Origin of the sequence: Microcoleus sp. Z1_A1 (assembly GCF_036700305.1) — a bacterium.
Classification (GTDB): domain Bacteria; phylum Cyanobacteriota; class Cyanobacteriia; order Cyanobacteriales; family Microcoleaceae; genus Microcoleus.
In genome coordinates this window covers 10,460-68,130 of record NZ_JAUBOR010000028.1, presented here as the reverse complement: position 1 = coordinate 68,130, position 57,671 = coordinate 10,460, and the positions used below count along the sequence as shown (strand labels likewise).

The window sequence follows — 57,671 nt, the reverse complement described above, 5'->3', positions numbered from 1 at the left end:
CTTCCCGATGCCTTCTTCTCCTATTAAAGCTACACTGACTTTGTTGTTAAGAACCTCGAAAACATCCCTTATTTCCCCTTTTCTGCCGAAAAACAGTTGCGGGTCGTCAACTTTACCAGTCTGAGGAATAAAAGGGTTAAAAGAAATAGCAGGGGTGCGATAGCCTATACTTACTACACTCCTTTGACTTGACAGCCACTGTAAATACTTCGGTTTCAGCCAATCTAGAAATGCGGTATCTTTCACCGAACTACTTCTGTCGTTACAACCCGAAAAACCTTCGCGATTTTCTTGTGGACAGAAACGCTTATTGTATATCGTCCACATTTGCCGCCGAACATTCTCAGGGTCGATCAGAATGTCAGAATTTTCTTCTGCGATTCCTCCATCTGCAACCTCTTTATTGCTCTTGACTGTTTTTTCATCGGGAAACTTAGCCAGAAGAATAGCTGTCTCTGTCCGACTCAAGCCATAAAAAGTAACTATCTCTAATCTTAAAAAGCTTTGCCATAAGTTCACAGTCCCAGTCACCCCAACTTCTCCCATAACTTGGCGTCTCTCTTGCTGAGTTTACCATAACTAGCGCGTAACTAGAATGTTTTTCCGGTTTCTCAAAACATAGGAAAAAATTTTCCGGTTATTTTTATGATACCGGAAATAATTTTCTGGGACTTTTTTGAAAGTAGCTTATAAGCTGTTATTTAGTGGTAAGCATTCCACCGCAAACTTTGAAAAAGCCAGAAGATAAATATGACACAACTAATTGAGTACATCCAGACAGCTAAAGAATTTGCTGATACTTATGGCATAGCACATCTAGAGCGGTTGCTGGCATTAGCTGAAACTGTCCCCCATTCTGCAAAAACTCAATCATCGACTTTTAAAGTTATGTCTAATACAATTTTGGAGGAAGTGGAAATGGCTGGATTTCATCTTAACCCTTGGCTAAAGACTTTGATTCTAAGTAACAATGTTGAAGTAGTTCGAGATGCGATCGCTGTAGTTGAGGAAAATCGCCGCCGGGGAATAGTGCGGAACGACGAAGGGCTGTTAGTACAAGCTATCCGCAACCAATGGAAACCCCATATTTCAGCTTAAAAAAGTGCAAAAATTTGGGGAAAAACCCGGTTTCTTAGATTGTGCGATCGCCCAGAAACCGGGTTTTTGCCAGCATACTTCGTAACAGTGCAAATATTCAGGAAAAAACCCGGTTTCTTCGATCGTGCGAGTGGCCAGAAACCTCGGTTAGCCCGATAGTCCGCCAGGGGTTGAAACCCCTGTCTCATAGCAAAAGTCCTCTGAAGAGGACTAAAGAGTTTTTCATTTTTATCTCGGATTTTCAGTCGGTTTCAACCGACTTTCGCCCGACGCCAGGGGTTGAAACCCCTGGCGGTTGTGGGTGACACCACTTTACTTTATACTTCGTGTAAAATCCGACTATTCAAACGCTCATATTCATCCTCTAGCAGCCACATTTTAGCAGCTTCGTAATTGTCACTAGAAAAAATAACTTTATAATTTTGTGCCGGGTTGTGAATGCAAAATTTTCCTGAAATTTCCTTGACTAACATCAGGATATAAGGAGGAGATATCAGAGTATCCGCCCAGATTTCCGCAAACTCCCACTCAGTCTCTTGCTCTGATTGTTGACTAATTTTAGTAGCTTGTGCGGGGTCTTTTGCGAGGTATGACATGGTATTTCCCTGTAGTTTTTTTAATCTTTATTTCACCGTAATTTAGTGGTAGCCGAGTACCGTCTGCTTTCAGTATATAACCAATTGGTTCTGAAAAGTACAATCCATAGCGTTCATAATTGTCCTCTACATCGTCCTCTCCTGTGCGTTCCCCTCTTAGCTTAATTTCTGCGGCCACTCTTTCCATTGTTTCTCTATCATTAAAGAGATGGACGATTCCTTCGCTTTCAAATTCACTTTGGGCTTTTTGGGTTCCGGGGAGATGTTTATCAATGAGACTGGTTCGAGTTTCTAGAGTAATTTCACGGTCAATTCCACTCATAGCTCTATTCTATCTTAATTATATACCATTCATCGATGAATTTAGTTTAGTCTTGGAAGCACGGGTGGCCAAAAACCGGGTTTTTGCGACAGACTTGGTGACAGTGCAAAGATTTGGAAAAAACCCGGTTTATTTGATGGTGGGCGGGTGTAAAAACCTAATTTTGCGCTAATTCCGGCGGCCGCCCCATTAAACCGGTCATCAAGCGCAAGGCTAAAAACCTCACTGGGGGAATTGTCCGCAAACACCACAATCCAAAGCGGCGAAATGCTACAATTGGCAGCCAAGTATTAGAAAATAATCTGTCTAGAAAATCGGTAAATCCTAACACGATTAAATTCTCTTTTTTCCGCCAGTTGTGATACCGTTTCAATACTCGCAAATCGCCGATGTCTTCGCCTTTTTGGTGCGCTTGCTGCAAGATTTGGCCGATCGCCCCAGCGTCTCGAATGCCCATATTCAATCCCTGGCCGCCGACGGGATGGCAGCAGTGGGCGGCGTCGCCAATTAGTGCTAATCTGGGCAAAACGTAGCGATCGCTCTGCATTAACTGCACGGGAAACAAAAAGCGATCGCTTTCCAATTCCAAACGCCCCAACAGCCCGCCCGTGCGCTGTTCCAACAAAGTCAAAAACTCTTTTTCATCCATTTGTTGCAAAGCTTTAGCTTCCGCGTGAGGTGCTGTCCAAACTACTTGACAGCGGTTCCCCGGTAATGGTAAAACTCCCATCGGGCCGCTCGGCCAAAAGCGCTCAAAAGCGATATCATTGTGCGGTTTTTCTGCTTTAATAGTGATAGCAACGCAGGATTGCCAGTATTTCCACCCGCGAGTGCTGATGTTGGCTTCGGTGCGGATGCGCGATCGCGAACCGTCGGCGGCGACTAATAATTTGGTGCGAATTGTCCGAGTTTCGCCGTTTTGTTTGACTTCTATTTCGGCGCAATCGGTTAAATATTTTACCTCGACTACTTCCGCCGGACAAACCCAACTAAAATTCGGGTTTTTTGCCAAAGATTCTTGCAAAGCTGACAGCATGACTCCGTGCTCGCCAACGTAACCTAAAGCTGCTTTTGGTACGGGCAATTTGCCAGTATTTCCCAAATCCGGGCGGTGGAATTCGACCACACCGGGATAGTCGCCGTCGCAGAGGCTAATTTGCTCGAAGGTGGTGATTTGCGGCAAGATTTGCTGCCACACGCCGATACCTTCTAAGATCATTCCTGATAGCAAGGTAATTGCATAGGCTTGTTTTTTGGCTGCTGCGATTGCGGGGAGTTGGGTTTCAATTATTGCTATTTTCAATCCAGAATCTTTTAAGGCGCTGGCTAAGGTTGCCCCGACTATGCCCCCTCCGACGATGGCTATGTCAAAGTCGAGTGTCGGTGTTTGCGTCGAGGCTGTGGTTGGAGAAAGTTGGTTTACAGGCATTTTCAAGGGAATTTGTCAAGGTTAATTGGATTGTTACTTTTTTATTGTAAAGAATTATTTCGATTTAGGGCGATCGAGAAAGGGAGAGTACCGGCATTCGTGAAAATCCAGGTTTTCAGACTACGATATCCAAATGCAAGCCCAGGATGCACTCGCTACCTCAGAAACCCGGTTTCTTCCTATATTTCTCGTCACTCAACGCAAAACTCGTAGAAACCGGGTTTCTAGCCCCCCCGATGGATCAGCCCTGAAACTAATGACTAATGACTCATGACTAATGACTAATGACCGAAAGCATCCAGGATACCCGCCACGTGATTCATCCGTCCAGAAATAAAAAACCTGTATCCGAGAAACTTGCCCCTCGAATTTATCTCGCGCAAGTCAATGCTAAAATCTAAAATCTAAAATCTAAAATCTAAAATCTAAAATAGATTGACCATTTCCTTTGTGTTTTCGGTAGCCAGCGCTGATACTTCCTGGCAAATGGGAATCTCGATGACAAACTCTGCACCTTCCCCAGGCGTGGAAATACACCGCAATTTGCCTCGGTGTTTTTCAACTATAATCTGATAGCTGATTGACAGTCCCAAGCCTGTGCCTTTGCCGACTGGTTTAGTAGTAAAAAATGGGTCGAACAACTTGCCAATAACTTCTTGATTGATTCCCATCCCGTTGTCGGCAATCCGAATTGTTACTGTCTCGGAATTCGCACTGGTGCTAATCCGAATTCGGTTGTGGCGAGCATATATTTCTTTTGAAGAATGAGTGCTGTTGTACTCTTCGAGGGCGTCGATCGCATTTACTAAAAGATTCATAAATACTTGATTGAGCTGACCTACATAGCACTCTACTTTTGGAAAATTGCTGTATTCTTTGATAATCTCAATAGCGGGACGAAGTACATTAGCTTTGATCCGGTGCTGCAAAATTAGCAAAGTGCTTTCGATTCCTTCGTGAATATCTACTCGCTTCATCTGCGATTCGTCGAGTCGGGAAAAGTTGCGTAAGGATACAACTAAGTCGCGGATGCGATCGGCTCCAACTTTCATTGATTCCAAAATCTTCGTAAAGTCTTCCATTAAGTAATCAACTTCAATATCTTCGGCTGCTTCTACAATTTCTGGGACGGGATTTGGGTATTTCTCCTGGTAAAGATGGAGCAAACTGAGTAAGTCTGTGGCGTATTGGCTGGCGTGGGTAATGTTGCCGTAGATGAAGTTAATCGGATTGTTAATTTCGTGGGCGACGCCGGCGACTAGCTGGCCGAGAGAAGAGATTTTTTCGGTTTGGATTAGTTGAGTTTGAGCTTGGTGCAACTCGTGGACAGCTTTTTCGAGCTCGGCTGCTTGCACTCGATACTGTCCCTCCGACTGCTTGAGTGCTTCCAAAACTTGGACTCGATCGCTAATATCGGTGTGAGTTCCCACCCACTCGCGAACGCTGCCGTCGGCTGCCAAAAGGGGGACGGCCCGCACCCAGAAGTGTCTGTAGCTGCCGTCTGCAGCTCGCAAGCGGTGCTCGACTTCGTAGAGACTTTTTGTTTCTATGGCGCGCTTCCAAGCTTGTATTGTGCGATCGCGATCTTCTGGGTGCACTGATTTTATCCAGTAGTCCTTGTCTTCAGAACTCAAGCCCGTATAAGCTATCCAATCAGGCTGAGGCTTGTCGAAGATTCCGCTAGCGTTTGTCGTCCAAACCATCTGTGCGGTAGCCATGGCCAGGGATCGATATCTTTCCTCGCTCAGACGCACAGCTTCTTCGGCTTGGCGGCTGGCTGTCACGTCGCGCAAAATAGTTGTGAATATGATTTCGCCTGCCACTTCGAGTTTGGAAATAGAAGCTTCGGCGGGAAATTCCGTACCGTCTTGGCGGCGGGCGAAAATTTCTTTGCGGTGGCCCATTGTTCGGGCTTGTTTAACGCCTCCGCCGAAATTGCTGACGAGGTGACTGTGAGGGGTGGCAAAAGCTTCGGGCAACAGCAGGCTCAAGGATTGCCCGACCGCCTCAGCAGCAGTCCACCCAAAAATCCGTTCTGCACCTTGGTTGAACAGGATAATTTTTTGGTCAGCATCCACAGAAATAATCGCGTCCTCGGCAATTTCTAAAATGCCGGCGAAACGAGCTTGAGACAGTTGCAGCGCTTGTTCAGCTTGTTTGCGATCGCTGATGTCGCGGGCGATCGTCGAAATGTATGCGAGTTTGCCGCCCGGTGCGGAGTGGGAGATGAGGACTTGGCTGACGGGAAGTTCGAGTCCCGATGCTGACACGAAGGCTGTTTCTCCACTCCAAAAGCCCTCGGAAACAGCGGTGGCGATCGCTTGTTTCAAATTGCTGCGGGCTGAGGCTGCCGTGAATTCTGCAACTTTTCGCTTGGATATATCTTCGTTTTCGCCGATACCCACCATTTTTCTGCCGGCTTTGTTAATGTAAATGGCGCGTCCTTCGAGGTTGTAGATACCTACAAAATCCGGGGTTGCTTCCAGAATTGCTGCTAAACTTCTGTTAGCGATTTCGGCTTGTTTGCTCTCAGTAATATCCCGCGCGATGCTAACTATGCCGCTGATCTTTCCTAAGCCGTCCCGGTAAGCACTTTTTGTAGAAAGAAATATCCTCAAATTTCCTTTGACGGGCAGCTCTTCTTCGATCGCTTCCGTTGTTCCCGCTGCCATAATTGGGCGATCGGTTTTTATAATATTTTCCGCAATTTCCGGCGAAAACAACTCGCTGTCATCTCTGCCGATAATGTCGTCTACAGACTGGCCAATTATACTGGCTCCCGCAGCATTAAGCATTAGATAACGGCCCTGAATATCTTTGACAAATAGGGCTGCGGGCGTACTGTTGATTACTGTCATCAACAGATTGTAGTTTTTTTGAAGCGCCTGCTTTGTTGTTTGAGAGTCGAAAATTTGCTGTTGCAATTGCTCGTTGGTTATTTGCAGTTGGATAGTCCGTTTCTCAACTTGATTTTCTAAGTCTAATTTAGCTTTTCTCAGTCCCAGTTCCGCTCGATAGCGTTTCCGGTCTGCGCTGCAGAGAGTTTTGGCAGAATGCCAAATCAGAACTGTAAAAATAATCACGTTCAATACGCTTAACAGCGATATCCCTACCTCCGGCGTGTAGGCTTGTAACCGATCTCCCAATAGGATGAAATAACCGACTAAAGGTGGGATAATGATTGCCCGTGGCAACAAGCGCCGCGCCATGATGCCGCCCGCGCGATCGCTCGTCATTACTGCTATCAATCCTCGATCGGGACTGGCAAATAAAATGCCGCAGCTCAGCAACATAAATGCTGCGGATGTGTGCAAAGCCATCCCTGTATTATTGCCAATTTGGTAAAATAAAGCTTTGTCGTAGAAATAGCCTATCAAACCCGTAAATGCAATTAAAAATGCACAACAGCTTAAGATTTGAATCCGCAGGTATTTAGGCCGACGTTCTGACAGCAGCAGCAGCGCTGTTCCCAGCAATAAAAAAGCACCAGCAGTATTCGGTGCCATGCGTCCTGGTGTTCCGGTAATTGTCAATGTGTAACTTTCTTTAAATAGCAGTTGGTCCATGCCTAAGTCTAAATTAAAGCTATATTGAAGTAGGGTTAATAGGCTAATTAATATAATTAAAAATGAGGATAATAAAATCAATTTCTTATAATTTTTTTGAGGCTTTCTTGCTGTTAATTTGGTGCGCCTAGTCTGTTGGATGAATAGAGAAAACCCGCCCAAAATAAAGCATACCGCAGTATTGGCTTTCATGGTAACGAGTCCGGGCAGAATGCTTTTTAAGAGTTGCACATCGAATATCCAACCCAAAATGACTGTACAGCCGATCGCCATTACTGCAATACTCGCTTTTTTGCAAAAAGACTCGACTGCAGCCATTCGGGTTGAGGGCGTTTGCCGTTGTTGCGATCGTTCAAAAACTTCCAATTTCTCGCTCCCTCTAATTATTTGGTTTTTACGTATCAAAGGTAACAATAAACACTCTAGTGATATTGTTGCCTTAGATACAAAGCTGCTGAAGATTTGCTCAAAGCTGCTATGCATAAAATATGAATTATTTTACCTAACTTTAGATAGAGCGTCAAATGAAGGTGGAAGGCTCTTATGTAGAAGGCATTTGGGAGAATTGACTAATTTTTGTATGTGTAAATTTTAATAAAAAATTCCTTGTTCCTGGTTCGTTGTCCCTTCGATTTCGGAAATTGGCGCCCGATTCATCGGCAAGACGGAGTGTTTTTACTCAGTACATCGAGGGATAATGGTAGCGGATGAATCACTCTGCAACAAGATCGCTAGCATTGTCAATCGGCTGCTGTGGCTGTGGGAAATGCGATCGGCATAACAGATAAGACTCGGCGGTTGAAAACCGCTACTACATAAACTTTCGTCCCAGCAGAGAGGGACTAACCTGTGGAGCATTTAAACCACTAACGAAACCTGTAGGGTGCGTCGGCTCGATCGCTTCCACCGGCAAGGGAAACGCGGAGGCCCTCCTGCACCATACAATACTATTTTAAACGCTCCACAGCTTAACTGTTAACTGTTAATTCTTAATCTTGTTCACATAACCCCACAAACTGTAATCGCGACTCAGCCAACCCCGGAAAAAAGCCATTTGAGTCGGGTCTTCTTGTACCCGTTTGTAGCGGTAAATAATTCGTTCGTTAATCATTTGCAACGCGGTATTTCTATTATTCGCTCCTTTTAGCGCTTCCTTGGTGCGGGCATCAAAAACTCCCGTTTGCGGCAATCCTAATGCTTGCTGAAGAAAGGTAATAGAGTTATTAATACCGAAATTAACGGCAGTGTCAAACATGACGATCGCCAAAGCCGGCTGCATCGTGCCCGATAGGCTCGAATCCCAGTAATATTTATAAATTTCTAGGAGCTCTGCTTCCGACATCTGCGTCACGTCGAGGGGCGGAAGCCCACGACTGTAGCGGTAGGCGTTGTATTCCGTTTGCAAGACGCCCCGATAAGTTCTGCCGCCCTTATCGGCTGGGTGATTGCTGAATCCGCCCTCAAAATATAGGGTGAAATAAAGAGCAGTTTGAAATAATTTCTGCCGAAAGCTGGCTGTCTGCTGCTGCTGGGCGAAAGTCTTTTGGGCAAAGGGTAAGGGGATTGCTAAGGTTAACAAGAGTATCCCCAGCAGGAGGTTTGGTTTCCACTTGATGTTATGTTGGCGCTGTGTCGCTTGCTTGTCGCTCATAAATTCTCTGTGACGATCGCCCGTAGTTCCGCTAAAACTGCTACTCTGCAAAATAATATAGATTCAACCTTTAACTTGATAGCACAGATAGGCCGCCAAATGAATTCCGATTTTAGCAACCAATCCGAAACACCCCAATTTGAAGATGCTGCATCCCTGACAGTCGCTGCTGAAACCTATTACTCTCAAGGCAATTTAGCAGCAGCCGTCGCTGCTTGTCGCCGTGCTCTGGAATTGCAACCGGATTGGGCGGCGGCTTACGTGACAATGGGCAATGTGCAGCAAGCAAGCGGCCAAATTGAGGAAGCGATGCGGTTTTATTCCGAGGCGATCGCTCTGAATCCCGATTTTGCTGAGGCTTATGCTAATTTGGGCAGTATGCTCTACAAACAAGGACATTTGGTGGAGGCGGTTGTCAATTATGAAAAGGCGATCGAACTTAAACCGAATTTGGCTGCTGCTTACTGGAATTTGGCAGGGGCACTGAAGCAGCAGGGGCAGCAGGATGCAGCGGTAGCCTACGAGCAAAAAGCTCTCGAACTCAATCCCCACCTTGCTCAGGTAGATTTTCACTTAAATTTAGGAGATACATTAGCGCGGCAAGGGAAATTAGATGAGGCGGTGGCTGCATGGAAGCAGGCGATCGCATTTAAACCCGATTTAGCCGAAGCATACTGTCAAATTGGCCAAGTTTTGCGCCACCAGGGCAAATTTAAAGAGGCAATACCCAACCTTCAAAAAGCCCTAGAAATTAAACCGGATTTTATTTCTGCCCACCAACATTTGTGCGGCATCCTCAGAGATACTAGCGATTTAGCTGCCGCGCGGCAAGCCGTGCACCACTACAGCCAAATGTGTGCCGAAACAGATCCAATTATGACCGCGATTTACTTCATCAGCACCTATCAAGTGTCGGGATTAAATCAAATTGCGGGCGATCGATTTTTAGAGCTAGAGTCGTACTTGCAGCAAAACTTAGAAACCGCTAGCCCGGTGGAAATTAAATCGCTTTATGCAAACTTGTTATTCAGCACGCCCTATTTGCGAGATGACTTGGCGGCCAACTCAAAACTTTACAGATTAATTGCTCAAAAGTATATCGACCAATGTATTAAACCTAATTTTTCTCAACCCGCAAATTACAGTTTCAAACCAACGGTTCCATCCAGCCAGTTAAAAATCGGCTTTTTGTCCAATCACTTCAGCCGCCATTCTGTAGGTTGGTGCAGCGCTGACATCATTCGCGAATTGTCCGATATCACGCCGAATGTGTATTTGTACGCTTCCGAAAGAATTATTCCTGACGATCGCACTCAGCAATTTGAAAGTTTTGGCAAACTGACTTTTCCCACAACCTACCCGAACGGAATTGCAAACTCTGCCGAAATTATCGACCAAATTCAGCAAGATGAATTGGACGTTTTAGTTGATTTAGATTCTCTCAGCGTACCAGTTCACGCTGATATTCTCTACCAAAAACCCGCACCAGTTTGTGTTTCTTGGCTGGGATTTGACGCCCCTTACATATCGCCGGAAAATTACTTTCTTACAGACAGGCACTCGCACCCTGCAGACAGGGAAAAATATTATGACGAGCAGCTAATTAGGATGCCTGATTCCTTTGTAGCGGTGTCGGGTTTTCAGAGATATGGAGTCGATCCCGTTGCATTGAGAAGATCGCATCGGATCGGTTTGGATCAGATAGTTTACCTGTGCGTGGCTCCCGGCAGAAAATTTAATCGCGAGTTGGTAAAAGCACAAATTGCCATTCTCAAAGAAGTGCCGAACAGTATCTTAATTCACAAAGCTTTAGGCGATGCTGCGGTGTTTGAGGCTGCATATCACCAAGCTTGCGAAGCTGAGAAAGTGAGCAAGCACCGAATTAAGTTTTTGCCGAGGTTTGCTACTGAGGAAGAACACAGAATTATCTATTTGCTGGCAGATGTGTTGTTAGATTCTTATCCTTACAACGGAGGAACTCAAACTTTAGAGGCTTTGTGGTCTAATTTGCCGGTGGTGACTCGCACAGGAGAGCAATTTTTGTCGAGAATGGGTTATTCGTTTTTGCAGACTTTGGGAATTGAAACAGGTGTGGCTTTGTCTTTGTCGGAATATGTGGAAGTTGGTGTAAAATTGGGTAAAGAGCGTGAATTGAGAAATGCCATTAAATCACAGTTGGTGAAATCTAAAGATCCAGCCAATTTGTCGCCGCTGTGGAATCCGAAAAAGTTTGCGGGTGATATGTATGCGGTCTTGGAAAAATTATGTAAAATAGGATAACGCGCTAATTATAGGATAAGGTGCGTCAGGCCAAACAATCCGCAATGTGAGAAAACATCATAAGGAATGAGAATTAAATAACTTCCACAAGTTTGTGGGATGGGCCTGAAAGCCCGTCATGAGTGGACGGGCGGGACGCCCATCCCACAATAACAATTAAAATTATAAGTTATTTAATTCGCGATCCTAACCTGACGCACCCTAAAATGACTAATCTAAAGTCTAAAATCTGAAATCTAAAATGGTATGACTTCAACACTGCCAACTATTAAGTTTTTAAAACAGCCGACTTCGGAAGCTTGGGTGGAACAGGCGATCGCCCATTTGGATACAATCTTATTAGACCATTCTCACTGCGAGCGGAAAGCGGCGGGAGTAGCGTTAAATTTAATGTTTCGCTACCCAGCAAAGGAAAAATTGGTGAGGATGCTAACGGGGATCGCCCGCGAAGAATTAGAGCATTTCGAGCAAGTCAACCAGCGGTTAGAACAGCGCAGCATTGCTTTGGGCCCTTTGGCTGCACCTCCCTATGGTGCCGGTTTGTCCGCCCAAATTCGCAAGCAGGAACCGGAGAGACTTTTGGATTCTTTGTTGGTTTCTGGTTTGATAGAAGCGCGCAGTCACGAACGGTTGGGGCTGCTGGGCGATCGCTGTCCCGACGCCCAATTAGCTAAGTTTTACCGCAGTTTGATGGCTTCGGAGGCGCGCCATTACGGGGTATATTGGATTTTAGCAACAACTTATTTCGATCGGGATATTGTGATGCAGAGGTTGGAGGAATTATCATTAGTAGAGAGCGAGTTGCTCGCAAGTCTTCATCCCGAACCGAGAATTCACAGTTAAAAGCTAGGTGCATTTAAAAACTGTAAAACACAAAAAATGAGTAAGTTTACAGTTGCTAAAGTCAAAAAATAAATATACGTTGCAATAACCAATGAAAACCCAACATCTGGATTTTTTAATTCGTTCATGGGAAACCCGCGATCGCGCTGAGGCGTTCTATTTAATTAGGGATGTTTTAGCAGAGTACGGTTTAAAATGCGAACCTCACGGGGCAGATCGAGATGTCTATGATGTAGAACTACATTATCATAATCAAGGTGGCGAATTTTGGGTAGTTGAGCGGCAGGATAAAATAGTCGGTACGGCGGCTTACTATCCGATTGAGCGCGGAAATAATGCTGTGGAAATTCGCAAAATGTATATTTTGCCAGCAGCAAGAGGACAGGGTTTGGGTAAATTTTTACTGCAAGAATTGGAAAGTAAAATTATCGCTCGCGGCTTTGATGAAATCTGGATAGAAACTGCTAGCATTCTCAAAGAAGCTGTAAAAATGTACGAAAATAGTGGATATCTACCGACAACTGGTGTGGAGACGCCAAGGTGCGATCGGGTTTACGTAAAATATCTAGGTTAGAAGCAAAGTCTAAGAAACCGGGTTTCTGAGAAAATGTCGGTTGGGTGGCAAAATATCTCGGAAGAAACCCGGTTTCTGGGAATTTTGCATTGGGTTTTAATTTATTTTTTGCTGCAGAGGAATCTCGATCGCAAATTCGGAACCTTCTCCCACTACAGAATTGCAAGAAAGCTTGCCGCCGTGTTTTTCTACTATAATAGAGTGCGAAATAGCCAATCCTAAGCCAGTTCCTTTGCCAATGGGTTTAGTAGTGAAAAACGGGTCAAACAAGCGCTTTTGCACATCTTCGCTCATCCCAGGGCCGCTGTCAGCTATCCAGATGGCAACGCTGTTATTGTCGGTTACTTGGGTGCGAATCGTAATTGCGAGATTTTTGTCGGTGCGATCGGATTTCTTCATCTCCATTTCCAATGCGTCTAGCGCATTGCTCAACAAATTCATAAATACTTGATTTAACTGACCGGGATAACATTCAACTAAAGGCAAATTACCGTATTCTTTAATCACATTAATTGTCGGGTAATCGGCTTTATGTTTCAGGCGGTTTTGCAAAATCAGCAGTGTGCTTTCAATGCCTTCGTGAATGTCAACTTGTTTCTTTTCGGCTTCGTCAAGTCTTGAAAAAGTTCGCAGGCTCAAAACTATGTCGCGGATGCGATCGGCTCCGACTTTCATAGATGCTAAAATTTTAGGTAAATCTTCAATGAGATAATCAATTTCTAAGTCATCCCTTGCATCTACAATTCTTGCGCTAGGCTGCGGGTATTCTTTCTGGTAAAGTCGCAGCATTTTTAGCAAGTTTTGAGTATATTCGCTGGTGTAGCTGAGATTGCCATAGATAAAATTAACCGGGTTGTTAATTTCGTGGGCGACACCTGCTACTAACTGTCCCAAACTCGACATTTTTTCACTTTGAATTAATTGAGTTTGGGTGCGTTGGAGTTCGCGCAAAGTTTCTTCTAGCTGTTGAGTTTGAGCTTGAGCTAGTCGGGCAGCTTGGCGGGTTTGGGTGTAAAGTTCAGCGTGGTCGATCGCGATCGCAATTTGAGCGACTACCGCTTGCATCAGTTCGACTTCCGATTCGCTCCAATTTCGCATGGAGATAGCCTGATAGCAGGTAATCACCCCAATATCGCCTGCTGCAGTATGAATTGGCAGCGACAGCACAGAGTTAAAATTTGAAGCCTGGAAAACTTCGCGCAATTCTACATCTTCAAAAGTGCTGACATCATCAATTCGCAGAATTTCTCGCCGCAAAATCTGTCGCACTGCGAGACTAGATTTGTCCTCTACAGGATAAGTGCCAAGCATACTTGGCAAATCTGCATTCTTCGCTTCGTAAGTTACTTCCCAAACCGGAGGATTGGTGTTGGGGCGATACCAAGTGAAGATGCACCAATCTAGGTGCATCAGATTGCGAATTTCTTCAACTGCGGTTGCTACAATTGTGTCTAAATCTAAAGAAGTGCGGATTTGGTTGGCAATTTGATTGAGCAGTAATTCTCGCTGAGCTTGCTGTCTGAGGGCTTGTTCCGATCGCACTAAAGTTTCTTCTGCAAGTTTGCGATCGGTTAAATCTTGGATCACTACTTGGATAATTTTTTCATTTCCCACCTCGATGACTGTCAGCACCACTTCTGCGGGAAAATCAGTACCGTCTAAGCGCTGGTGAACCCAATCAAAACGGTGCTTTCCCCGCTCAAAGGCGATCGCGATCATTTCGTGGGCCAAGCTCAAAGAATCTCTGCCGTTGGGTTGAAAAGGAGGCGAGAGTGTGCCAGGGTTTTGGCCGTACAACTCTTGCGGGGTAGTGCAGCCAAATAGTTTTAGGGTGGCTGTGTTGGCATCGGTGATGGCATTGTCACATAACATAAAAACAGGCAAACTGGTTAATTCGTAGAGCGATCGAAATTTGGCTTCCGACTGCTGCAATGCGGCTTCTGTTTGCTTGCGATCGGTAATGTCGGCAACCATTGCCAAAGCGCCCATATAGCGTCCCTGTTTATCTACCAAGGAATTAGTAGAAACCATCGCCCACAAGTCCCTGCCGTCTCGGCTACGGAACTTAAAATCGAGCTGTTCGCGAATTCCTTCACGGCGGCGTTCGAGGCTGATTTGTGCGATCGCGATGCCTTCTGCATCCATGAAAGCAAATAGCGACTTTCCGATCATTTCCTCTGGAGTGCAGCCGAGCATATTAGCCATTTTTTGGTTAACAAAAGTAGTTTTACCCTCCGTATCTATCATCCAAATTCCTTCGTCTGCTGTCTCGACAATGCACCTGTATTTTTCCTCGCTTTCTCTGAGCGCTTCTTCTGCTAACTGGCGAGCCGTAATATTTTGAGTCATTAGCAATCCGCCGATAATTTCTTGCCGTTCGTTTCTGACTGGCAAAGTATAACCGACGTAGACGCGATCGCTGTAAATAAATTCTGTAACAACTGTTTCTCCTGCCAGTGCCGCCCGATAATTTGGCTCGACAGCAGCGCAAAAATCTGGCTCGAATACTTCCCAGATTGTCTTGCCTTCCATCAATTCTTTTGCAAGTCCCACGGCGGCTAATTCTGTACCTTCTACCAGCGTGTAGCGCATTTCTGGATCGAACAACATCACCGCACCATTAGGAATGTTGCTTGCCATAGTGCGGTAAAGCTGTTCGCTTTTTTGCAGCGCAGCTTCTGCTTGTTTGCGATCGCTAATGTCAACTACAACTGCACCGATGCCGATCGCCTCGCCATCTTTGTCTAGCAAGGGAAAATAAGAGCCTGTTAGGTGTCGGACAAACCCAGGCTTTCTGGGGTTGTCACCACTCATCTCTATGTTAATTAATGGTTGTTTTGTCCTCAAAATTTTTTCGTACAAAGGCTCTATTATGGGAGCGATATTTGGCAATATTTCGCGTACAGTCTTGCCGATGTGAGCTGCTGGACTCAGGCAATTTATTTCTGCTAAAAATTGATTAATTTGCACGTAGCGCAACTGCGAGTCCAAAATACAAAGTCCCGCCGGAGCCTCCTTTAAAAACGCATCAAATAGTCCTTGTCTTTGTGCTAATTCTTGTTCTAAAGCTTTGCAAACGCTGAGATCGGTTAAAGATCCCATCATCCCCACAACTTCTCCCATTTTGTCTTTCAATAGCGAGAGCATCAGGTGCGAGTAAAATTTTTCTCCAGATTTACGGCGTGTTATAACTTCTATTTCATGCTCGCCTTTTTCTTGTAGCGGTTTGATGACTTGCTGTAACAAAAATTCGTGTTCTTCTGGCGGGTAAATTAGAGAAATGTGCTGTCCGATAGCCTCAGTTGCTTCATAGCCGTATAACTTTTGGCAGGCTTGATTCCACATGGTGATCGAGCCGTCCATATCTGTAGAAATTACCGCCTCGTGAATTTGGTCGATAATTTGACTTTGGAGACGCAATTTTTCTTGAGTTTGCTCCAGTTCGGCGATTTTTTCTTCGAGTAGTTTCTGAGTTTTTTCCAGTTCCGCAGTCTGCTTTGTCAGCAATTTTTCTAGATGTGAATTGCTGTGTGGCGACGCTGATTCTAGGGGAGCGCTATTTTGATCCCGATTATTAAAGATTTCTTCAACACTTAGCCAAATCGCGGACAGTCCCTCTGTTTCAATTGCCCGCTCGGAAACTCGCACGGGTACGAGATGCTGGTTTTTATGTTTGTATGCTGCTTCGCACAGGTGCGTGTGGCTATTTTTTGCTTGACATTCTAGATATTTTTCTGGGCCCGCGCACTGTGTTTGCTGAATTTCCCAGTAGTTGAGGTGGAGAGTTTCTGCAACTGTGCGGCCGATAATACTTGCAAAAGCTGGATTTACGTCGAGAAAAGTCCCGTCCGTCCGGCACAATGCCAGCCCTATCGGGCACAGTTCTAACAATTGGCAACGGGAGCGATTGCGCTTGGCTTTTCCTAACTGGCTTTGCATCTGACCTAGCTGGACTTGGTTTATTTAATTATATCTTTATTATCTTGTTTATTGCTGTGAGTTTTATCCTTAATTAAAAAAGAGGGAAGAAGGAAGTTCGGCAACGATCCCTCTACGGGATTTAACAAATGTAACGGATAGATGCTGAGCTTGGAGGGAAGAAGGAAGAGATTGGAGGTTCGAGGTTCGAGGGAAGTTCGGCAACGATCGCGCGATCGGGATTTAACGGATGGATGTTGAGGAAAAAGACAAGATGGGGAAACAAAAGTGAGTAATAATCACCGGGGAGGAGGAAAGAGGGAATGAGAAGAAACCCGAAAAATCACAAAAGAAGAAGTACAAAACTGGTACAAAGACCATTTATTTATACATGGTATCTTCCCTCCAACCTTCTTCCTTCTTCCCTCTTCCGACGGACATCCATTACATCCGTGACATCCGTGACATCCGTCGAGCGAATCCGTTGCCGAACTTCCTTCAATTAATCGCGGGCAATACCTTCGGATCGAGCGGCCAACTGTACTGCACCGGCGACAGCAATGGCAACTCTTTCGTCAAAAACCGAGGGTATAATGTGCTCTTTGTCAAGCTGAGAAGGACTGACTAAAGAGGCGATCGCATAAGCTGCTTCCAAGTACATAGTGGGCGTAATCGTGGTCGCTTTGCAGTCCAAAGCGCCTCGAAATATCCCCGGAAATGCCAAAACATTGTTAATTTGATTCGGGTAATCGCTGCGTCCGGTTGCTACGATCGCCGCATCTTCCATAATTAATTCTGGCTGAATTTCGGGAATGGGATTTGCCATTGCAAAAACAATGGGATTTTCGGCCATCGAACGCACCATCGATCGGGTGACTACGCCGGGGGCGCTGACGCCTAAAAATACATCGGCACCGGCGATCGCATCTTCCAAAGTACCGCTCGAAGCCACGGCAAATTCTAGTTTTTCTGGGTTCATATCCGTGCGGTCTTCGGAGAGGACGCCTTTGGAGTCGCACATGATGATGTTTTGGGCACCTGCTTTACGCAGCAAGCGGGCGATCGCGACTCCGGCCGCACCGGCTCCGTTAATCACGATACACACTTCTGAGATGGTTTTTTTGACGATTTTCAAGGCATTAATTAATGCTGCCAAACTAACAATCGCAGTGCCGTGCTGGTCGTCGTGAAAAATCGGAATATCTAAGGTTTCCCGCAATCTTGCTTCGATTTCAAAGCAGCGGGGAGAAGAAATATCTTCGAGATTAACGCCGCCAAAAACCGGGGCGATATTCTGCACTGTGCGAATAATTTCCTCAGTATCTTGGGTATTCAAACAGATAGGAAAGGCGTCAATACCTGCAAATTCTTTAAATAGCATGGCTTTGCCTTCCATAACTGGCAGTGCGGCGGCAGGGCCGAGGTTTCCCAGTCCCAAAACTGCGCTACCGTCGGTAACAATGGCAACAGTATTTTGTTTGATTGTGAGGTTATAAACTTGTTGCGGGTCATTGGCGATCGCCGTGCAGATGCGGCCCACTCCTGGAGTGTATGCCATAGCTAAATCCGACTGGCGTTTGAGGGAAATTTTGCTAACTACGCTGATTTTTCCGCCGCGGTGCAAGTTGAAAGTGCGATCGTACACGTCGATCACTCTGATATCTGGCAGTGCTTTCACTGCTTGCACTATTTCTTCGTTATGCTCGAGGCTGTAAGCATCGACGGTGATATCGCGAACGGTAGTGGCGCGGGTTTGCTCGATCAAGTCGATTTGGCCGAAGTTGCCGCCGACAGATGCGATCGCGCTGGTGACTCTTGCGAGCATTCCCGGCTGGTTCGGCAGAGCAACCCGAATTGTTAAACTAAAGCTGGGATTGGGTGTCAGTTTTACCATGATGTCTTGATTTCAGATTTGAGAATTTCAATCTTAGATTTTATCGCCAATGTTAGGCATAAAATTTAATAATTCAAATTTTCAACTGAAATTTTTAACAAATTCTATGAGCCTGTGGTGCGATCGCTCTGCACTGCCAGGGGTGTGGCTGGAAAACTAATCTTTTTTTGAGTAAATCTGTGCTCTGTTTCTAGCTTGTTACCAGGAATTTCTTCATGTGGTACCCGCCACGTGATTTATCCGTGGAATCAATCCAAAATCTAAAATCAAAAATCCTTGCGTCCCCCGCATTTATCTCGCGCAAGTCAACCTAAAATCTAAAATCTAAAATCTAAAATTGATTGACTCTCCCACAAATAGCCTATTTTTTGTCAATTTCCCCGCGAACCGCGAATATGAAGCGCGGATGTAAAAACCTGGTTTATGAGGTCAATCGATTTTAGATTTTAGATTTTAGATTTTAGATTAAAGAATTGAAGCATTGACCCCAGGGATAAATTCGGGGACTTCTTTATCGGATACAGGTTTTTTATTTCGGGACGGATGAATCCGGGGGCTTGTATCCGGGATGCTTTCGGTCAACCTGCGGAACTATTATCTATTTTTGAGAATATTTCTGCTTATTCTGAACATCAGCAGATATTTCGCAAAAATCTATTTTCTAGCGATACCGCCTAATTCCTGCTGCTGTCTTTTGAAGCGAGACACCCAGGAGAGTTGATGCGGCTTTTTGGTGGCCTTTATGGGGAATGTAAAAAGTAGATGCACGGCTGTTTGAGCCGGCAGGTAAAAATCTGAGCGACTGACAAGCGGGTCTTTGATATATATTTTGTCTGGTTTAACACTTGCCAAAGATTGCGACTGCAACCTTGCAAACGCTCTAAATTACCTGCACGCTTTGCCCGATAATTCCAGGGAGTGTAACTAACAGACAATCTACCCCGCGCCGACACAGGCACAGCTTGGGCCGAACCCTGTTGAGTAGGTGGTTGCTAACTGTCAATTTTACCGATCGGCTGCAGCATCGGCCCATATAATTGTAAAGAATTTGCAAGCCAGACAATCTGGGGGAACTTTTTCTAAGTCTTGCATATCTACCGGTTGCTCTGCTTCGCTGCCGGGGGGAACTATGCACAGAGCAACTTGTCCGACTCCAGCCATGAGTTCGGCAACTCGCTCCAAAATACTGTCGATTTTTTCCATTAGTTGCTCTGCTGCATCGAGACTTGGCGCGATGATGAAAAAGGTTTTGACTCCATCGGGACAAGGAGCGAAGCCAAGGGTACACTCTCGTAATAGTGCTTGGGTGGAGAGACTGAAACCGTCGTAGAATCGAGCGATTACTGCTTGATAAAAGGCGATTGTCAGAGAGCGATCGCCAAAAATAGGTTGAGGTAACATAACTACTTCCTTTCGTAGGATTTTTGGGAGCATTGAAAAAATTTTAACATACCTTAATGTAAGCGATTTAACAAAATTATCTAGCGATCGAGATCATGGACTTGATGTGACATTTTTTAATTTGTGTAGCGATCGCAACTGTGATAAAATGTACTCTGTGCTATCACGGCCAGTGATTTTGATTGCATCAGCAGCTCAAAGCTAAGTACAAAATTTCCTACTAGGTGGGGAGAGGCCGAGAGGGCCAGAGGGAGAGAACCAGAGGGAAATTACCTAAGTAGTAAGAGTATTATTGGCAAAAAGTGCTTAATCTAGAGTTTAAAATAAACATCCAATCAAAATATTCAAGATGAACTCGATCGCCCAACAGTTAAAAGCAAAATTTGAAAAAGCATTCACCGCTGCATTCGGCGAAAGTTATGCAGGTGCAGATCCGATGCTAGCCGCCGCCAGCAATCCCAACTTTGGGGACTTTCAGTGCAACGCGGCGATGAGTTTGGGGAAAAAGTTAGGAAAGCCCCCACGGGCGATCGCCTCGACAATTATCGAAAACCTAGATATTACTGACATCTGCGAAACCCCAGAAATCGCCGGGCCCGGTTTTATCAATTTGAAGCTGAAACCGGCTTATTTGGAAGCGCAAATTAGTGCGTTAGCGAAGCCCTCGAAGAGGATCGCCGCCGACTCGCGTTTGGGGATTGAACCGACGAAAACGCCTCAGACAATCGCGATCGACTTTTCCAGTCCGAATATAGCCAAAGAAATGCACGTCGGACACTTGCGATCGACAATCATCGGAGATGCGATCGCCCGCATCCTCGAATTTCAAGGCCACGACGTAATCAGAATCAACCACATCGGCGACTGGGGCACCCAATTCGGAATGCTGATCGCATACTTGCGCGAAGTTCACCCCGAAGCCCTCACAACCGCTGACGCCCTAGACTTAGGAGATTTAGTCGCATTTTACCGCCAAGCAAAACAGCGCTTTGACACAGACGAAACCTTCAAAGAAACCGCCCGCCAAGAAGTAGTAAAACTGCAAGCAGGCGCCGAAGACACCCGCCGCGCTTGGAAATTGCTGTGCGATCAATCCCGCCGCGAATTCCAAGTAATATACGACTTGCTCGATATCAAATTAACCGAACGCGGCGAATCGTTTTACAATCCTCTATTGCCCGCTGTAGTCGAAGATTTAACCAATCTAGGTTTGGTAGTAGAAAGTGACGGCGCGAAATGCGTTTTTGTAGACGGTTTCACCAACAAAGAAGGTGAACCACTGCCGCTAATTGTCCAAAAAACAGACGGCGGCTACAATTACGCCACAACAGATTTAGCAGCAGTTCGCTACCGCATCCAAAAAGACAATGCAAAGCGCTTAATTTACGTCACAGATTCAGGACAAGCAAACCATTTTGCCCAAGTATTTGCAGTAGCGAGAAAAGCCGGTTGGATTCCTGAAGATGTCGAGATTGTCCACGTTCCCTTCGGCTTGGTATTAGGAGAAGATGGCAAAAGAGCCAAAACTCGTTCTGGGGAGACAGTACGATTGCGAGATTTGCTCGATGAAGCAATTGTCCGCGCCACCAAAGATTTGGAAGACAGATTAGTCACAGAAGAAAGACAGGAAACTAAAGAGTTTATAGCTAACGTAGGTCGCGTAGTTGGTTTGAGTGCAGTTAAGTATGCAGATTTGAGTCAAAACCGCGCCAGCAACTATGTATTTAGTTACGACAAAATGCTCGCATTGCAAGGAAATACCGCTCCTTATATGCTGTATGCTTACGCGCGCGTGCAGGGAATTCGCCGCAAAGGTGAGATTGATTTCGAGAATTTAGATGCTGGTGCAAAAGTAATTTTGCAGTCTGATGCAGAGTTGGTTTTAGCCAAACATTTATTGCAGTTTAGTGAAGTAATAAATGCGGTTGAGGGCGATTTGTTGCCGAATCGAATTTGTCAGTATTTGTTTGAATTGAGCCAAAAGTTTAATCAATTTTTTGAACAGTGTCCGGTTTTGAAAGCTGAGGAACCGTTGCGGACTTCGCGGTTGATTTTGTGCGATTTGACTGCAAGAACTTTGAAGTTGGGTTTGGAGTTGTTGGGGATTAAGGTATTGGAAAGAATGTAAGCGGTAAGGGGTGCGGGGCGCGCACCCTACATTATTTAGTTGCGGTGCTCCGTGCGCTACATTATTTAGTTGCGGTGCGCCGAAGCGCACCCTACATATTTAATTCGCTAGCCCATTTCTCCAATTAAGTTTAGCGCATTATTTCCAACTTTCTAAGATGTCTTGAAACATCTTTTTAGCCATCGGGTGATCGTTGCGATATCTCACAAAAATTTCCAAGTTGCGCGCAGATTTTAGTTAAGTTTAATATTTTTTAAACACAACTATTGCATCGGTAACAAACTTATAGTAAATTTACAATTTATCGGGGAATGCACAGCCATTACCTATTAAGGCATCCTCGATAAAAATTAAAAACATGAACGAAACAAAAGTTTTCGGAATGCCAGCAGAAAAAGGCCGCTGGTTGTTCGTTCCGCTGGGAATCACGGTCTTGCTTTGTCTGGGTACAGTTTATTCTTGGAGTATCTTTAGAAAGCCGCTAGAAAAGCAGCTCGATATCGGTGCAACGGATAGTTTATTGCCGTTTACCGTATTGTTAGTAGTTTTTGCCGTACTGATGCCAATTACCGGCTTTTTTATCGATCGCTACGGTTCTCGCACCGTGACCGCAGTCGGCGGCGTCGTGACGGGAATCGGCTATATTTTATCGGCATTTGCACCTAATATTACTGTCCTGGTACTCACCTATGGAGTTATCGCCGGTGCCGGGGTGGGAATTGCTTACGGCGTACCGCTAGCAGTAGCAGCCAAGTGGTTTCCCGATAAAAAAGGATTGGCAGTTGGGCTAACAGTAATTGGGTTTGGTTTGTCGCCTTTAATTACCGCACCGATTGCCAAATATTTAATCGATACCTATCAAATAGCGCAAACATTTCTGATTTTAGGCATCGCTTTTACCGTCATTATTTTGGCAATTTCGACCGTTTTGAAAATGCCGCCAACTGGATGGACGCCTGCGGGATTTGCGGCCGCCCGATCGCGAACAGCGGTAAATAGCCAGAGCGCACCGATGATGAAATCTCCCGCATTTTACGGGCTGTGGGTGTGCTACACCATTGGCACGCTGGTGGGATTGGGCGCGATCGGAATTTCTTCTTCCGTGGCGCAGGAAATTATTAAATTAGACGCGGGAACGGCTGCGGCAACGGTTTCTCTGTTTGCCATATTTAACGGTATGGGGCGTCCGATGTTTGGTTGGATAACCGATCGATTTAAGCCAAAATATGCCGCGATAGCCAACTACATTCTCATCTTAATCGCATCGATTATGATGACTCAGGCGGGCGTTGGACAAGTCGCAACTTATATCATTGCGTTTTGTTTGTTCTGGCTGTCGTTAGGAGGATGGCTGGCGATCGCGCCCACGGCAACTTTAACTTTATTCGACCCCACAGACTACGCGAAAAACTACGGCATTGTGTATACAGCCTACGGAGTTGGAGCGTTTTTCGGTACAATTGCTGCGGGGAAAATTCGCGATACTTTTGGCAGCTATACCAACGCTTTTTACATTACGGCAATTCTTGCGGTTGTTGGCATCATCACCGCCGTGTTTGCGCTGAAGGGAGGGGTTAAAATTGCAGCCGAAGCCGATGTTTCTTAATCGGGACTTGCACACCCCCGATCGCAGAAACCGGGTTTTTTAGGAAAATATGGGATTTGAGCCGTGAAGATCGGTGAACAACCCAGTTTCTCGGCTTTTCCAATTTTCTAAAATATCTTTAAACATCTTTACAGCAATTTGGCGATCGTTATCTCTCACAAATATATCGTAATTGGGGCTTGAGTTAATTTCAATCAACCAATATGCTCCTTTTGTATCTAGCGCGATGTCAAACCCAGCATAATTAATCGCAATTTCTGCAAAAACAGGTTTAACAAAATCTTCAATCTCCGACATGAGATTGGGGTTAATTATATGTTTAGCTTTTGCACCTTCCCAGTGCAGCGGGCTTAAATTGCCCGCAAATTTAGCCTGAGATTTGTCTTTCTCGTACAGCAAAACTAGCTTTTCTTTGCAGAATACAGCCCGATATTCGTGGGCAATTTCGATATATTCTTGAGCTATGGCCACGTGGTCATAATCTTTGCTGTTGACATTAAATATAATTTCTAGGGCTTCTTTAATTTGCTCTCTAGTTTCACACAAAAAAACATTGTTGCCACCAGCACCGCGATTTCTTTTGAGAATCACCGGGAAAGCGAATTTTTTGTTTACTTCTAAAACTATTGATTCAATATCTGGGAAACTCAAATACTTTTTATACTTCTCCTCGCAGTGAGGCGAGACAAAACCGAGAGTTCTGGGAGTATTTATTTTGCCGTTTAATAGTTGATAGGTATATTCTTTGTCTTTAAAAATCTCTGCTACTGACGCGCTGTTAAATGCCGTCATGTAATTGACAAAATAATATTCTTCGCCGCCCTGTTTGAGTCTAATCAAGTTTTGGGAAGGATGCAGGATTTCGTAAGGGATATTTAATTCCTCACAAGCCGCCAGCAGGATTTCAATATTGGTTAGCATAAAATGTAATTTAACTTGTGACTTTTAATTTTTTCTGTACGCTCAGTCAATATCTCGCCAGTGACGAGCATCCACAAATCGCGACAAATGCCCCACATTTGTTGTAGCAATAACAACCGCTTCTCCACCGCCACGAAGCAGCAAAGCTTGAGCTGCTAAAATCACATCTCCATCAAGTTCTTTGGGATCTGCTGTCGGCATTCCTGCCTGACGCGATGCCGCCCACAAATCGGCCGCTTTGAGAATTACTGGCGTTGTTATCGGCAAGTATTCCAGCCAGCGAGATTTGCATTCGTTAAGGCGTTTGATACCTGCCAACTTATTTGCCCGCAATAACTCGCGCCGCACTTCATAATCTGCTATTTCAGGTAAAATCATCCTGTAGCCTTTAAATAGCAAAGATTCTACCCAAAGTTGGCACTCTACAGTCACAGGTGGCCCCTTGGGATTTGTTAATATTCCCAGAGGCCCAGAATCCAATAAAACTATCATTTTTGTTGCACAAATAACGGTCGGTTCGACGAAAGCCTGTCTTCGTCTAATACTTTTTGCAAATATTCAAATGTCTCTGTTTGTTCCTCGGCGTCTCCTTCTTCTCGCCACTTTTGCAACCACTCTATTGCTGCTAAATTCCTCTGCATTTGTTCTTCCTTCGTCCTTTGCGGAACTAGGGGCAAGGTATTGCTATTGAAAGGATTTATCCATTGGCTTAACCGCATATCGATCGCTTCCGCAATTATCGCTTTCAATTCTCCAACGGTCAAGTCTGATACTCGTTTGGTTTCGAGAATTATCGCTTGCAGTTCTTCAACTGTCAGGTCTGCTACTCGTTTGGTTTCCATTTTGCAACCTCATTCTTTCAAACTTATCTGAAAAAGTTGAGATTCGAGAATCTCTCTCAAACCTCAAATTCTATCAAATTCTATCCAAACAATCGCTGCTGCCCGTTTGCAGCATCTTTCCCGGCATAAATCTCGCGCGTTCCCTTGGGAATGTAAATCCAATCGAATTCTTGCAAGCGGTTTGTTAAATTGGAAATGCTCACTCCCAATTCATCTCTCATTTTGTATAAATGCGACCACTTAGTTAAATCGCGTCCCTGTCTTTTTTCCTCCAAAATACACCGAGGCATCAATAAACAGCTTGCAAAATATTGCGCTTGCCATTCGATCGACAAAACCTTATTATCCGCACTCGCACCCCGACAAACAAACGGTTCCTCGACATCAGACGCCGTTTGTCCTTGATTACCTAAGTTTAATTCCAACTGTTCCACAGTGCCGTCTGCTTCGTCTTGATTGACGTGTAGCACCCAGTGGCCGATTTCGTGGGCGATCGTCGATTCGATGAAGCCTGGGGGTTTTTCGAGAATCTGTTCGTTGATTTCGATTAACCGCTGCTGCGGCAAAATCCTCGCCGCGATCGCACCTTCTTCATCCGGCTCAATGCACTCCCAAACTACGCCCAAATCCAGAAAATCAGCAACCGTTGTCGCATCAAAAGGCCATCTCGGAGCAAAATTTTGCGTTTTCTGCATCTGCATCAAGATGTCCGAAGCCAAACGCTCGATCGTTTCTTTGGGATAGAAGCAATACGGCTTAAAAATACTCACTATGAGGGGCCTCTCTTACGCTTCAAAAGACTGTTTGAGCCAATCTGGATTTTCTTGCATCCGGCGGAAAAGAGCCTGCATTTCCTTCGGATTCTGCTTCAGCAGCGCTTCGTACTGCTGCGGCAGCCTCCCCGCCAAGAAAATCAATTCCTCTTCGTTTATGTCTAGATTCCGCGCTAGCGATCGGATTACCTCCTCTTTTGGCGCATAATCCGCTCGATCGTTCTCCAACTTCGACAAATAAGTAAAGTCCACACTTAGCATAGCTGCTAGCTCACGTTGTGAGTAAGCTTTGTCCTTGCGAGCTTGACGGATCAGTCTTCCAAATGTTTGTTCCACGGTTTTTTGCCTCCTGACAAGCATTCTAGCCTGTTTTGATGAAAAGTTCAACAAAATACTTGACGGGAAAATCAACCCGCGCTACCATGAGGTTAGTTGACGGTTTAATCAACCAATTAACCCGGACTGGTAGGGTTAAGGGTGCAAATTAGCCTAGCTCACACGCTACATATAGCGTCGTCAACTTCAGAGGAGTGAGAAGCGCTGGGCGTCAAAACGCTTGTACGCAGCAAATAAGGAGGAGCAGATCGCAAATGCTGAGAACCTGGACAGACACGCATTACAAGCTCGAAGACGATGACTGGCTATACATCGCCACCCACGAAGAACAAAGCTCAGCCTCACTGGTTTGTCCCGGCTACGCGCGGGATGGCGAAGGCTTCAGCATCCACTTCACCCCAGCGCACTTAGAAACGTTAGAGCATTTGCTCGCCGCGCTGCGGATTATTAAAGCTCAACAAGAGGCGATGCTTGAGTATACCTATCCAGAACCAAAAGCGACAACACATCTGATTAGGTAATCGAAGGAAGAAGGAAGAAGGAAGAAGGAAGAAGGAAGAGGGAAGAAAAATAATTCGATTCTTGTGAGTTCTCAATTCCCAATTACCGATTCCTAATTGTCAGAACATAAATCAATAACTAAGGAAAAAGGAACAATGACTAAAACACAAGAAAGACCTACATTTTCAGTATTTGGTGCCAAACCGAGCAATGCTTTGCTAGTACCAGAAATCCCGATCGCAGTACGTAACAATTGCCAAAGTGGCCAGTGGGCGATCGGCGACACCGACTACGGTTCCAAGTGTTCCATGACAATCCTCAAATTCTCCAAATTCTTCGGCAGTTTAGGTCAAACTTCCCACACATTGTGGGGTCAACTGTGGTTTGTCGCAGAAAGTGGCGAATTGCCGCAAGGAGTAGTCATGGTGACATACATCAAAAACCGCAGCTTGAACGATTTTAACCGCTTGGTAGCATCAGTTCAATCTCGCGGCGTAGAACCTGCAACCGGAATTTTTGTTCCCGAATTTGTCAAGCATTCCGGTCAGAAACCAGACGACAGCGGAGTAGTAAAACCGATTAACTACTACAGCTTGAAATGGTCTTGGAACGAGCGGAAAGATTGGGCGGTTATCGACCAAGCCGCAGCAGTTTTGTCCGATTCTAGCAATCAATCGCGGATGATTGACTTAGAAGGAACAAGGGCTATGGTGTGTTTAGATAACCTGCCGGCGCAGCAAGTTGCCTGCTTGATGGCCGCTCACGCTGGCGGTGAAAGCGATGCTATGGCTTTGAATTCCAACGGCGGTATGTCACTACCGCCAGCCGAAGAGCAATTAACGGCTGACTTGTTCTAATTTTGTTGTAAAGGCGCGATTTAATCGCGCCTTTACCATAACTGTTACAACAGAGTGAAATGAAGAAATTAACCAAGCTGAAAACCAAACCAAACCTGCAAGAAAGTCGTTTGAAAGAGAATCTTGAGCTGCTAGACAAAATTCGGACAGACGCAGTTAACGACATTGAAAGTCTCACCCAAGACTTCCAGCACATGACTTTAGTAGCCGAATCAGTCCAGCGGAATTACCGAGCTTTGTTAGCGGAAAATCAATTGCTAAAAGGCGCACTTTTGAGTATAATTGATGAGTGCGCCTGCTGGGAAGGAAATCGGTGCGATCGCTGCTGGAAACTTCTCAAAATGCTAGCCAGCGCCAATCCCGAAGAAAAACCCGACGCAGCCAGAAAATACCAAGCTATTCTCAGCCAACTCCGCAACTTTGAATAACTGAAAACGTTTCACTAAAAAATCTCGAAAAATTAGAATCAGGAGAAGCAAACATTATGACAATAGCAACTGCCAAGGATAGCAAAGCCCAAATTTTGCAAAACTTTCAGCAGATTTTAGCAGACAAAAAAAAGATCGAATCCAAAGTCGAAACCAAAGAACAGTCAGCCGAAAAAGCCAAAAACAAACAACTCCTCGAAGTCGCTTCCACCTACACAATTGACAGCATAGTCAAAGGCTTGGCCGACTTGCAATTAGATTTCGGCAGCATCATCAGCGGACTTTCCGAAAAACTAAAGGCGGAATCTTCCAAATTAGACGAATTAAAACGCGCGATCGAAATCGAAGCCCAACAATTGCAAGAGTTGCAGCAAATCAGAGTTGTAGCAGACGCCCTCCACATTTTAACTCAAGAGCACCAAGAAAAATTGACACTGCTCGAACAAAACGCTGCTAACCAACGCGAAATTATCGAAAAAGACACGACCCAAAAACGCAAGAGTTGGGAAAAAGAACAGCAAGAATTTGAGGCAGCAGTTCAAGAAGAAACTGCACTCCTAACTAAAAAGCGCCAAGAAGAAACAGCAGATTATCAATACGAGTTACAGCGCACTCGCAAAATCGAAACCGACGAATACGAAGAAACGAAGCGCAAACTAGAACGGGACTTGCAAGAATCTACTCGCGAAAAAGAGAAAAATTGGGTGGAACGGGAAAAAGTCCTCAGCGACAATCAAGCGGAGTTTGAAGAGAATCAAAGAAAAGCCGCCGGATTTGAAGAAGAACTCAAACAGGCTTATGTCAAAGCCAAAGAAGAAGCAATTCAAGAAGTTTCCCGCGAAGCTAAAGTCAAGGCAGATTTAGTGGAGAAAGAATGGGAAGGCACTAAGCAAGGATATGAATTGAAAACGCAATCTTTGCAGCAGACTATTGAGCGACAAACCGAACAAATCGCCGAAATTTCCGCGCAACTGCAAGCCACGATGAAGCAAGCGCAAGATTTGGCAATGAAAGCTTTTGCCAGCAAAGCTTAAAACCTAGTAGGGTGTGCAATACACACCTTACGAAAAAATGACAGAAATTTTCCACCCTATTAAGAAATGAAAAGTCATGAACAAAAAAGTTAGCGACAAAAGCACCAAGGCTGAAATCTTAGAAGCGTACAAGGAAGCAGCGCAAGAAAAAGCGCAGCTAGAATCGCAAATCCAACAGCTAAACGCTTCCCAAAAGCAAACAGCAGCCCCACAAAAACCTATTGTGGAGGCACAAAAACCAATGGCTTTAACTCAAAATCCACAAAAAATGCAGTCCACAATCGACAATTTAATTTTACTGCAATTTGGCTTTGGTGGGGCTGTCAGCGAGTTGTCTGAAAAATTAACTTCAGAAGCTGCTAAAGTCGAAGAATTGCGGCGCACTGTGGGCGAGGAAATTCAACAACTGCAAGAGTTGCACAGTTTAGAAGATGTTGCAGAAGATACGCTGGACACTTTAATTCAACAGTACGAAGAAAGCGCGAAAACTTTTGCTGGCGAACTCAGCGAACAGCGCGAAACTGTTGAACAGGAATTGTTGGAACGCCGGCAAGCTTGGGAAAAAGAGCAGGAACTCCACAAGTTGGCCGTTAAAGAACGCAATGAGAATCATCAAAAAGCTCGCCAGCGGGATGAAGAGTTGTATGATTATGAGTTGAATCTTCAGCGAAATCTGGACATCGAAGAATACGAACAGCGCCAGAAAAGGCTGTATCAAGAAATCGAAGAGTTTCAGCAAGAACAGGAGAAACAGTGGGCGGAACGCGAAAAATCTATTTCGGAACGGGAAAAACTTTATGCTGAGGTGAAAGCGAAGGTAGAAGCTTTTCCGAAAGAACTGGAAGCTAATATCAAGAATGGGAAAGATAACGGCCGCAATATTGGCAATTATCAAGCTAAAGTTAAGGCTGATTTGTTTGCTAAAGATATCGAAGGGCAAAAGCAAAATTATGAACTGCAAATTCAAGGGATGTTGCAGACAATTCAAAATCAAGATGCGCGCCTTGCTAGCTTGTCGAAACAACTGGATTCTGCTTTGAAACAGGTTCAAGATTTGGCGGTGAAGGCGATTGAGGGTTCATCGAATTTGAGTTCTTTCCAAGCAGTGAGGGAAATTGCGATCGAACAAGCGAAGACTCAGCAAAAAAATAAGTAATCCGTAGCGCTTTTAGGAGCTAATTAGGTTGCTTTAGATACCCGATTTCTTGAAGAAGTCGGGTATCTGGGTATTGAAGGAACGCATCACTCGGCGGTTGAAACCGCTACTTGTCAAACGAATTCCACTCCAAGCGGACTAAGAAAAAGTGCGTATTCTGTGTTGTTAGTTGGGTTTACTTAATTAGCTGCGATTAAGGATTAAAAACTGTTTAAGACTTTTCGCTTGCAGCCGATTTAGGAAACTTGCACTTTACCTCAACTTCTAAGTTGCTTTCTGCTGAACCTTCAGTAATGTAAGGGATGCCGGCTTTTCCACCCATTTTGATGGCAAATTTAAGTGTTACCTCTTCAACCTCAGCCGCACCGAAATCTTTAAAAGCCGTCACAGCATACATAGCATAATTGCGAATTAGCAGGCGAGCTTGCTGCATCCGATTAAGTGCATCGCTTCGCACGTCTCTCACTTCATCAAAAGGACTATCCTCCTCTGAGGTTGCGGCTTCGTCAATTGTGACTTCGTACACTTCAGAACCTTCTTTAAAAGCGAAACGCTGTAATTCTGACATAATGTTACCTTTTGTTAAGTTTTTGTAGAGTTTGCTGAAAGATCGAGCTTGCTTCCGAAAAGTTGAGTTATTCTAGCGATAGAATTAAAACAGCTATTTAGGGTGCGTGTCAACTAAGGCAGTATTTTTTTAAATCCAGGTTGAACTAAATGGCTCGTTACGCCCTTGTTATTGGTATTGCTCAGTATCAAAGCTCCAACCTCAAACCCCTCCCTAAATCGGCTACTGATGCTGAAGTTGTTGCACGGGTATTAGAGGAATATGGCCAGTATACTGTTACTCGACTGCCACATCGCTGGAACGCTGAGACCCAACTTTTTGAAGTAGCACAGCAAAAAAGCGTTTCTGCTGATGAGGTATGTGAAGCTCTGCAAACTTTGCTCTTGGAACAAGGTACGAAAAGTGATGTACTGATTTATTTTGCGGGTCACGGTCTGACTTTTTTTGATAACTTGGGGGAGCAAAAAGGAGCATTGGCTACTTCCGACTGTCAGGTGGAAATGGTGGGAAGACAGGTGGTCAATTATAAACACGGGATTGATTTGTCAAGCCTCAATCGGCTAATTAAGAAGTCGGATCTGAGCAGTTTGGTAATGTTGTTGGACTGCTGTCATAGTGGATATTTTCTTGAAAGTCAGCTAGTGCAGCAAACTTTAACCGCTTTCAGTACACAAAAGGATTATTATTTAATTACGGCTTGCCGGAGTTTTGAGACTGTAAAAGCTTTGGCTGGGGAAGCGCACGCCATTTTTACAGGAGCTTTGCTGAAGGGTTTGGCATCGGAAAATGCTAGTAGAAATGGGCAGGTCAGTGGCGATCGCCTATTTGATTATATCAGCAATGAACTTAAGGGTACTCAGTGGGGGCAAGAAGCGATTCGTATGGGCTGGGGCCGCTGCATTACTCTGGTAACGTATCCGCAACTAGAGACTTCGGCTACTGAAATTAATTTCGATCGCAAAAATCCGTATCTGGGACTCTCTGCTTTTGAAGCTGAACAAGAGAAGTATTTTTGTGGGCGGGAGGAAGCAGTTCGGACGCTGATTACTCACCTGACAAATAGCCGTTTTTTATCCGTTATCGGCTATTCTGGTTCTGGCAAATCTTCTTTAATTAAAGCGGGATTGTTGCCACAGTTAAGTCGGGATAGAATTCCTGGTAGCAGTCAGTGGCCGGTTGAATCTTTTACTCCTGGGAAGCACCCCCTCGGAAAACTGGTAAATATTCTAGCTCGACATCAAGAGCAGAATCAGCTTTTTGTAATTTTTATAGATCAGTTTGAGGAGGTATTTACTCTCTGTGAAGATGAAGCCGAGCGACAGAGTTTTATCCGCCTGATCGTAAAGGAGATGAATGATACTGAGCGAAAGAGCCGGATGATTATTGCACTTCGTGGAGATTTTTTAATTCGCTGTGCTAATTATCCAGACGTTTTAAATTTGATCAATCATATTCCGACTACAACTTATATTGTGAAGTCGCTAGGGATTGAAGAGTTGCCAGAGGCGATCGAGAAACCAGCCGAACTGCACGGGGTAAAATTTGAACGGGGGTTAGTATCCCAAATTGCCCAGGATGTGGCCGGTCAACCGGGAGCATTACCGTTATTACAATACGCTTTGAAAGAGTTGTGGCGAGTCTGCATAGAAAAACCGGAATTTCCCGAACCGTTACTGACGAGAAATGGCTATGAAGAAATTGGCGGTGTTCAAGGGGCTTTGGAAAATCGAGCTAATGTGATCTACCAAAGTCTTAGTGATGGCGATCGCCTTTTTGTACGCAAACTGTTTATGGAATTGGTGCAGTTGGGTGAGGGTACGGAGGTAACGCGCCGGCGGGTTGAGTGGAAAAGACTGAGGGAGATCGCGGATTCTCCTGAGCAGTTAGAGCGGGTAATTGGGCTGTTGGCTGGGGCGCAGCAGCGTTTAATTATTGTGGATGAAAACACGGTGGAAGTGGCTCACGAAGCTCTGTTGTGCCGGTGGAAGTTACTGAGTGACTGGATTGAAGAGGATCAGGAGAATATTCGGATTTGTCGGCGCTTAGAGGTAGCTTGTCGGGAGTGGGAAAAAACTTATGGTAAGTCAGATGATGCGCTGTTGACGGGTGCGCGATTGGCGGAGGTTGAGGAGTGGGAGAAGAGGGTGCAGCGGCATTTGACTGGGGATGAGAGGGAGTTTTTGCAGAGGAGTGTGGGTAGGCGCGATCGGCAGATTCAAGATGAATTACAGCAACAGCGGCAATTACGGGAAGCAGCAGAAGCAAAAGCTATGGCGGAATTGGAAAAGTCTATAGAAGCAGAAGCTAGAGCCAAGGCTGAAGCTGAAAAAGCTGAAGAGGCTAGAGCCAGAGCTAAAGCTGAATCGCAAAAAACTAAGCTAGCAGTTAGAGGAGGAATTTTACTGGCTATGCTAGCAATTTTAACATCAGGATTAGCCCTGTGGGCTAAAGCCGAGAGTAACAGAGCAACAACCAATGAAATTAAGGTATTAACTGAATCGGCAGAAACTTTTTTCAATGTCAATTATCAGCTAGAAGCATTAACAGCAAGTGTGAAAGCATTAAAAAAATTTCAGAAGCAACAGACTGAAGTTCCAAATTCTCTTCAAACAATAATTGGGGAAGTTCGAGAAATTAATCGGTTGGAAGGACATACTGATGACATTAGAGATGTTAGTTTTAGTCCCGATGGTAATATCATTGCTTCTGCTAGTGATGATAAAACTGTGAAGCTTTGGAATAAAGAAGGAGAAGTGTTAGCCGAACTGAAACATACCAGTGGTAGGGGAGTGTGGGGTGTCAGCTTCAGCCCCAACAGTCAAGCTGTTGCTACTGCTGATACTGATGGTATTGTAAAAATCTGGGAGCTTAAAAAGATTGTGGAGAAATCAAATTCCGAGGTCAAACTACCAACACACGGTAAGTTAGATGATGCGATCAGAGTAACTTTTAGTAAAAATGGTGAATTAATTGCTTCTGTTCATTGGGATAAAACTGTAAGAATTTGGGATTTTAAAACAAAAAGTTTAAAAAAAACTATAATAGATAAAAATAATCCATCTGATTCTTTTTGGCTCAGTTTTAGCCCTGATGGCAAAAAAATTGCTACGGCTAGGAGAGATAAAACGGTAAAAATTTGGCAAGTAGATAGTGGTAGATTACTAAAAAGTCTTATAGGTCATAGCAAGTTAGTTTATGGTGTCAGTTTCAGTCCTAATGGTGACATAATTGCTTCTTCGAGTTGGGATAAAACTATAAAGCTATGGCAGGTAGAGAGTGGCAACCTGATCAGGACTTTTGAGGGGCTTGATGGACATACCGATGCGGTTAATGGCATTGCTTTCAGCCATGATGGTAAAATGATTGCATCTGCTAGTACAGACAAAACTATAAAGCTATGGCAAGTAGCAGATGGCAAGTTAATTCACACCTTTAGAGGACATACTGATACAGTCAATAATGTTAGTTTTAGCCCGGATGACCAGACAATTGTTTCTGCTAGTGATGATGATACAGTAAGAATGTGGAGTTTACAAAAAGTTAGCAGTCAGAGCAATGATGTCAATAAAGTTTTGAAAAATAGCTGTAAGTGGCTGAAAAAATATTTGCGAAATAATGCTAATGTTGCTGTTGAAGATAGGGAAATTTGTACCAATCAATTTTAAATCGAGGGATTGACAGAAAAAATCATTGAAAGTATAATAAATAATTACAAAGTTGTGTTTGGCAGGCAAAAAAATGAAAGCACTCAGCGAATCTATCGAGAAGCTAAAAAAGTCATCCAGCCAGATAAATTATGATACGGAGTTGAGCAAAATAGTCCAAAACTTCACATCTGAGATGGAAGCATGTGTGGGAGATGAGTGTACATATCAAATGACTGAAGAACATAAAACAGAGATTGCATACTTCGTAAATATTGTTAATGCAATCTCAAGTAACGATGCTTTTTTAAGGGATGTTTCACTTGAAAAGATTAGCTCGACTTTAAACGCCGCTACAATCAAAGGGTGTAAGACGTGTCCAGAGCCACCATGCAAAGCAGAAAAAAGCATAGGAAAAATGAATGATTTATTTATAGAAAGATTGCAATTTTTGAGAAAGGGAAGGTCTGAGATATAAGTGGCTGAACCCTTTATAGCAATCCTAAGTGATTTTCTAGATATGTAAAATCTGAAAGTCTTGCTATACAAGAAGTCTAGGAAGACAAGAGGGCGTTGTGTTGTGAGACTCAGATCGGATTGCTATATTTCTATTCGGTGAAAAGGTTAGCGCCCCTCTCCTTTTCTCCCCCCCAAGCAACAGCGATCGCCCTTTACTCTCCTTTACCCTCCCAAAAGCTAAACTAAAACCAGCACCCAACAATCAAATAGCAACGAATCCCACTCAATCAATCTCCCTTAGTCCAGTTTCCAAACTGTCTACTCCCACCCAGTCTTCCTTGAGCCTTAAACCCTATCTACAGCGTTCTAATTTTTAGTCAAAAGCCCGATCGCACTGTTCACTTATCGAAACTGTCCCCTGCTCTCCTGACCGCTTCACTCACGCTATCTATTCTTTAAGTTAATCAACCAAAAGATATATTTGACTTAGAGGCACTATGCAGAAACAAATCATACGCCAAAAAGATACTAATGCTTGGATACTTCAGTGCTGGGTTTCTTTTATTGTTGCCCTGTCCGCAACTACTGTAGGTATCATTTATTTACAGGTAGACCCCTGGCAAAAAGCTTTTATGGGTATGGGTTTAACTTTTTCTGTCGGCTCGTCTTTTACTTTAGCAAAAACCATTCGCGATAACAACGAGGCATCAACATTAACTGCCAGAATCGACGAAGCTAGAGTTGAGAAAATTCTCGCTGAGCACCATCCTCTCAAATAAACTTTAATTATACAATGTATACAAAAAACAGCCCGCGCGGGCTGTTTTTGTTGTTTGAGCCACAGGTTTCAAGCTGTGGATGTGAATTGGGGATTTCAATGGGTACCTTTGAACTTACGATCGCCCAACTTATTCTTTTGTCGCTGGCGAATACCGGCCTTAACTGTCGCCATATCCACCGGAAAACCAACGACAGGAATCACCTGATCCTTGCGTTCTTCTTCCAGATTCTTGAGTTCGGTGTAATCAACCCAGTGAATGCAATTCACCGGACAAGTGTCGATCGCCTCAGCAATCAACTCTTCCGAATCCCCGTCTTGTCGAACTACGCGCGATCGACCGTAATCCGGTTCAATATAAAAAGTATTGCGAGCAACGTGAGCACAGTGCTTGCAGCCAATGCAGGTAATCTCATCAACATAGACACCTTTTTGGCGCAACACTCCGCCCAACTCCGGTTCCAAACCAGAGCGATCGGGCGCATCCCGCAAAAATCCCCCCAACTCCGGCTCTAAACCAGAGCGATCGATTGCTGTATCTATTCCGAGTCCAGAAAGCTCAGACATTTAGACCCCCACAATAGTAAATAAGTCCGCGAAAGCGGACTTTGATGAAACAAGATTGCAAAAATCTCGAAAAATTATTAAGCGCACCAGCGTTGCACCACCAAGCGGAGCGAACCGTCTTGATTTTGCTTTTGCTCAGAAATTTGGAAACCCTGCTTAGCGCTTTCATTCACCACAGTATGGTAAGCGTAGCGCTGAGTCACCTTATTCAGAAAACGGTCTACAGACCAAGCTTGCTGCCAAAACTGCAAGTCAGCCACCAATTCATACTCAGTCCCGTTCCAGCTAAAACCTACGTCGTAGCCGTTTTTTTGCTCAATCACGACCTCAGCGGTGCTGGTTAGGCCGCGATAGCCACGCACCTCAGTTGGGCCCGACTTCCAGTCAATACCCAAGTCAGTTAAAGCAGCTTCCAAAGAATTCAAATTGCGGATCTGGGTCTTAATTTGGCTAAAGTGTGACATGGTGATTCCAAAAAAATTTAAGTGAACTCAACAAAAAAAATTACCAATCGCTAAAAGCCACTTGGGCCGTCGCTTCGGCTGACTGATGCAGCGCTTGCGTGAAATATTCGGATGTTGACTCTTGGTGAAGCACCACGCCGAGCTGAGCTTCAATTGCAGCCGTTACCTCAGCACAGGAAGCACCGACAATGCCGGTGACTGTTTCCTGTACGCGGCCATCTGGATAGATCACAAACTCTAGTGTTTCCATAATGCGGGCTGACTGAATAGGAATATTGAGAACAGACACCGACACCAGCAAGCCAGGGACGATGCCTCCTGAAGTAGCTTCTTGAGAGTTGGCTGACTGACAAAGCGCTATATCAATTTTGACTAATTGATAGGTTTTGAGTCACAACTTAACAGAAGTTATTAATATGTAGAAGCAATACATCAGTTGTATGTAAAGTTTCGCGTAGATCGTGACAGCAGTCAAGTCGGTCGATTTTAGATTTTAGATTTTAGATTTTAGATTTTAGAGGGAGGAGGAAGGAAGAGGGGATGAACCGCAGAGGGCGCAGAGGGCGCAGAGGGAAGAAGGCAGAAGGTAAAAGGCAGAAGGCAAAACGCAAAAATATAAATTCCCCCACTCCCCCTCTAATTCCCTCTGGGGTCTAAAACGTCTCGCAGGCCATCCCCCAAAAGGTTGAAACCAAGAACAGTCAAGGTAATCAGCAAACCTGGAAACACGATCGTCCAAGGAGACGAAAGAGCGTATCCGCCTTTAAAAGCATCAGAAAGCATTGTCCCCAACTCAGGAACCGGCGGCTGTGCGCCCAAACCCAAAAAACCTAAACCGGCAGATTCTAGTGTCGCCGTACCAGTCGAAAGAGTTGCTTGTACAACTAAAGGCGCGAGACTTCCCGGCAAAATGTGGCGAAAAATAATCCGCAAGTCGCTGGCGCCCAAGGCTTTGACAGCCAAAACAAATTCTTGTTCCCGCAGAGACAGCACCATACTGCGAGTTAAGCGGATGTAAATTGGAATTTGCACGAGGCTGACGGCGATAATTACGCTTTGCAGGCTCGGCCCGGTGACGGTAACAACGCCGATCGCCAGTAAAATCGAAGGAAAAGCTAACAAAATATCCGCCAAAGTGCCGATCGCCATTTCCAGCAATCCCCGAAAATACCCGGCCACCAGCCCCAAAAGCGCTCCCACAATTAAACCCGCACCCACAGAAACCAGGCTGACGAGTAAAGATATCCCCAATCCGTGCCACACCCGCACCAACAAATCTCGCCCCAAACTGTCGGTGCCAAACCAATGTTTAGCGCTAGGAGCCACTAAGCGCGACAAATAATCTCGATCGACCGCCGGATCGTAAGGGGAAAGTAGGGGGGCCAACAGTGCCGCGATCGTCAGCGCTACAGTCAAAATTAAGCCGATTTTCCCCGAAGTCGATCGCCAAAATCGTTGAAAAGCTGCTTGTGGAAATATTAAGTTTTTATTCCATCTTCGATTTTCCATCTTTTGCTATCACAAAAAAACTGAGGAATTAAGCAACTATTAGGATAAATTAACGCTCGCGATCGCCCCCGACAACATCCCCAGCAACCATCAGCCGTGGGATCAATCTAAAATCTAAAATCTAAAATCTAAAATCGGATGACCATTTAAGATATAGAGAACAAGATCAATTTAAAAGCACAATGACATCAACCTTACTCAAAACCTCCGCCCGATCGCCCCTCAACGCCCCAACAATCCGCCATTTCCCCAACGGCCTCACCGTTATAGCCGAACACTTGCCGGTCGATGCTGTTAACCTCAGCGTGTGGCTCAATTTAGGCTCAGCCGTCGAACCAGACGACATTAACGGCATGGCTCACTTTTTAGAACACATGATTTTTAAGGGAACTCCCAGCATTCCCAGTGGCGAATTTGAGCGCGCGATCGAGCAACGCGGCGCTGTCACCAATGCTGCCACCAGCCAAGATTACACTAACTATTACATCACCACAGCTCCTAAAGATTTTGCCGAACTAGCTCCCCTGCAAGTCGATGTGTTGCTCAACGCCAGCATTCCCGACGACGCCTTCGATCGCGAAAGGCTGGTAGTCTTAGAAGAAATTAGACGATCGGAAGACAATCCCCGCCGCCGCACCTATCAGCGATCGATGGAATTAGCCTTTGAAGTCCTGCCCTACAAGCGACCGGTACTCGGCCCGACTGCGGTAATCGAACAGTTGACAGCGCAACAAATGCGGGATTTCCACAGCAGCAGATATCACCCAGGGGCCATGACAGCCGTAGCTGTCGGCAATTTGCCAGTCGATCGACTAATAGAAATTGTCGCAGACAGTTTTGCAGCAAAAAGTACAGCACACAACAACAAAATAAATGTGCCCGCTGTCGGCAACTTTCACCCAGAATCCCAAACCCTGAACTACGGTCAAGAATCGCCATTTACAGAAACAGTCCGCCGCGAATTTGTAGACTCTTCCCTTCAGCAAGCCCGACTGATCGTGATGTGGCGAGTGCCAGGTTTCATGGAAATGTCCGAAACTTATGCCCTCGACGTTTTGGCGACAATTTTGGGACACGGCCGCACAACTCGCTTGGTTCAGGATTTGCGCGAAGAAAAAGGGCTAGTTTCGTCAATTTCGGTCAGCAACATGACTCAGCGACTCGGCGGTGTATTCTCAATTTCCGCTCAACTACCGACAGAAAACTTGGCAGCAGTGGAAGCTGCGATCGTCCAACACATCCGCACTCTCCAAACCGAACTGGTGACAGATGCCGAAATTTCCCGCATTCGCACCCAAGTAGCCAATCGGTTTATCTTTGGTAACGAAACTCCGAGCGATCGAGCAAGTTTGTACGGTTACTATCAGTCGATGGTAGGAGATATCGCTCCCGCCCTCAACTATGCCGCCTGCATCCAAGCTCAGACTGCCGAGGATCTCCGAGAAGCCGCTGTCAAATATCTGTCTCCCGACGCAATGGGTGTTGTGGTAATTCGCCCAGACGAAGCATAAATCTGACTTCGCCTCAACAGGGCAATTCTGCTATCCTTCTGCTTTTGAGTCATCCAACAGCATTCGGAATTCGGCAGAAACAATGTCAACGCGCACGAGGGATTTTTAGTCAATAGTGCGTGAAATTCGATCGGCTCTCGCCTTGAAGGTTTTGTATCCAATAATTAGTATGAAGCCTTTAAGGTACGGGCGATCGGCAAAATTACCGTAATTTTATGAGACGATAAACTGGGAATTATTGACGAGCCAGCAATTTAGTCTAGGAAAACCGGGTTTATTGGCGATCGTAATTCTAAAATCTAAAATTTAAAATCTAAAATTTAAAATCGATTGAGCGACAAAATTACCGTAATTTTATGAGACGATAAACAGGGAATTATTGACAATCAAGCAATTTAGTCTAGGGAAACCGGATTTATCGGCGATCGTAATTCTAAAATCTAAAATCTAAAATCGATCGATCGGTAAAATCACCGTAATTTTATGAGACGATAAACAGGGAATTATTGACAATCAAGCAATTTAGTCTGGGGCCACCTGATTTATCTGCGGTCGTAATTGTCAAATCTAAAATCTAAAATCTAAAATCTAAAATCGACTGACAGGGCACGCAAGCATGAAATTACAAAACTTTCTCAACTCAAACATTAGGTACGATGCCAAAGCAATCGCTGCAGACGACGAACTCAGTGGCCAAATTCAAAGTCGCCTCATTGACCTAGGTTTACTGAAACCTCCCGTAGACGGAATTTTTGGCCCTCTCTCTACCGCCACCCTCCACCGATTTCAAACTCTGATGAAGTGCGGCGAAGCGGGTTTTTTGGGAGCAGTCACAGCCAAAAAGCTGATCGAAACCAAACCAGAGGACATTCCCACACAGCCCCTGATCCTGAAAACGCTCAGAGACACCATTTTTAAATCAAAACCGGTCGCGTCTTCTCAACTTCAGGACTCAGAAAAACAAGTAATACCAGCCGGAAAAGAGTTGGAGATCCTGGCTTTTGCTCCGGCTCGCTGTCACATCAGAGTTGCTCTCCGCAACGAGTCTTTCAAAGGTTCAGGGGTTTGGTATGTTTTCGGAGGACACGCTCAAATTACTCAAGACAGCATTCTACTTTTTCCGAAACCTAATCCCCCAACTGTCAGGCTTGGCATTCCTTATCTATCGCAAATGGATAACTTGAATAATCCTACAGGTTCTTGCAATGTAACTTCATTAGCGATGTGTCTGGACTTTTTGAAGGTGCCACGGCGCAAACAAACCGGGCAATATGAAGACGAACTTTACGAATATGCGATCGCCAAAGGTTACAGTCGCTGGGATCCCTACGATTTAGCAAAAATTGTTAGAGATTACGGCGCTCAAGATTTCTTTACCGAGAATGCAACTATTGATGACGTTCAAGATTGGCTAGCCAGCGGAAATCCCGCTGTCATCCACGGATACTTCACGTCTTTCGGTCACATTATAGTTGTCGCAGGCTACGACAGCGAGGGATTCTTCGTTCACGATCCCTATGGCGAGTGGTTCCGAACTGGCTACGATACAAGTGTCAGCGGTGCTTACTTGCACTATACTTACCGCTTAATCCGCAGCCTCTGTATACCTGACGGGCATTTTTGGGTTCATTTTATCTCTAAGTAGTAATTTGTTAGTAGTTAGTGGTTATTGGTTATTGGTTATTGGTAATAACTAACCAATAGTTGACAGTTGACTCTCAGCAAGGTCGGACACGGCATTGCCCATTGGTACCAACTTCAGCCGCAATATCGATCGGGCCCCAAATACCGCCAGGGGTTTAAACCCCTGGCTCATAGCGAAAGTCCTCTAAAAGAGGACTGAATAATTCATTAGACTTCTCCCGAAATTAGATTTTAGCTTAGGCTTGACTTGGGTTTCAAGTTCTTTTTTGGAGATGTCTCTTAGTCCTCTTTTAGAGGACTTCAGCTTTGAGGCAGGGGTTTAAACCCCTGCCGGACTGCGGGTATTACTATTAATTTTCATGCTCAAATCCAGCCAAGTCGATCGCGTAATCGGAGCACTGGTAGAAATATAGTCAACTCCGGTTTCGGCTACACTTCTAATTGTTTCTAAGGTAACATTGCCGGAAGCTTCAATTTTTACCCGATCGCTCTTTTCGCGAATAATGGCCACAGCCTGCCGCATCAAATCAAAGGACATATTATCTAACATGATAATATCAGCTTTGTGCTGCAAAGCTGTCTCTACTTCGGCGAGAGTTTCGGTTTCGACTTCGATCGTCAGCGGATAGGGGATAGAATTGCGAATTAGGGCGATCGCCTCTGCAATTCCCCCAGCCGCCGCAATGTGATTGTCTTTAATCATCACCGCGTCATCTAATCCCATCCGGTGATTGCAAGCACCGCCGATTTGAGTTGCGTATTTTTCCAACAATCTCAATCCGGGCGTTGTCTTGCGGGTATCCACCAATTGCACGGGCAAATGGGCAATTTTGTCAACATATTTCTGAGTTAAAGTAGCGATGCCGCTCAAACGCATTGCCAAGTTTAAAGCTACTCTTTCTCCGGTTAGCAGCGCATCGAAGTTGCCGGAAATTTCGGCGATTACTTCTCCTTTTTCGCACAGTTTCCCTTCTGGTACTTGGGGAATGAAACTGAGGCTGCTGTCTAAAAGTTTAAATGTGCGATCGGCAATTGGCAATCCCGCAATGACTCCAGCTTCTTTGACTATCCATTTAGCCGTACCCTGGATGCTGTTTGCGGGGAATAAGGCCGATGTTGTGCGATCGCCCCTACCGATATCTTCTAGTAGCCAGTTGTGCAATAGGGAGTCTAAAACTATCCAAGGCGGTAATATTGCTGTCATGTTTTTGTTGGTTGTTATATCAAGATGATATCTACTAGGAAGAATAGTCGATCGGGTAATTTTAGGCAAGTTGCAGAATGATGATGGTGTTAGTGGGATCTGGGGCGATTCCCTTCGGGATAGCTTCGCTTCACGGGATTTGGGAGGCGGGGGCGATCGCACTAGATAATGGGGTATTCTGTGGCTGACATTGGGTGTTGGTGCTTTAATGGAGTAGATGGGGCGAGCGCGAGCAGAAACCATGATACAACCAGTCATTTTTAAAGGAGAGTAAAAAATGATGATAGAAACCGCCATCTTAAAAAATCTCGAAAAATTACCTGAATCTGTCAAACAGGCAGTCCTTGACTATATAGAATTTCTGGTGAACCGATACGCCCAAGAGCCTCCTAAAACGGCAAAAGCTGCCAAGCGAGGCGGACTTGGTATTTGGAAAGGTAAAATCTGGATGTCTGATGATTTTGATGAACCTCTCGAAGATTTGAAGGATTATATGTAAACGAGTCTCCTGTTGACAACGTTGGGTATTGGTGCTTTGATGGGATAAATGGGTTTACTTTGGTATCAAAAAAAGATTGAGCCTCTTAAGGCTGTTCATCTGACTCATATAGGGTTAACTAATTGCCGTGAATATCACATCAGGTATGGATGCAGGTATGGATAATAGTGAGCTACAGAAAAGGCACTTTGCTGCTCTTAAACAGAAATATCAAGTAGGTCAGTATAATAGTGGTGTATCTGATAGTTTCCTATATCTGATACTGAGAAAAGCCGACCTGGGCATTCAGGTCACAAACCTAGAGTTTCAATGGCTAACAGAGAATCGCCTTGTCGGAACCGTTGAAATCATTTCTTTACAGCAATACCAAGCACAAGACAAGAAGAGGCTAGAAGCTGAATTTCTACAACTGCGAACTAAGTACCATATTCCAAAACAGTTAGAGATTCCAATCTCCAGCCCAGTCTATTCAATACTTTGGAAATTAGATCCTGGGTATAGCCTTACAGATTCAGAGTTGGAACTACTAAATAATCATGGTCTTGTAGACACAATAACTTTGATTCAAGATATTCGTAACTTTTCAAAACTCAAAATTAACTATAAAGCGACTAAGAATCTAAACCAATTTCCTGAAGAGCCTCTGTATTCAATTCTGAAAAAGCTTGATGCGAGAGAGCAATTATCTAACTTCGAAGCTGAATGGCTTTTAGAATTAGATTTTGGAGAAACACTAGAAATTCATTGGCAGCAAGAGGATGAAAGGAAAGCTGAAATTGAATTTTCAGAACTAAAGTCTAAATATCAGATTGATTCTCACCCAGATACTTCTATTTCTAGTCTACTATATTCTATTTTGAGCAAATTCAACTCAGAATTAGAATTAGAGCCTAGTGAATGTGAATGGTTGAAACAGCAAAACTTGAGCGAGTTAATTTCAATCGATCGAGAGCGTAAGGACAGAAGATTCTTTGCGGAACTTAAAAAGAAATACAAAGCCACTCAATATCAAAGCTCAGAACCTTCGAGCCGTTTATTTTTAATCCTTAGAATTTTTGAGATTAGTGAATCAAAAACTTCCAACCCTTCTGAGGAATCGAAAGTATTGATTGACGAAAAAGATATTCAGTGGTTGTCAGAAGAAGGACTTGTTGAGACAGTAGATATTGCCAAACAGATCCACTTCAGGACATTAAAAACCAAGTATCAGATTGTGGGTCAATTAGCGCTCGACCCATTTTATGAAATTATGCTCAAACTTGAGCGAGAGGAACGACTCGACCCAAAACAAGTCATTCAATTAATTGAAGAAGGTCGTCTTGCTCGACATGGAAAGATAGCGATCGCCTACTACAGATTAGAAGCAATATTTTGCGAAAAAGAACATCAACGAACTGGAAACAGATGGAAGCTACCGAGTGCAAGTAGTAACTGGCGGAAGGCAGATGAGCCGGAAAAAGCTCTAAAAGTAACAGAAAATGTGAACTGGAACAAAGTACAAGAATCTGACCTGAAATCAGCTCTGTGGGTAACTAGAGGTGCAGCATTTCGGGATCTTAATCAACTAGATGAAGCAGAAAATTGTGCAACGCAAGCAAGAGAATGTCACCCTGATAGTCACCAACCCTATACCCTTATGGGAGCAATTTGTTACGACAGAGGTGAATATGCGGATGGTGATAATTGGTTTGAACTGGCCGCAGAACGTGGGGCTGACGATACCGATGACGAAATTGAAAGAATTGTCAGAATGACAAAAGACAAGGATAAACGTAGAGAAGTTGCAGAGTATCTTCTGAGTAAAGATTCAAATCGCTATAAATGGGCAAATTCGTATCTAAAGTAGGAAGAACTATGGAAGCATCGAAAAGGTCTGCCTCTACCAGTATCCTGACGGCTCATATAGGTGCAAAGGAAAAGGCAAGATGATCGCCCACTATTCACTGCTAAAATAAGGGCGATCGCTTAAAACTAATGACTAATGAGCCTGAGAGTGAATATCAGCAACTCCTACTCAATAAGTAGCCGATCGCCCTTAAAGAAACAAACTAATATCCACTTGGAAAAAATCGGCTAACTTCGTGGCTTCATCTATTTCGATCGCCCTTCCACTAACAAAAACTTGCTCAACCTCTGTTTCCGTTCCCAAAACAGGAATCAAATCTGATTTGTCCAAATTTCTCGCATCCATTAAATGTTGCAACATTGAAGCAGCATTTCCTGCAGGAATCGGATAATTTTCAGATTCAAATTTTTCAATCAGCGTTATCAAAAGCTCCAGAAATAGCTCTGACTCCAGCGATCGCATAGGGCGGTGTTCCAGTTCGCAAGCGAGAGCGATCGCGGCCTCGTTTTCTGCCTCATTTGCGATCGGTTTTGGTTGATAGCGAACAAGTAAATCTGTATAAGATTTTGCATCCAAAGTACGGATCATTTTTCCACTCATCCTTACTTATATTTACACAGGTAGCGATTGATTTCCCTATTTAAGCTACAGTAAAAGCTATATTTTCTAGCACTACATTAGGTACATTTCCACTACCTAAAACCTGTGTAGCATCTAAAACTTCTATCCCTACCAATAACTCATTTTCCCCAATATTTAAAGCAATTTCGTCAGTTAACTCTAAAGTGCGACACTGATGCTTACCTTCTACAAGTCTAATATAGAGAGCATCAATTTCGGAATCATAACTAATCTTCATAAATTTTTACCTCTTATTATTCAGTCCGCGTCGGCCGACTTCGTTTGTTTAGTAGCGGTTTCAACCGCCAAGCCATAAAGAGAATGACTAATAACTCACCAAAAAACTAAAGCCCTTTTCCGTTGTTGCGGGAAAAGAGCTTTAATTTATTATTAACCTGGCACTGAGCTATTTTACCGGGCAGTGACCCGCCGAGTATCTTCGCCATAGCAACGTTTAACAACCGAGTTCGGGATGGATCGGAGTGGTTCCATTACATCATAAGCACCAGGAAAGCTTTGAAAACTTTTAATCCTGTGTCTGCATTAAGCTTGATGCGCTGCATCTCTTTCGCTCGACTTAATTACTGTATCAAGTTTTCCCCGGTCTGTCAACCCCAAAGTCAAAACTTTTTTTCGATCGCCCTGGACGCATGGGAGTCTAGAAACCGGGTTTTTCACGAGAAGACGCTTTAGATCCCACAGATTCGGTAAAAAACCCGGTTTCTGTGGTCTCCGCGCGTCAGGCAGATCACAAATCCAAAAAAGCCGCCTCGGTTCCCTGTTCTCTGGGAATCTTGCCGTCCTTCTCAAACCACGCCACAACCTGCTTAACTGTTAATTGTTCGATCGCCCCTCTCGGCTTCTGTCGCAATTTGCCTCAAAAGCCGCAAAGACGCCACCACCCTATTCGTAAAAAAGTTTTCAAAACTCGCATCAAGCTCGATCGACCACAAATCTGCTGCTGACCCAGAATATTGAGATTTCTACAAAGGGCCCAAGACCAGCTTTTGTGTAGATGCCTAATAACTCACCAAAAAACTAAAGCCCTTTTCCGTTGTTGCGGGAAAAGAGCTTTAATTTATTATTAACCTGGCACTGAGCTATTTTACCGGGCAGTGACCCGCCGAGTATCTTCGCCATAGCAACGTTTAACAACCGAGTTCGGGATGGATCGGAGTGGTTCCATTACATCATAAGCACCAGGAAAGCTTTGAAAACTTTTAATCCTGTGTCTGCGTTTAGCTTAATGCTAAGCTTGATGCGCTGCATCTCTTTCGCTCGACTTAATTACCTTATCAAGTTTTCCCCTGTCTGTCAACCCCTTTGTCAAAAGTTTTTTTCGATCGTCCGAAACCGCTGGAACGATCGGGGTTTGAGGCCTGGTTTGGGGGTGGGGCCGATCGACCTTTAACTCACAAATCCAAAAAAGCCGCCTCGGTTCCCTGTTCTCTGCGAATCTTCCCGTCCTTCACAAACCACGCCACGACCTGCTTAACTGTTAATTGTTCGATCGCGCTTTCAGATTCTGTCGCAATTTGCCTCAACGGCCGCAAAGACGCAATTACCAAATTCGTAAAAAAGTTTTCAAAACTCGCATCAAGTTCGATCGACCCTTTAATACTCTCATCATTCTTAATCCAATCCATCACCTGCCCATTAGTCACCTCAGCCACCGGCTTCCCAGTCTCCCCAGCAATTTGCTTGAGCACCCTCAAAGCATAAATTGCCAGCCGCGCCGAAAACTTTTCCTTCGACGACAGCAGCGCCATATCAACTTCGGCGCACTCTTCCGGCTTTAAAAAATCTGCTAGCGGTTCCATATATTAAAAATTGGTAATTGCTAATCGGTAATCGGTAATTGGTAATCCCTGACATCCGTGACATCCGTTACACTCATCCGTTGTCGAACTTCCATGCGTGACATCCCTTAAATCCCGTACATTGCCTGTTGCCGAACTTCTTCCTTCCTTCTGGCAATCAAATAACCGCAGCGGTGTTCCCCATCAATAATCCAGTGAGTCCGCTCCACAATACAATCCGGCAAAACCGCCGCAAACATTTCCAACTCATTGCCACACACACTCGGAAAAGTTTCCGCAACATTAGAAATCGCGCAGTTGTGTTCCATCAACACAAATCGATCGCCCAAACCAGCGCGATCGCCGATCCCAACCTCTACAGATTCTACAGGATAACACTCAGCCATATAACCTTCAGCCCTGCGAAGTTCCATTAGCTTAGTCACCCTCTCTTGCAGCGAACCCGCACCCACCAGCCGCCGATACTCCGTCGCCTTGCGCTGCCACTGTTTTTGCAAGATAGTAATCACTTGCTCGCGGCCGACGGTTTCCGCCAACGTATCCAGAAAAGAGACTGCAAAATCACCGTAACGATTCGGGAATCGATCGCGCCCCTGACTGGTAAGCTCATAAATGTGCTGCGGCCGCCCCATACCAGCCTGAACCGACTGATACTGAATCAGCCCCTCCGCTTCCAAATCCTTCAAGTGACGGCGAATCGCCTGCGGACTGATATCCAAAGACTCCGCCAACTCAAGAGCCGTCCCCTGCCCCCCCTTGAGCAAATATTGCAGGATGTCTTGTTTCGTGGAAGTCTGCTGAGTAGTCTCCATCATCTTCACAAAAAATTATTAATTTGACTTTGACAATATCACTATTGTTAATGTAGCTTAAAATATAGTAAAGCAACAAATCTGTTGTTTAACTTCCCAGAGCAGTCCAGCAGAACTCGCTCAAGCCCAGACAGGCATTGCCCCGTCTGCCATCCAGAGAGCATTATCTAGAACACTGAACACGCAAAATAATGAGTTCTACCACAGTCAAAACCTTAGTCAACCAGCCGTATAAATACGGTTTCGTCACCGACATCGAGTCAGACACCATCCCCCGCGGCTTGAGCGAAGATGTAGTCCGCCTGATTTCCGCCAAGAAAAACGAACCGGAATTCATGCTGCAATTCCGCCTCAAAGCATACCGGAAGTGGCTGACAATGACCGAGCCCACCTGGCCCCACGTCAACTATCCCGCGATCGACTACCAACAAATTATCTACTATTCCGCCCCCAAACAAAAGCCCAAAAAGCTCAACAGTTTGGACGAAGTAGACCCGACACTCCTAGAAACCTTCGAGAAACTCGGCATTCCCCTCTCCGAACAAAAACGGCTGGGAAATGTCGCCGTCGATGCCGTTTTCGACAGCGTTTCAATTGCCACAACATTTAGAGAAAAGTTAGCCAAAGATGGCGTTATTTTCTGTTCCATCTCAGAAGCCGTCAAAGATTATCCCGAATTAATAGAAAAATATCTCGGCAGCGTCGTACCAGTCGGCGACAACTTTTTCGCAGCCCTCAACTCCGCCGTATTCAGCGACGGTTCCTTTGTTTACATTCCCAAAGGCGTCAAATGCCCAATGGAATTGTCAACCTATTTCCGCATCAACAACGGAGATTCCGGCCAGTTCGAGCGCACCCTAATTGTTGCAGAAGAAAACAGTTCTGTGTCTTACCTAGAAGGCTGCACCGCGCCGATGTTTGACACCAATCAACTGCACGCCGCCGTAGTCGAATTGGTAACAATGGACAATGCCGATATCAAATACTCCACAGTGCAAAACTGGTACGCTGGCGATGCCAACGGCAAAGGCGGCATTTACAACTTCGTGACGAAACGGGGTTTGTGTCAAGGAGTCAATTCTAAGATTTCTTGGACACAAGTAGAAACCGGTTCAGCGATTACTTGGAAATATCCCAGTTGCGTGTTAGTCGGCGACAACTCGGTGGGCGAATTCTACTCAGTAGCGCTGACAAATAACAAGCAGCAAGCTGACACCGGCACCAAAATGATCCACGTGGGAAAAAACACTCGCAGCACGATTATTTCTAAGGGAATTTCTGCCGGAAATTCATCCAACAGCTATCGCGGCTTAGTGAAAATGGGGCCTAACTCTAAAGGCTCTCGCAATTACTCTCAGTGCGATTCCATGCTGATTGGCGACAACGCTCAAGCGAATACTTTCCCTTATATTCAAGTGCAGAACCACACTGCTAAAGTCGAACACGAAGCTTCTACTTCTAAGATTGGGGAAGAGCAATTGTTCTTCTTCGCACAGCGGGGAATTTCCGCAGAAAATGCTATTTCGATGATGATTAGCGGTTTCTGTAAAGATGTTTTCAATCAGTTACCGATGGAATTTGCGGCGGAAGCTGATAAGCTGTTGAGTCTGAAACTCGAAGGAAGTGTCGGATAATTTTCGCGGCCGATAAACCCTTCCAGGCCGAGTCCATCGGTGACAACTTAAGCTCCCCGTCCGCCAGGGAATGAATTCCCTGGCTAATAGCTAAAGTCCTCTAAAGAGGACTAATGAGTTTAAAAGTTTTCTTCTCAGTCCTCATAGCGAGGACTTTAGCTTTGAGACAGGGAATTCATTCCCTGGCGGACTATCGGTTTAACGTTAAATTGTCACCAATGGGTACAGCCTAGGAACGAGAAAAAAAACTGTAAAGTGCATTGAGGAAAAGGACAAAAATAGATGATTGTAGAAAATAGTCAAGTGGTGCTATCCGTCCGCGATTTAACTGCGAATGTGGAAGATACCCAAATCCTTAAGGGTTTAAATCTGGAAATTAAATCGGGTGAAATTCACGCGATTATGGGCCCGAACGGTTCGGGGAAAAGCACTTTATCCAAGATATTAGCGGGTCATCCTGCTTATACGGTAACGGGCGGAGAAGTTACTTTTCTGGGTCAAAATTTGCTGGAATTAGCGCCGGAAGAACGCTCTTTAGCTGGCGTGTTCTTAGCTTTCCAATATCCTTTAGAAATTCCCGGCGTTAGCAATCTGGATTTCTTGCGCGTGGCTTACAATGCTCACCGCAAACATCGCGGCTTGGAAGAATTGGATGCTTTTGATTTCCAAGATTTAATCGAGGACAAGCTGGATATTGTCAAGATGAATGATTCTTTTTTAGGCCGCAGCGTAAATGAGGGTTTTTCCGGTGGCGAGAAAAAGCGGAATGAAATTTTGCAAATGGCGCTGTTGGAACCGAAGTTAGCTATTTTGGATGAGACTGATTCGGGTTTGGATATCGATGCTCTCAAGATTGTCGCCGGCGGTGTGAATCAGTTGTCAACTGCTGAGAATTCGATGTTGGTGATTACTCACTATCAGCGGTTGCTGAATTACATTATTCCTGATTTTATTCACGTCATGGAAGCCGGTAGAATTATCTTGACTGGCCCGAAAGAGTTGGCGCTCGAATTGGAAGAGCGCGGTTATGACTGGGTTGTGGAAGAGGAAGCAGCAGGAGTGGGCGCGCGATGATGAATACGCAAGTTGCTAGTAGGGAAATGTTTTTGACTGATTTGGTGAATCAGTGCGGCAAGTTGGGCGCAGCTAATAAGGAAAGTTCTGCTTACGGGTTGCAGGATTTGCGGGATGCGGCGACTGAATACGTGCTTTCTTCGACTTTTCCGACGGTGAAGGATGAAGAATGGCGCTTTACTGATTTGTCGTCGGTGTTGCAAATTCCTTTTCATATACCCCAGAGCAATCAGTCAAAAGTTAAGCTGGCTGATATCATTATGCCAGTGAAAAACAAGGCAGATTTACCATTAAGATTGGTGTTTGTCAACGGGTTTTATGCGCCGGATTTGTCAACGGTGGAGTCGTCGGTTTTTCCGAATTTGCCGATCGACTTTTACGCAGGTAATCTATCCAATGTACCCGAAAAATATCAAGGGCGCATCAGCGATGTTTTGAGCAAGCACAGACAGCAAACCGAGGTTTTTACCGCGCTGAATACTGCGGGTTTGGCGGATTCTGCGGTGGTGTTCGTGCCGGCCAATATGTCGATCGAACTTCCGATTCACTTGCTGTTCCTGACAGCGCCCGGTGCATCTGGCACGATGTCCCAGCCGCACTGCTTGGTCATAGCTGAGCCTGGAAGCAATGTCACGCTAGTTGAGGATTACGCAACTATCGGTAATGTACCAGCGTTTACTAATGCTGTAACGGATGTTATTGTCGGCGAAAACGCCACTGTGAATCACGTTCGGCTGCAGCGGGAAGGTGGAGAAGTTGTTCATATCGGCAAAAGTGCGATCGAACAATCTCGTAATAGCCGTTACACTTGTCATGCTATCAGTTTGGGAGGCAAAATATCGCGGCACAATTTAGAAGTATTTCAGCGCGGCGAAGCCACTGAAACAACTCTAAATGGTTTAACTGTAGCCTTTGGCGAACAGTTATCAGACACTCACAGTTTAATCGATTTCAATCACCCCCACGGTACAAGCCGCCAATTGCACAAGTGCATTATCGGTAACAAAGCTCGCGCTGTATTTAACGGCAAAGTTTTCGTTCGCAAAGCGGCACAATTGACAGATGCCGGACAATTGAGCCGGAATTTGTTGTTGTCGCCGAGAGCTCGCGTAGACACCAAACCGCAGTTGGAAATTGTCGCCGACAACGTTAAATGTTCCCACGGTGCAACTGTCAGTCAATTAGAAGATGATGAACTTTTCTACTTGCAAAGTCGCGGTTTGGATTTAGAAAGAAGTCGCTATTTGCTAATCGATGCTTTTGCGGCGGAAATGCTCAATCAATTACCGATTCTTGGGGTGGCGAAAATGCTTTCTACCTGCGTGGCCGTCCAAGGATAACTCATAAATATGAGGACACAGAGGACACAGCAGTGCTGTGTCCCTACAACATCTTGCACCATTTTTAACAGCCTGTAGGGGCGGGTTTCACGAATAATAATTGCCTCAAACCAACAATCTCGTAAACCCGCCCCCACCCAACGACAAATCACTAACTTCAAAAAATATGACACTTATTCAAGAAAAAACACTTGCCTCAAAAGTTCGCGGCGACTTCCCAATTTTGAATGAAAAAGTTAACGGTAAACCGCTAGTTTATTTAGACAATGCAGCTACTTCTCAAAAACCCCTAGCTGTGCTCAACGCTTGGCGTGATTACTACGGACAATACAATGCAAACGTCCACCGGGGTGCTCACACTCTCAGCGCCAAAGCGACTGATGCTTACGAAGGTGCTAGAGACAAAGTTGCGGCGTTTGTAAATGCGGCGTCGCGGCAAGAAATTGTTTACACTCGCAACGCTACCGAAGCGATTAATTTGGTCGCTTATTCTTGGGGTTTGAGCAATCTGCAAGCCGGAGATGAAATTATCCTGTCGGTGATGGAACACCACAGCAATCTCGTTCCCTGGCAAATGATGGCTCAAAGAACCGGTGCGGTGCTGAAGTTTGTCGAGTTAACGGAAACTAACGAGTTTGATTTGGAACAGTTTAAAACCCTGATTTCCCATAAAACTAAATTGGTGTCAACCGTTCACGTTTCTAATACTTTGGGCTGCATCAGTCCAGTCAAAGAAATCTGCAAAATTGCCCACAGTTTCGGCGCAAGAGTTTTAATTGATGCTTGCCAAAGCGTGCCGCACATGATAGTAGATGTGCAAGCAATAGATTGCGATTGGCTGGTTGCTTCAGGTCACAAAATGTGCGCTCCGACTGGCATCGGTTTTCTCTACGGTAAGCTGGACTTGCTGAGAGAAATGCCTCCGTTTTTCGGCGGCGGTGAGATGATTGCTGACGTGTTTCTCGATTACTCCACCTATGCCGATTTGCCGCACAAATTTGAGGCCGGCACGCCTGCAATCGGAGAGGCGATCGCCCTCGGTGCAGCAATCGATTATCTTAGTAACATTGGCATGGATAAGATTCACGCTTGCGAAGCAGAATTGAATGCTTATATGTTCCAACAATTGCGGCAAATTCCCGAAATCAAAATTTACGGGCCACAACCAGACAGCAACGGTGAAGGTAGGGCTGCATTAGCGGCATTTACAGCCGGAGAAATTCACCCTCAAGACTTGTCTACCATGTTAGATCAGGAGGGAGTCGCGATTCGTTCCGGGCATCACTGCACGCAAGCTTTGCACCGCTATTTGAACGTTTCATCTACGGCGCGGGCGAGTTTGTATTTTTACAATACTCGCGAGGAGATTGATGTGTTTGTGAAAGCGTTGAAAGAGACGATCGACTTTTTTGGTGGGATTATGGGGTAAGTTAATTAGTGATTGAAATGGCTTTTTTTTGAACCGCAGATGTCGGCGGTTCAAAAAAACAACCCCCTTTTTCATAGTATCTGGGCCTGTGGTAAAATAAAACTAGAGTTTTCTCAGCTCAAGGAGATTTTGAGATGATTGCTACTACTTCAAGTTTAGCCGAACAGAGAACACTGCTAGAAAACATTAGCTGGTCAACCTTTGAAACGTTGCTCAAAGAAATAGGCGATCGCCGAGGTTATCGCATAGCTTATGATAACGGGATGTTGGAAATTATGAGTCCTTTATACGAACATGAAAATCCCAAGATTCAGTCCGATCGCTTCATTTTCATTTTAGCAGAAGAACTCGGCATTGAAATCAAAAGTGCTGGCTCAATGACTCTCAAGCAAGAACAGGCTAAAAAGGGTATAGAACCTGACAATTGTTATTATATTCAAAGTGAACCAGCAGTCAGAGGCAGGCAAGAACTAGACTTAGAAACTGCCCCACCGCCCGACTTGGCAATTGAAATAGATATTACCAGCAGTTCAATTAATAAGTCAGGAATTTACTCGGCACTTGGCGTACCCGAACTCTGGAGATATAACGGGCGAGTTTTAAAATTTTATCAGTTAGCTTCCGAGGAGTATGTTGAATGCAATTTCAGTATTGCTTTTCCCTTTTTATCATCAACAGAAATGAGTAGGTTTTTTGAGCAGACTAAAACAATGGGAGAAATTGCATTACTGAAATCATTTAGAATTTGGGTTAGGGAAAAAATCTAAAGCGGTGAATATCGCCCTTTCGTCCATCCGCGTTCATTGTGGCACGGGCGTCCCGCCTGTGAAAAAGATGCGGTTTAACAAAAGAGCGATCGCCCAACTAAAACTCCCTAATTTCAGGATAAACAAACTGATAACCCGCCGCCTTAATCTTTTGATTCGACACGCTAGCATTATAAGGCCGCACGCTAGGACTTCCATCCCAAGAAACTTTAGGCAAATTATTAGCTTCAAAAATGCGATCGAGCAATTCACCACTCGATAGCGACACATCCCCGACTAAATTGTAAATTCCCTGCAATTGATTTTCCAAAGCAAAAGTTAACCCCCCAACAATATCATCTCGATGCACCCAATTAGTAGCATCTTCCCCCCTACCGGGACGAGTGCTCCCAGCCCAGCCTCTAAAGATTTTAACTAATTCTCGCCCAGGCCCATAAATTCCTCCCAAACGGAGAATGCAGACTTGAAGATTGGGACTAGATGCTGCTAATAAAACCTGTTCTGTTTCTGCGAGAATTTCACCGTTTGGATTAGCAGGCGCGACGGGGGATTCTTCATTTACCAATTCACCTTGGCGATCGCCATACACAGAATAAGTACCCGTATAAATAACCTGCTTGACTGTCGGTATCTGCTGTAAAACCGCTACTAAAGTTGTCGCCGTATCTAAATAACTTTCCCGATAAGCATGAGGATTTGGAGCACCTACGCACAGCATAACAGCATCTTGTTCTTGCAGTACAGCCCTCATTGCATCTTTGTCATTTCCTTTGAGCACGGCTACCCGCTGCGCGACACCCTCCAACTCAACTACTCGCGTCGCCGTGGTAGTTGTCGCCGTCACGGTACAATCAGATTTGCCACGTAAATGTTTGGCTGTCGCAGTACCCACATAGCCGCAGCCGACGATCGCAACTTTCATAAAAAATCCTCCATTGTTTCATGCTGTCTAAAATTATTGCCGGTTTCTGAAATCATGGCGCGCTGAGTTTTGTGGTAAAATGCAAAGCATCGTTATCAATCGGAGTAGCATCATGTCCGAGAGAGATATTTTTGCCACCTCCTCAGAAAGCGAACTTTTAGCTTTTTATGGTTCTTTGTTTGCGATCGCAGCCGCCGACGGTTCCATTGATATTGACGAACTAGATTTGTTGTTTAAAACCATAAATTTAGACAAATTTTCTGACTCTGCAAAGACTCAAATCCAATCCTACACAGCCAGTCCCCCATCACTGGGCGACTGTTTGCAAACACTCAGCCATTCACAACAACCGCTGCGTTTGGGAGTCATGTATTTTTTAATTAACATTGCTGGCGCAAATAAGACGCTGCATCCTGCAGAAAGCGAGGCGATCCAATCAGCCAAAAAACTGCTAGCGGTTTCCGACTTGCAAATCCAAGCCATGCAGGAATTCATCAAGGAAAATGGGTCTGAAACCCCGTCCTTGTAGGACGGCTTTACATAGATATTTGTTAAGACGTACTATTTCACATAAGACGTGCTATTATGTAAAGCAGCACATTTAAGGTAAATATGACATTAAAAGCCTTCAGCTACCGATTCTACCCAACGCCAGAACAAGAAAGTTTGTTGCGACGTACTTTGGGTTGCGCCCGTTTAGTCTACAACCGTGCTTTAGCAGTAAGAACTGAAGCTTGGTACACAGAACAGAAACGGGTAGGGTATGCTGAGACTTCTTCAATGTTAACCGAATGGAAGAAAACTGAAGAACTAGATTTTCTTAACGAAGTTAGCTGCGTGCCATTGCAACAATGCTTGAGACATTTACAAGCGGCTTATACCAACTTTTTTGATGGACGGGCAAAATATCCTAACTTCAAAAAGAAACGCAATGGTGGTAGTGCAGAATTCACTAAGTCAGCGTTCAAATTTAGGGATGCACAAGTCTACCTAGCAAAAAGCACCCAAGCATTGCCAATTCGCTGGAGCCGGACATTACCTAATGGTGCGACACCATCAACTATTACAGTAAAGCTTGCACCATCAGGCAGGTGGTCAGTTTCTCTGCTGGTAGATGTTGAAATTGAAAAGTTACCCAAAACAGGTGATCAAGTCGGTATTGACTTGGGAATTACAAGCTTGCTTGCTTTAAGCACTGGTGAAAAGATTGCCAATCCCAAAGGATTTAAGACAAAGTATCGCAAGCTCAGAAGAGCGCAGAAAGCTTTAATCCGTAAGCAAAAGGGATCAAATAACCGTTACAAAGCACGGCTCAAAGTAGCGAAAGTGCATCAACAAATTACTGATGCAAGAAAAGACTATCTTCACAAGTTAACGACGCGGTTGGTGCGTGAAAACCAAACCATCGCCGTAGAAGACTTAGCTGTGAAGAATATGATTAAAAACCCCAAACTTGCCGCTTCTATAAGTGATGCAAGTTGGGGCGAATTGGTCAGACAACTTGACTACAAGTGTGATTGGTATGGTCGCACTTTAGTTAAGATTGACCGCTGGTTTCCGAGTTCTAAACGATGTGGAAATTGCGGACACATCGTTGACAAGTTGCCGTTGAATATTCGGGAATGGGATTGTCCTAGTTGTGGGACGCACCATGATCGTGATATCAATGCGGCGAAGAACATTTTGGCGGCAGGGCTTGCCGTTTCAGTCTGTGGAGCGACTGTAAGACCCCAACAGAGTAAATCTGTTAAGGCTGGTGCGAAACTCCCTAGGGGACAGAAGCAGAAACCTAAGTCGTGAGTCTTAGGAATCCTCGCCCTTATAGGGCGGGGTGGATGTCAACGCAGACATGAAACAAATACGGGAGGCCGCGCCCAATAAAAATCAGGTTTCAGCATCTTTCAATTCTGCTGTTTACCAGCTTAAAACTAAGGGCATTCCTCTCGATGTGATCGACCGAAGAGAAACCACAACACACCTCAGCAACCCCCAAATTAACTATTCAGATGAAAGTTTTTGGGCTAAACTTAAAAACTTTGCTTTAACCGCAGGAAGAGAAGTAGTTGAAAAAGCTTTGATTCTCTACTATACGGCTCAAAACCCAAACGTGCCTGCTTGGGCAAAAGGAGTTGTAGTTGGAGCTTTGACCTATTTTATATCTCCTGTCGATGCGATTCCCGATATATTAGTCGGCATCGGATTTACCGATGATTTAGGAGTATTGCTGGCGGCAATAGCTACTGTTTCAGTATACATTAATGCTGATACTAAAGAACAAGCAAAACAAAAAATGAAAGATTGGTTTGGCAAATAATATTAGAAGTCAGTAGTCAGTAGTCAGTAGTCAGTAGTCAGTAGTCAGTAGTCAGTAGTCAGTAGTCAGTAGTCAGTAGTCAGTAGTCAGT

Annotated in this window: 52 protein-coding genes and 2 rRNA genes (1 of these 54 cut by a window edge); 26 read left to right on the top strand and 28 right to left on the bottom strand. The window is 44.8% G+C overall.

Annotated features, from left to right (window positions below; all coding sequences use genetic code 11):
* A protein-coding gene (locus tag QT973_RS18640; protein ID WP_333391916.1) for an ATP-binding protein crosses the window boundary here: on the bottom strand, positions 1-546 show its 5' end (the start). The gene continues 570 nt to the left of window position 1, outside the view; 546 of the gene's 1,116 nt are visible here — the first part of the coding sequence; the start codon lies at positions 544-546; the stop codon falls past the left edge of the window.
* Positions 547-750: 204 nt separating this feature from the next.
* Between QT973_RS18640 and QT973_RS18635 the strand changes: the two genes are divergently transcribed.
* Positions 751-1,098 carry a hypothetical protein gene (locus QT973_RS18635; protein WP_333391914.1) on the top strand — a complete coding sequence of 116 codons (348 nt, stop codon included), beginning with the start codon at positions 751-753 and terminating at the stop codon, positions 1,096-1,098.
* Between the two features lie 317 nt (positions 1,099-1,415).
* Here the strand turns inward: QT973_RS18635 and QT973_RS18630 are convergent, their stop codons facing one another.
* The 5 genes from QT973_RS18630 to QT973_RS18610 all read right to left on the bottom strand — a co-directional run bounded on the left by QT973_RS18630 (position 1,416) and on the right by QT973_RS18610 (position 8,662).
* Positions 1,416-1,694: a hypothetical protein gene (locus tag QT973_RS18630; RefSeq protein WP_333391912.1), complete on the bottom strand. Its 279-nt coding sequence runs from the start codon at positions 1,692-1,694 to the stop codon at positions 1,416-1,418.
* Complete coding sequence (locus QT973_RS18625) at positions 1,657-2,016, bottom strand: DUF6972 family protein (RefSeq protein WP_333391910.1); 360 nt, start codon at positions 2,014-2,016, stop codon at positions 1,657-1,659. The genes QT973_RS18630 and QT973_RS18625 overlap by 38 nt, the downstream gene beginning before the upstream one ends.
* Before the next feature lie 157 nt (positions 2,017-2,173).
* A complete protein-coding gene (locus QT973_RS18620) occupies positions 2,174-3,445 on the bottom strand; it encodes an FAD-dependent hydroxylase (protein ID WP_333391908.1) in 1,272 nt (423 codons plus the stop codon).
* A 425-nt stretch (positions 3,446-3,870) separates the two neighbouring features.
* The gene (locus QT973_RS18615; RefSeq protein ID WP_333232709.1) at positions 3,871-7,329 is read right to left on the bottom strand and encodes a PAS domain S-box protein; all 3,459 of its coding nucleotides are present in this window, start codon (positions 7,327-7,329) and stop codon (positions 3,871-3,873) included.
* Between the two features lie 664 nt (positions 7,330-7,993).
* Positions 7,994-8,662 (bottom strand): glycoside hydrolase family 108 protein, encoded by a 669-nt coding sequence (locus tag QT973_RS18610; protein WP_006634869.1) that lies wholly within the window; start codon positions 8,660-8,662, stop codon positions 7,994-7,996.
* Between the two features lie 99 nt (positions 8,663-8,761).
* On the opposite strand from QT973_RS18610, the gene QT973_RS18605 reads away from it, so the two are divergent.
* The 3 genes from QT973_RS18605 to QT973_RS18595 all read left to right on the top strand — a co-directional run bounded on the left by QT973_RS18605 (position 8,762) and on the right by QT973_RS18595 (position 12,359).
* Entirely contained in the window at positions 8,762-10,942 is a 2,181-nt protein-coding gene (locus tag QT973_RS18605) for a tetratricopeptide repeat protein (protein ID WP_333270709.1), read from the top strand.
* Between the two features lie 246 nt (positions 10,943-11,188).
* On the top strand, positions 11,189-11,785 hold the full coding sequence (locus QT973_RS18600) for a tRNA isopentenyl-2-thiomethyl-A-37 hydroxylase MiaE (RefSeq protein WP_333051921.1): 597 nt from the start codon (positions 11,189-11,191) through the stop codon (positions 11,783-11,785).
* A 91-nt stretch (positions 11,786-11,876) separates the two neighbouring features.
* Positions 11,877-12,359 (top strand): GNAT family N-acetyltransferase, encoded by a 483-nt coding sequence (locus QT973_RS18595; protein WP_333051923.1) that lies wholly within the window; start codon positions 11,877-11,879, stop codon positions 12,357-12,359.
* A 96-nt stretch (positions 12,360-12,455) separates the two neighbouring features.
* On the opposite strand, the gene QT973_RS18590 is transcribed toward QT973_RS18595, so the two are convergent.
* The 3 genes from QT973_RS18590 to QT973_RS18580 form a co-directional block, all read right to left on the bottom strand.
* Complete coding sequence (locus QT973_RS18590; RefSeq protein ID WP_333051925.1) at positions 12,456-16,298, bottom strand: PAS domain S-box protein; 3,843 nt, start codon at positions 16,296-16,298, stop codon at positions 12,456-12,458.
* A 481-nt stretch (positions 16,299-16,779) separates the two neighbouring features.
* A complete protein-coding gene (locus QT973_RS18585; RefSeq protein ID WP_333051927.1) occupies positions 16,780-18,171 on the bottom strand; it encodes a malic enzyme-like NAD(P)-binding protein in 1,392 nt (463 codons plus the stop codon).
* Positions 18,172-19,176: 1,005 nt separating this feature from the next.
* Complete coding sequence (locus QT973_RS18580; RefSeq protein WP_333051930.1) at positions 19,177-19,572, bottom strand: hypothetical protein; 396 nt, start codon at positions 19,570-19,572, stop codon at positions 19,177-19,179.
* A gap of 349 nt (positions 19,573-19,921) precedes the next feature.
* On the opposite strand from QT973_RS18580, the gene argS reads away from it, so the two are divergent.
* Both argS and QT973_RS18570 read left to right on the top strand, forming a co-directional pair.
* Complete coding sequence (argS, locus tag QT973_RS18575; RefSeq protein ID WP_333391906.1) at positions 19,922-21,700, top strand: arginine--tRNA ligase; 1,779 nt, start codon at positions 19,922-19,924, stop codon at positions 21,698-21,700.
* Between the two features lie 358 nt (positions 21,701-22,058).
* Entirely contained in the window at positions 22,059-23,306 is a 1,248-nt protein-coding gene (locus QT973_RS18570) for an L-lactate MFS transporter (protein ID WP_333051935.1), read from the top strand.
* A 39-nt stretch (positions 23,307-23,345) separates the two neighbouring features.
* On the opposite strand, the gene QT973_RS18565 is transcribed toward QT973_RS18570, so the two are convergent.
* The 5 genes from QT973_RS18565 to QT973_RS18545 all read right to left on the bottom strand — a co-directional run bounded on the left by QT973_RS18565 (position 23,346) and on the right by QT973_RS18545 (position 26,178).
* Positions 23,346-24,227: a YheC/YheD family protein gene (locus QT973_RS18565; RefSeq protein WP_333207723.1), complete on the bottom strand. Its 882-nt coding sequence runs from the start codon at positions 24,225-24,227 to the stop codon at positions 23,346-23,348.
* A 42-nt stretch (positions 24,228-24,269) separates the two neighbouring features.
* Complete coding sequence (locus tag QT973_RS18560) at positions 24,270-24,719, bottom strand: nucleic acid-binding protein (protein ID WP_333207724.1); 450 nt, start codon at positions 24,717-24,719, stop codon at positions 24,270-24,272.
* Entirely contained in the window at positions 24,716-25,069 is a 354-nt protein-coding gene (locus tag QT973_RS18555) for a hypothetical protein (protein WP_332983381.1), read from the bottom strand. The genes QT973_RS18560 and QT973_RS18555 overlap by 4 nt, the downstream gene beginning before the upstream one ends.
* 80 nt (positions 25,070-25,149) lie before the next feature.
* The gene (locus QT973_RS18550; protein ID WP_333207725.1) at positions 25,150-25,839 is read right to left on the bottom strand and encodes an ImmA/IrrE family metallo-endopeptidase; all 690 of its coding nucleotides are present in this window, start codon (positions 25,837-25,839) and stop codon (positions 25,150-25,152) included.
* Between the two features lie 15 nt (positions 25,840-25,854).
* The gene (locus tag QT973_RS18545) at positions 25,855-26,178 is read right to left on the bottom strand and encodes a helix-turn-helix transcriptional regulator (protein ID WP_333159648.1); all 324 of its coding nucleotides are present in this window, start codon (positions 26,176-26,178) and stop codon (positions 25,855-25,857) included.
* 254 nt (positions 26,179-26,432) lie between these two features.
* Here QT973_RS18545 and QT973_RS18540 point away from each other — a divergent pair, with 254 nt between their 5' ends.
* From QT973_RS18540 to QT973_RS18520, 5 genes are all read left to right on the top strand, one after another.
* Positions 26,433-26,699 (top strand): hypothetical protein, encoded by a 267-nt coding sequence (locus QT973_RS18540; protein ID WP_006634886.1) that lies wholly within the window; start codon positions 26,433-26,435, stop codon positions 26,697-26,699.
* A 135-nt stretch (positions 26,700-26,834) separates the two neighbouring features.
* The gene (locus tag QT973_RS18535; protein WP_333391903.1) at positions 26,835-27,536 is read left to right on the top strand and encodes a hypothetical protein; all 702 of its coding nucleotides are present in this window, start codon (positions 26,835-26,837) and stop codon (positions 27,534-27,536) included.
* Positions 27,537-27,595: 59 nt separating this feature from the next.
* Positions 27,596-27,964, top strand: coding sequence for a hypothetical protein (locus QT973_RS18530; RefSeq protein WP_333391901.1), 369 nt, complete (start codon positions 27,596-27,598; stop codon positions 27,962-27,964).
* A gap of 56 nt (positions 27,965-28,020) precedes the next feature.
* Positions 28,021-28,998 (top strand): hypothetical protein, encoded by a 978-nt coding sequence (locus QT973_RS18525; protein ID WP_333391899.1) that lies wholly within the window; start codon positions 28,021-28,023, stop codon positions 28,996-28,998.
* A 76-nt stretch (positions 28,999-29,074) separates the two neighbouring features.
* Entirely contained in the window at positions 29,075-30,154 is a 1,080-nt protein-coding gene (locus QT973_RS18520) for a hypothetical protein (protein WP_333391897.1), read from the top strand.
* A 211-nt stretch (positions 30,155-30,365) separates the two neighbouring features.
* Here QT973_RS18520 and QT973_RS18515 read toward each other — a convergent pair whose 3' ends face one another.
* On the bottom strand, positions 30,366-30,722 hold the full coding sequence (locus tag QT973_RS18515) for a CU044_2847 family protein (RefSeq protein WP_333198382.1): 357 nt from the start codon (positions 30,720-30,722) through the stop codon (positions 30,366-30,368).
* 149 nt (positions 30,723-30,871) lie between these two features.
* On the opposite strand from QT973_RS18515, the gene QT973_RS18510 reads away from it, so the two are divergent.
* The 3 genes from QT973_RS18510 (at position 30,872) to QT973_RS18500 (ending at position 35,604) form a co-directional block, all read left to right on the top strand.
* Entirely contained in the window at positions 30,872-34,387 is a 3,516-nt protein-coding gene (locus QT973_RS18510; RefSeq protein ID WP_333391895.1) for an nSTAND1 domain-containing NTPase, read from the top strand.
* Positions 34,388-34,460: 73 nt separating this feature from the next.
* A complete protein-coding gene (locus QT973_RS18505) occupies positions 34,461-34,844 on the top strand; it encodes a hypothetical protein (protein WP_333391893.1) in 384 nt (127 codons plus the stop codon).
* A gap of 478 nt (positions 34,845-35,322) precedes the next feature.
* Complete coding sequence (locus QT973_RS18500) at positions 35,323-35,604, top strand: YiaA/YiaB family inner membrane protein (protein WP_333289473.1); 282 nt, start codon at positions 35,323-35,325, stop codon at positions 35,602-35,604.
* Between the two features lie 95 nt (positions 35,605-35,699).
* On the opposite strand, the gene QT973_RS18495 is transcribed toward QT973_RS18500, so the two are convergent.
* The 4 genes from QT973_RS18495 to QT973_RS18480 all read right to left on the bottom strand — a co-directional run bounded on the left by QT973_RS18495 (position 35,700) and on the right by QT973_RS18480 (position 38,143).
* Positions 35,700-36,170, bottom strand: a complete 471-nt coding sequence (locus QT973_RS18495) for a ferredoxin (protein ID WP_333391891.1) — start codon at positions 36,168-36,170, stop codon at positions 35,700-35,702.
* A 77-nt stretch (positions 36,171-36,247) separates the two neighbouring features.
* Positions 36,248-36,634 carry a DUF1257 domain-containing protein gene (locus tag QT973_RS18490; RefSeq protein ID WP_242716193.1) on the bottom strand — a complete coding sequence of 129 codons (387 nt, stop codon included), beginning with the start codon at positions 36,632-36,634 and terminating at the stop codon, positions 36,248-36,250.
* A gap of 40 nt (positions 36,635-36,674) precedes the next feature.
* Positions 36,675-36,884, bottom strand: a complete 210-nt coding sequence (locus tag QT973_RS18485) for a DUF2997 domain-containing protein (RefSeq protein WP_015176940.1) — start codon at positions 36,882-36,884, stop codon at positions 36,675-36,677.
* Positions 36,885-37,270: 386 nt separating this feature from the next.
* A complete protein-coding gene (locus tag QT973_RS18480) occupies positions 37,271-38,143 on the bottom strand; it encodes an ABC transporter permease (RefSeq protein ID WP_333391889.1) in 873 nt (290 codons plus the stop codon).
* A gap of 182 nt (positions 38,144-38,325) precedes the next feature.
* On the opposite strand from QT973_RS18480, the gene QT973_RS18475 reads away from it, so the two are divergent.
* Both QT973_RS18475 and QT973_RS18470 read left to right on the top strand, forming a co-directional pair.
* The gene (locus tag QT973_RS18475; RefSeq protein WP_333259831.1) at positions 38,326-39,654 is read left to right on the top strand and encodes a pitrilysin family protein; all 1,329 of its coding nucleotides are present in this window, start codon (positions 38,326-38,328) and stop codon (positions 39,652-39,654) included.
* Positions 39,655-40,270: 616 nt separating this feature from the next.
* Entirely contained in the window at positions 40,271-41,299 is a 1,029-nt protein-coding gene (locus QT973_RS18470; protein ID WP_333051967.1) for a C39 family peptidase, read from the top strand.
* A 318-nt stretch (positions 41,300-41,617) separates the two neighbouring features.
* Here the strand turns inward: QT973_RS18470 and nadC are convergent, their stop codons facing one another.
* Positions 41,618-42,502: a carboxylating nicotinate-nucleotide diphosphorylase gene (nadC, locus tag QT973_RS18465; RefSeq protein ID WP_333391887.1), complete on the bottom strand. Its 885-nt coding sequence runs from the start codon at positions 42,500-42,502 to the stop codon at positions 41,618-41,620.
* A 277-nt stretch (positions 42,503-42,779) separates the two neighbouring features.
* Here nadC and vapB point away from each other — a divergent pair, with 277 nt between their 5' ends.
* Together vapB and QT973_RS18455 are read left to right on the top strand one after the other, a co-directional pair.
* A complete protein-coding gene (gene vapB / locus QT973_RS18460) occupies positions 42,780-43,001 on the top strand; it encodes a type II toxin-antitoxin system VapB family antitoxin (protein ID WP_333338742.1) in 222 nt (73 codons plus the stop codon).
* Between the two features lie 127 nt (positions 43,002-43,128).
* On the top strand, positions 43,129-44,847 hold the full coding sequence (locus QT973_RS18455; RefSeq protein WP_333338746.1) for a hypothetical protein: 1,719 nt from the start codon (positions 43,129-43,131) through the stop codon (positions 44,845-44,847).
* A 189-nt stretch (positions 44,848-45,036) separates the two neighbouring features.
* Here QT973_RS18455 and QT973_RS18450 read toward each other — a convergent pair whose 3' ends face one another.
* From QT973_RS18450 to sufR, 7 genes are all read right to left on the bottom strand, one after another.
* Entirely contained in the window at positions 45,037-45,447 is a 411-nt protein-coding gene (locus QT973_RS18450; protein WP_333391885.1) for a transcriptional regulator, read from the bottom strand.
* 40 nt (positions 45,448-45,487) lie between these two features.
* A complete protein-coding gene (locus tag QT973_RS18445) occupies positions 45,488-45,706 on the bottom strand; it encodes a DUF2283 domain-containing protein (RefSeq protein WP_333207739.1) in 219 nt (72 codons plus the stop codon).
* Positions 45,707-45,861: 155 nt separating this feature from the next.
* Positions 45,862-45,978: ribosomal RNA gene (gene rrf / locus QT973_RS18440) — 5S ribosomal RNA — on the bottom strand.
* Between the two features lie 238 nt (positions 45,979-46,216).
* Positions 46,217-46,339 carry a hypothetical protein gene (locus QT973_RS18435; RefSeq protein WP_333270744.1) on the bottom strand — a complete coding sequence of 41 codons (123 nt, stop codon included), beginning with the start codon at positions 46,337-46,339 and terminating at the stop codon, positions 46,217-46,219.
* Positions 46,340-46,555: 216 nt separating this feature from the next.
* Positions 46,556-46,672: ribosomal RNA gene (rrf, locus tag QT973_RS18430) — 5S ribosomal RNA — on the bottom strand.
* A gap of 208 nt (positions 46,673-46,880) precedes the next feature.
* On the bottom strand, positions 46,881-47,288 hold the full coding sequence (locus tag QT973_RS18425; RefSeq protein ID WP_333207740.1) for a hypothetical protein: 408 nt from the start codon (positions 47,286-47,288) through the stop codon (positions 46,881-46,883).
* Positions 47,289-47,395: 107 nt separating this feature from the next.
* A complete protein-coding gene (gene sufR, locus QT973_RS18420) occupies positions 47,396-48,103 on the bottom strand; it encodes an iron-sulfur cluster biosynthesis transcriptional regulator SufR (RefSeq protein WP_333207741.1) in 708 nt (235 codons plus the stop codon).
* 188 nt (positions 48,104-48,291) lie between these two features.
* Here sufR and sufB point away from each other — a divergent pair, with 188 nt between their 5' ends.
* The 5 genes from sufB to QT973_RS18395 all read left to right on the top strand — a co-directional run bounded on the left by sufB (position 48,292) and on the right by QT973_RS18395 (position 54,344).
* Positions 48,292-49,734 (top strand): Fe-S cluster assembly protein SufB, encoded by a 1,443-nt coding sequence (sufB, locus tag QT973_RS18415; protein ID WP_333207742.1) that lies wholly within the window; start codon positions 48,292-48,294, stop codon positions 49,732-49,734.
* A gap of 282 nt (positions 49,735-50,016) precedes the next feature.
* Positions 50,017-50,808: a Fe-S cluster assembly ATPase SufC gene (gene sufC, locus QT973_RS18410; protein WP_333051994.1), complete on the top strand. Its 792-nt coding sequence runs from the start codon at positions 50,017-50,019 to the stop codon at positions 50,806-50,808.
* A complete protein-coding gene (gene sufD, locus QT973_RS18405) occupies positions 50,805-52,148 on the top strand; it encodes a Fe-S cluster assembly protein SufD (RefSeq protein WP_333391883.1) in 1,344 nt (447 codons plus the stop codon). Before sufC ends, sufD begins: the two co-directional genes overlap by 4 nt.
* 166 nt (positions 52,149-52,314) lie before the next feature.
* The gene (locus tag QT973_RS18400; RefSeq protein ID WP_333052000.1) at positions 52,315-53,577 is read left to right on the top strand and encodes a SufS family cysteine desulfurase; all 1,263 of its coding nucleotides are present in this window, start codon (positions 52,315-52,317) and stop codon (positions 53,575-53,577) included.
* Between the two features lie 134 nt (positions 53,578-53,711).
* A complete protein-coding gene (locus tag QT973_RS18395; protein WP_333052003.1) occupies positions 53,712-54,344 on the top strand; it encodes a Uma2 family endonuclease in 633 nt (210 codons plus the stop codon).
* Positions 54,345-54,441: 97 nt separating this feature from the next.
* Here QT973_RS18395 and QT973_RS18390 read toward each other — a convergent pair whose 3' ends face one another.
* Positions 54,442-55,266, bottom strand: coding sequence for an NAD-dependent epimerase/dehydratase family protein (locus QT973_RS18390; protein ID WP_333373875.1), 825 nt, complete (start codon positions 55,264-55,266; stop codon positions 54,442-54,444).
* Between the two features lie 79 nt (positions 55,267-55,345).
* Between QT973_RS18390 and QT973_RS18385 the strand changes: the two genes are divergently transcribed.
* The 3 genes from QT973_RS18385 (at position 55,346) to QT973_RS18375 (ending at position 57,580) form a co-directional block, all read left to right on the top strand.
* Positions 55,346-55,795, top strand: a complete 450-nt coding sequence (locus QT973_RS18385; protein WP_333052007.1) for a hypothetical protein — start codon at positions 55,346-55,348, stop codon at positions 55,793-55,795.
* Between the two features lie 83 nt (positions 55,796-55,878).
* Positions 55,879-57,066, top strand: coding sequence for an RNA-guided endonuclease TnpB family protein (locus QT973_RS18380; protein ID WP_333052010.1), 1,188 nt, complete (start codon positions 55,879-55,881; stop codon positions 57,064-57,066).
* A 49-nt stretch (positions 57,067-57,115) separates the two neighbouring features.
* A complete protein-coding gene (locus QT973_RS18375; protein WP_333052012.1) occupies positions 57,116-57,580 on the top strand; it encodes a YkvA family protein in 465 nt (154 codons plus the stop codon).
* Positions 57,581-57,671: the final 91 nt, after the last annotated feature.

Coding starts and splice junctions, on each gene's coding strand:
- QT973_RS18635 (WP_333391914.1), top strand. CDS start 751: ATGACACAACTAATTGAGTACATCCAGACAGCTAAAGAATTTGCTGAT.
- QT973_RS18630 (WP_333391912.1), bottom strand. CDS start 1,694: ATGTCATACCTCGCAAAAGACCCCGCACAAGCTACTAAAATTAGTCAA.
- QT973_RS18625 (WP_333391910.1), bottom strand. CDS start 2,016: ATGAGTGGAATTGACCGTGAAATTACTCTAGAAACTCGAACCAGTCTC.
- QT973_RS18620 (WP_333391908.1), bottom strand. CDS start 3,445: ATGCCTGTAAACCAACTTTCTCCAACCACAGCCTCGACGCAAACACCG.
- QT973_RS18615 (WP_333232709.1), bottom strand. CDS start 7,329: ATGGCTGCAGTCGAGTCTTTTTGCAAAAAAGCGAGTATTGCAGTAATG.
- QT973_RS18610 (WP_006634869.1), bottom strand. CDS start 8,662: ATGAGCGACAAGCAAGCGACACAGCGCCAACATAACATCAAGTGGAAA.
- QT973_RS18605 (WP_333270709.1), top strand. CDS start 8,762: ATGAATTCCGATTTTAGCAACCAATCCGAAACACCCCAATTTGAAGAT.
- QT973_RS18600 (WP_333051921.1), top strand. CDS start 11,189: ATGACTTCAACACTGCCAACTATTAAGTTTTTAAAACAGCCGACTTCG.
- QT973_RS18595 (WP_333051923.1), top strand. CDS start 11,877: ATGAAAACCCAACATCTGGATTTTTTAATTCGTTCATGGGAAACCCGC.
- QT973_RS18590 (WP_333051925.1), bottom strand. CDS start 16,298: ATGCAAAGCCAGTTAGGAAAAGCCAAGCGCAATCGCTCCCGTTGCCAA.
- QT973_RS18585 (WP_333051927.1), bottom strand. CDS start 18,171: ATGGTAAAACTGACACCCAATCCCAGCTTTAGTTTAACAATTCGGGTT.
- QT973_RS18580 (WP_333051930.1), bottom strand. CDS start 19,572: ATGTTACCTCAACCTATTTTTGGCGATCGCTCTCTGACAATCGCCTTT.
- argS (WP_333391906.1), top strand. CDS start 19,922: ATGAACTCGATCGCCCAACAGTTAAAAGCAAAATTTGAAAAAGCATTC.
- QT973_RS18570 (WP_333051935.1), top strand. CDS start 22,059: ATGAACGAAACAAAAGTTTTCGGAATGCCAGCAGAAAAAGGCCGCTGG.
- QT973_RS18565 (WP_333207723.1), bottom strand. CDS start 24,227: ATGCTAACCAATATTGAAATCCTGCTGGCGGCTTGTGAGGAATTAAAT.
- QT973_RS18560 (WP_333207724.1), bottom strand. CDS start 24,719: ATGATAGTTTTATTGGATTCTGGGCCTCTGGGAATATTAACAAATCCC.
- QT973_RS18555 (WP_332983381.1), bottom strand. CDS start 25,069: ATGGAAACCAAACGAGTAGCAGACCTGACAGTTGAAGAACTGCAAGCG.
- QT973_RS18540 (WP_006634886.1), top strand. CDS start 26,433: ATGCTGAGAACCTGGACAGACACGCATTACAAGCTCGAAGACGATGAC.
- QT973_RS18535 (WP_333391903.1), top strand. CDS start 26,835: ATGACTAAAACACAAGAAAGACCTACATTTTCAGTATTTGGTGCCAAA.
- QT973_RS18530 (WP_333391901.1), top strand. CDS start 27,596: ATGAAGAAATTAACCAAGCTGAAAACCAAACCAAACCTGCAAGAAAGT.
- QT973_RS18525 (WP_333391899.1), top strand. CDS start 28,021: ATGACAATAGCAACTGCCAAGGATAGCAAAGCCCAAATTTTGCAAAAC.
- QT973_RS18520 (WP_333391897.1), top strand. CDS start 29,075: ATGAACAAAAAAGTTAGCGACAAAAGCACCAAGGCTGAAATCTTAGAA.
- QT973_RS18515 (WP_333198382.1), bottom strand. CDS start 30,722: ATGTCAGAATTACAGCGTTTCGCTTTTAAAGAAGGTTCTGAAGTGTAC.
- QT973_RS18510 (WP_333391895.1), top strand. CDS start 30,872: ATGGCTCGTTACGCCCTTGTTATTGGTATTGCTCAGTATCAAAGCTCC.
- QT973_RS18505 (WP_333391893.1), top strand. CDS start 34,461: ATGAAAGCACTCAGCGAATCTATCGAGAAGCTAAAAAAGTCATCCAGC.
- QT973_RS18500 (WP_333289473.1), top strand. CDS start 35,323: ATGCAGAAACAAATCATACGCCAAAAAGATACTAATGCTTGGATACTT.
- QT973_RS18495 (WP_333391891.1), bottom strand. CDS start 36,170: ATGTCTGAGCTTTCTGGACTCGGAATAGATACAGCAATCGATCGCTCT.
- QT973_RS18490 (WP_242716193.1), bottom strand. CDS start 36,634: ATGTCACACTTTAGCCAAATTAAGACCCAGATCCGCAATTTGAATTCT.
- QT973_RS18485 (WP_015176940.1), bottom strand. CDS start 36,884: ATGGAAACACTAGAGTTTGTGATCTATCCAGATGGCCGCGTACAGGAA.
- QT973_RS18480 (WP_333391889.1), bottom strand. CDS start 38,143: ATGGAAAATCGAAGATGGAATAAAAACTTAATATTTCCACAAGCAGCT.
- QT973_RS18475 (WP_333259831.1), top strand. CDS start 38,326: ATGACATCAACCTTACTCAAAACCTCCGCCCGATCGCCCCTCAACGCC.
- QT973_RS18470 (WP_333051967.1), top strand. CDS start 40,271: ATGAAATTACAAAACTTTCTCAACTCAAACATTAGGTACGATGCCAAA.
- nadC (WP_333391887.1), bottom strand. CDS start 42,502: ATGACAGCAATATTACCGCCTTGGATAGTTTTAGACTCCCTATTGCAC.
- vapB (WP_333338742.1), top strand. CDS start 42,780: ATGATGATAGAAACCGCCATCTTAAAAAATCTCGAAAAATTACCTGAA.
- QT973_RS18450 (WP_333391885.1), bottom strand. CDS start 45,447: ATGAGTGGAAAAATGATCCGTACTTTGGATGCAAAATCTTATACAGAT.
- QT973_RS18445 (WP_333207739.1), bottom strand. CDS start 45,706: ATGAAGATTAGTTATGATTCCGAAATTGATGCTCTCTATATTAGACTT.
- QT973_RS18425 (WP_333207740.1), bottom strand. CDS start 47,288: ATGGAACCGCTAGCAGATTTTTTAAAGCCGGAAGAGTGCGCCGAAGTT.
- sufR (WP_333207741.1), bottom strand. CDS start 48,103: ATGATGGAGACTACTCAGCAGACTTCCACGAAACAAGACATCCTGCAA.
- sufB (WP_333207742.1), top strand. CDS start 48,292: ATGAGTTCTACCACAGTCAAAACCTTAGTCAACCAGCCGTATAAATAC.
- sufC (WP_333051994.1), top strand. CDS start 50,017: ATGATTGTAGAAAATAGTCAAGTGGTGCTATCCGTCCGCGATTTAACT.
- sufD (WP_333391883.1), top strand. CDS start 50,805: ATGATGAATACGCAAGTTGCTAGTAGGGAAATGTTTTTGACTGATTTG.
- QT973_RS18400 (WP_333052000.1), top strand. CDS start 52,315: ATGACACTTATTCAAGAAAAAACACTTGCCTCAAAAGTTCGCGGCGAC.
- QT973_RS18395 (WP_333052003.1), top strand. CDS start 53,712: ATGATTGCTACTACTTCAAGTTTAGCCGAACAGAGAACACTGCTAGAA.
- QT973_RS18390 (WP_333373875.1), bottom strand. CDS start 55,266: ATGAAAGTTGCGATCGTCGGCTGCGGCTATGTGGGTACTGCGACAGCC.
- QT973_RS18385 (WP_333052007.1), top strand. CDS start 55,346: ATGCAAAGCATCGTTATCAATCGGAGTAGCATCATGTCCGAGAGAGAT.
- QT973_RS18380 (WP_333052010.1), top strand. CDS start 55,879: ATGACATTAAAAGCCTTCAGCTACCGATTCTACCCAACGCCAGAACAA.
- QT973_RS18375 (WP_333052012.1), top strand. CDS start 57,116: ATGAAACAAATACGGGAGGCCGCGCCCAATAAAAATCAGGTTTCAGCA.